Origin of the sequence: Wolbachia endosymbiont of Drosophila tsacasi, assembly GCF_028982115.1 — a bacterium.
In the GTDB taxonomy this organism is placed as follows: Bacteria; Pseudomonadota; Alphaproteobacteria; order Rickettsiales; family Anaplasmataceae; genus Wolbachia; species Wolbachia pipientis_B.
The window spans coordinates 1-57,671 of the sequence record NZ_JAPQLJ010000042.1 but is presented as its reverse complement, the minus strand read 5'-3'; the positions used below and the strand labels follow the sequence as shown (position 1 = coordinate 57,671).

Below are 57,671 nucleotides of genomic sequence, written 5' to 3'. Positions count from 1 at the left end.
TGGAATCCAGCCAGCGTCACGCGCTGGAATGACATCGGAAGGAGGAGTTGCTAGCTCTGTAAAAAGCGAAGTGATGCAAATAGTTAAATCAGCATTTCGTCCAGAATTTTTAAACAGGCTGGATGAAATTATTATATTCCACAGTTTAACCAGAGATGACATCTATAAAATTATAGATGTTCAATTTTCTTGTTTACAAAAAACACTTGCTAAGCGTAAACTGAGTATAAGTTTGTCACAGGAAGCTAAAGAACTAATAACACAAACTGGCTATGACCCTGAATATGGAGCAAGGCCCTTAAAAAGGGTTATACAAGAGTGTATTCAAAATAATTTAGCTAAATTAGTTTTATCAGGGGAAGTAATAGAAAATGATGAGCTAATAGTGTACGCTCTTGATGATGAAATCTTAGTTAAAAAGGTTTAAGTTCACTGTGTATTTTTATTAAAAAAAATGTGTATAGATCATAATGTTGACACTGAGTCTTTATTTAAGTTAGTTGATCAAGAAAATCAGCAAGATAAAGAAAAAAATAAAAAATTTATTAAGTATTTTTATAGTTTTGTTTATAAAAGCGACCTCAAAGCCAACGATAAGTTTTTGCTATATATTGTAAACGATGCTTACAATTTTGTTTCTCAAAAAGAGAAAGATGAAAGTAAGTTAGTAGTAGGCAATATAGATGATATACCAGGAATAGAAGGCAATTTTACCACGATTAAGATAACAAACGATGATATGCCATTTTTGGTTGATTCTGTTATTGCAACTATTAAATCGCACAATTTAACCATATGCTATTACAGCAACAGCATAATTAACATTAAAAGAAAAGAGGGCCTAATAGATGAGATTTACTCTTTGGAAGAAAGCAATGGAGTCAAAGAGTCGGTTATATATGTAATTATCAAAGGTATAAGTGACAGTTTTGTTGATACATTAAAAGAATCTCTACAAAAAACGCTGAAAGCAGTTAATTGCGTTGTGAAAGATTGGCACTTAATGCTCAAGAAACTTGATGAGGCAAGTCTTTCTGTCATCCCAGCTGGGATCCAGGAAAAGGACACGTGGTCATGCACTGGAATGACATCAGACCGAAATCAAGAGCAAAAAGATTTTCTAGTTTGGTTAAAGAATAATAACTTCATATTTCTAGGTTATCAAGAATATATTGCTGGTAAAGATGAAAAACTTGTCTGTGATAGCAAAAAGGCCCTTGGCCTGATAAGAGTAGGTCAAAGTACGTTGATTCCTTCTGCAAACCTTGATTCCCTATACATATTGAGATCAGATCTAATCTCAATAGTCCATCGGCGTACATACATGAATTGTATAGGAGTAAAAGAATTTGATGACCAGGGTAATGTAGTAAAGGAACGGCGTTTTTTCGGGCTATTTACTTCTGTAGCAGAGGTCCAAGATATTCAAACTATTCCAATAATAAGAGATAAAGTTAAAGTTATAGAAAAAAATGCAGGGTTTGTAACCGGGGGCCACAATAACAAAGCTTTAATTTCTATTTTACAAGCATTCTCTTGTGATGAATTATTCCAATCAAATGAAGACGAATTATTTAAAATTTGCATTTTGATCATATCTCTTGCGATTAGGCCAAGGGTCAGATTATTTTTAAGAAGAGTAGGGGATTTTATTAGTTGCATAGTGCTGATACCAATGCGTTATGCTAGCGCTAGGCTAATGTTCAAGATACGTGACATATTGAAGGATGAGACAAGTGCAGAAAGTTCAGATATTTATAACAATCACATTATCAATGAATATGATTTGATGAAATTGCATGTAGTGCTAAAGACCAAAAATGCTAGTGTTCCTGATGATGAAGTTTTGCGTATCGAAAACAAATTAAGGAACATTACGGAAAAGTGGGAAGATCGTTTTATAGACAATTTATATAATACTTTTAGTACTGTTGAGGATATATTCATCCGTTATTGCAAGGCATTTCCAATAAGCTATCAAGAGAGTTTCGAACCTCATGACGCATATTACGATATGAAAAAATTGGAGATAGTGAGGAAAAAAGGAGTTAGCGAGGTCGATTTAAGACTTACTCGTGACAATCTTAATTATCAATTAAAGGTTTACACTTCGAGCAATGGAGGTCTTGAATTATCGAAGATATTAAGAATTACTAAGAATTTGGGAGCTAAGATTCTATCTCATAATGGCTATTACATAGAAATTAACGGCGGAATATGGATACACCATTTTGTGTTGTCAAGAGTCGATGAATTAATAAACAACATTACTCTAAAAGAGCAATTTGAAATAACACTTGCGAAAGTGTTTAGAAAGGAAATTAAAAATGATTATTTCAATAGTTTGGTCATTATTGCTGGACTGGAGTGGAAAGAAGTGCTTCTGGTTAGAGCGTTAAGTGCTTACCTAAAGCAGACGTCATTTAACTACAATCCAGAATATATCCAAAAGGTAGTCTCAGAGTATCCAAAAATAGTAAAGTATTTGATACAACTATTTCATGCAAGATTTGATCCTAACATAGACATTGATAGAACAGAAACCACGGACATTTTCAGAGAAAAAATTGAGGAACTTCTAAAAGAGATCAGCAATGTTTCACATGATTACGTTTTGCGCTCGATATTTAACTTGATAATGGCTATTTTGAGGACCAGTTATTATCAAGATAATAAACCCTGCTTATCTATAAAATTTGACTCAAATAAAATAAATGGTTTGCCTGATCCTCGTCCATATCGTGAATTGTATATTTATTCAAATCTTTTTGAGGGAATACATCTAAGAGGCGGAAAATTAGCCCGTGGTGGCTTAAGGTGGTCGGATAGGACGGAAGATTTTCGCACTGAAGTTTTGGGGCTCATGAAAGCTCAGATGACAAAAAATGCGGTTATTGTACCTGTTGGCGCAAAGGGTGGATTTGTAATTAAGCAAGTTTATAAAGACAAAGATACTTTAAGAGAGAAAGGTGTTGAATGCTATAAGAGTTTTATCAGGGGAATGCTTGACATTACTGATAATGTAGTTAATGGTAAAATAATTCCACCAGAGAATGTGATTAGGTATGATGAAGATGATCCATATCTCGTAGTTGCTGCTGATAAAGGCACTGCTTCATTTTCTGATTATGCCAACCAAATAGCCTCTGAATACAATTTTTGGCTTGGTGATGCATTTGCATCTGGTGGATCAGTAGGTTATGACCACAAAAAGATGGGTATTACAGCCAGAGGTGCATGGATTGCAGCGCAGAGGCATTTTTGGAAAATGAATAAGGATATTTACCAGGATGCAACTGTTATTGGAATTGGGGATATGGCTGGCGACTTATTTGGAAATGGTATGCTGCTTTCAAAAAACATACATTTAATCGGCGCATTTAACCATATGCATATTTTTATTGACCCAAATCCTGATGCAGAAAAGAGTTTCACAGAGCGTAAACGCCTCTTTGAGTTACCATTTTCAACTTGGATGGATTATAACAAAGATTTGATTTCTAAGGGTGGAGGAGTATTTGAGCGTAGCAGCAAGCAAGTAAACATTTCTCAAGAAATAAAAAAATGCTTTGATATAACAGAAGATATACTACCTCCAAGTGATTTGATTAAATATCTACTCAAAGCAGAAGTGGATTTCATATGGAATGGAGGAATTGGCACGTTTGTTAAGGCAAAGAGTGAAAATCATAGCATGGTCGGTGACAAAGCAAACGATGAGCTGAGAGTAAATGGTAAAGATATTAGAGCTTCTATGTTTATAGAAGGCGGAAATTTAGGATGCACACAGCTTGGAAGAATAGAATATGCTGAAAGGGGTGGATATATCAATGCAGATTTTGTTGATAATTCAGCCGGAGTGACATGTTCGGACCTTGAAGTTAACATCAAGATTGCATTTGTTTCAGCTATGAAAGCAGGGGGTGTTTCTTTAGAAAAAAGGAATGAAATACTGGCAAGTATGGTAGACGAAGTTGCATCCAAGGTGCTTGAGAGCCACAACAGAATTGAAACAAAAGCATTACTTCTTGAGTGTTTGCAAGCTAAAGAGAGATTGGAGCAGCACCACAGGTTACTGCTCAGTTTAGAAAAATCTGGGCTGTTAAACCGGAGCGTAGAATTTCTTCCAACTGAAGAGGAGATAGCAAGGATGTTAACTGGTGCAGAAGGTTTCAGTTCTCCTCAGCTTTCTATTCTAATGTCTTATGCTAGAACGGCAATAAAAAATGAAATTATACATTCCGATCTGCCTGAAAAAGATCTTATATCTAATGACTACTTGCTAGGTTATTTTCCTAAAAAGATGATAACAAAGTTTAAGGATTTCATATTAAAACACCAACTTCGTAGAGAAATTATCTCTACTTGCATTGCAAATGATGTAGTGAATAGAATGGGCTGTATATTCATCAATAATTTGGCTGAGAACACTGGAATTAAGGTACAAGAAGCGGTTAACATATATATTGTTGTTAACCACCTGTATGATTTAAACAGCCTGTGGCAGAAAATTGATGAATTGGATGGAAAAATTGATGTTAACTCATACTTACAAATAGTGAGGAACGTGCAGAAATTTATTGGCAGAGTATCGTTTTGGTTAGTGAAAAATCTTGGCAAGCTTAGCTTTGTAGAGTTGGATGATGTTACAAAATTTAAAGATGCAATTGAAACTTTAGGCCAGAACTTAACTGATGTTTTAGATGAACACCTATTAAAGGTCTATAGCCATGAAACAACTTCTTTAGTAGAACTTAATATAAATAAAGATCTAGCAAAAAAAGTTGCTGATCTATGCGTTCTTGCTTATGCACTGGACATTATATCTGTTGCTGAACAGACATCTTTGTCCATTCTTGATGCTAGTAAAATATACTTTGAGTTAAAGTCGCTGTTAAGATTCGATCTGATTAGAACAATTGCCATCAAGATGAAAAGCCGCTCTTCTTATTGGGATCGCAGCTTAGTTAATGATTTATTGGACGATTTAAGCAATTACCATCACAAGCTAGCTGTTGAAGTCATAAAAGCTACTGATAACCCCAAAGATAAGGTTCAAACCTGGGCTTGTAATGATAAGGACTACATAGAACGTTATAATAGTTTTTTAGATGAGATGGTTGCTTCTAAACTTGATTTAAGCAAATTAATATTTATAATCAGGAGGATTAAAGTACTTGCTTCATAGGAAAAATGTTTAATATAGGTCTTTCAGAAATTTTGGTCGTTGCTTTAGTGAGCATAATTGTTCTTGATAGAAATAAGGTGCCTGTATTTATTGATCTTATTAGGAATACATATAAGTATCTTATGATTATAAAATCAAAAGCTAGGAGGTTATTGAAAGACGCAGGAATTGAAGACTTATACAAAGAGTGTAATACTGAGAAAGTAAATTACATAGTTGGTAAAAATGGTAAGCTTTATCCTACTTACGATATAGATAATACATCCAAAGATAATGACAGCAAAGATCCTAGTAGTAGATGATGTACTATGTAATGTTAAGCTTTTAGAAGCTCGACTAAAAGCAGAGTACTATACGGTTATCGTGGCCTATGATGGTGAGGAAGCCATGGATTTAGTAGCAAAACAGCAGCCCGATATTATATTACTCGATATTATGATGCCAAAAATGAATGGCTTTGAAGTTTGTAAGGAGCTAAAGAATGATCCCTTGACAACCCATGTTCCAATAATTATGGTAACTGCGCTGCATGACGCTCATGATAGAGTACAGGGCATTAATGCTGGTGCAGATGATTTTTTGACTAAACCAATAGACGAAACTGCTTTATCTGCAAGGATCAAGTCTCTCACGCGCTTAAAAATGATTATAGATGAATTGCGTTTAAGAGGAGAACCCAACGCTGAGATTGGCGGAGTAGCAGGAAACAGTATTATGGATTATTCTAATCAGATTTTTGATGCTAACATACTTGTTGTAGATGAAGATGTCTTTCAAGCAGAGCAGATATATAATGTACTAAAGCACCGCTTTAGGTCAATTAAAATACTGAGTGATCCAGTGGAGGCATTAAAGGTTGGTATTAAGAATAATTACGACCTGATCATTTCTGATATGCAGTTTTCAAAAACTGACGGCCTGCGTTTGTGTTCTGAGTTTCGTGGTAAAGTAGAAACACGCTATACACCAATTCTGATTCTTTCTGAGGATTATGATAAAAACAATTTAGTAAAAGCACTTGATGTAGGTGCTAATGATTATTTAACAGTACCTTTGGATGAGGGTGAGTTAATAGCAAGGGTTAATTCGCAAGTAAAACGCAAAAGATATCAAGATGCCTTGAGAATGAATTTATTTAATAATGCGGAAATGTCTATAAAGGACCCATTAACTAACTGTTATAATAGAAGATATTTTGATGCACACTTAAGAAACATTGTTAAGGACTCTGTGGAAAAGGATAGAAGGTTGTCTCTTATGATACTTGATATAGACTATTTTAAGATGGTGAATGACAGTTTTGGGCATAGTGCTGGAGATGAACTTTTAAAGCAAGTACAGAAAAGAATTTCTGAAAATATCAGAGTGACAGATTTACTAGCTAGGTTTGGTGGTGAGGAGTTTGTTGTTGTAATGCCAGATACCAATGTATCAGATGCGTATACTATTGCGGAGAGAATACGAAAAATTATTGCTAAAGAACCTTTTATACTTGCGGACAAAAATACAACCCATAACATAACTGTGAGCATTGGAATTGCAGAAATGCAAGGATCTGACCTTGACGATATTAAAAAATTTATAGTACGTGCTGACAAATATTTATATAAGGCAAAAAACAGTGGTAGAAATAGAGTGGTTACTGGCTATAGCTAAAGTGGCTTAAGTTTACCGACAACCGTCATTCCGCTACTCGTTAGCGGAATCTATGCTGAGATACCGCGAATGAATCGCGGTATGACGTGTTGCTTAGGTTAGCTATAGATTTCTGAAATGATTTCAAAAAGATGATAACTAAGGTTAAAGCAACAACATGAGGTTTCTCAGCTCTGGAAATTTCATGTTTAACTGCAAAAATAGATACTTATTTAAAAAATATCCTGTGACTTTCAGTCCTAACTGAAATTCTTGAAATGAGTAGCTGTTTTGTAGGTTATTATTGTATACATCATGCAACATTTGTGGAAAAGGTAGGAGTTTATCTGCATAATAATCTCCTGCTTTTTTTGACACTGCTCTACCAGTTTTTGGAGAAATAAATTGTAAGTTTTCCTTAACACCTGTTACAGCACATTTGGATAAGTCTAACTTGAATCCCAATTGCGTAAGAAGCAGAAGCTCTAAGTTAAGATAATGGCTTTGCCAAGACTGATTGTTGTGTTTAATTACATCGATGAAATATCGAAAATTGTCATACAGTACGGCACAGGGTTCACTTTCTGGAAGCACTTTTTCTAAAATAGAGGAAAAAGAGACAATAGTAATGCTTTTTAACCTATCTTGAAAGAAATGATGGAATGGAGATTCAATTAATTCGCACTTTAAAAAACCTAGATTTTCAGGTAACTTAGCACTCCATTCTGCATGTAATAGATTACTTATCTGAAACTTATAATTGCTATTGTTTGTTAGCTTAATTAATCCCCTGCGCTTTCCATGATTTTTTGTAAACAGAGAAAGAATTAAGTTTTTATCGCCGTATTTTTTAGCAGCTATAATGATGCCTTCATCTTTCCATCTCATTTAGAGTATATTGACCGTATGATATTATAGTATCTTTCAACTCAATCACTATAAAGCAACGTAATTTTAAATGGTAGAATAATAAATCAATATAAAAGTCTTCATCTCCAACATCTAAATGAAATTGTCTGCCAACAAAAGCAAATCCTTCACCGAGTTCTAACAGAAATTTTTCCATATGTCCTACGAGTCCTTTTTCTACTTCTCTTTCATGAGCATCCTTACCTATACTTAAAAAATCAAAAATATATGGATCCTTAAGAGTTTGATTTGCTAGATCTGATGTTGGATAAGGCAGTTTTTCTTTAAAATTTGTAATTGCTTTACCTTGCCGTTTATGAAGGCCAAGTTCTATTTGATGTATCATTATAGCGCGTGACCAACCATACTCTGAAGCATTTCTTATATAAAATAGCCTTGCTTCGTGATCTTTTACTCGCTCCATTAAAACGACATGATGATACCATGGTAATATTCCAGCAACTTGCTGGAGAAATTCAGGATTAGGATAAATCTCCGCAAAACGCCTCATATTATGCAAGTTAGCAATACCAAATCCTTTCATTTCCGGGAATTCAGCCTTTAAGTCTCTACTTAACTGCTCAATTACTTTAGCTCCCCAACCCTGACTCTTTTGTTTTTCTAGAATCCGCGTTCCAATATAATGATAAAGCAGTAGCAGTTCTTTATTTACTGTTCTTGCTGCCTTATAACGGCTTGTTGCAATACGATCTTTCAACTGCTCTAAAAATTCTGTATATTCTTTTGCTATAATTTTTGTCATACGGTTCCTTTAATCCATTATACAATTCCTTTGTCTGTTGAGAAGACAATCTTTTGCTTGCCTGCAACTTTGAAGGGATTCCTTGTTTACTTCAAACTCGTCCATCAACTAAAATATATTGACTTTATGTGCAATATTAGCTTTAAACCAGTAAAACAAGCTGCTTAACATATGCGTTTTTTCTATTCTAATTACATTCTTTTTTTATCTTTATGTTGTTTTCTGCTTTTTTCGTTACCTTCAACAAAAGCCCAAACGAATGATACGTCAGTTGTTCCTATACCACAAAGGAAAAAAGAAACAGTTGAGCACACTGTTGTAGCACAACCGAGGCAAATTATCGAGATGCAAGAAGAAGTCATTATTAACGAGGGTAAAGAATTCATTCCAGTTCCAAGAAGAAAAAAAAGTGTAGGGAAGAAATTAAGAAGGGATGTTAGAGAGGCAAAAAATGAAATAGGAAACGAAAAAAGCGTTGAGAATGAAAAGGATGAATTAGTTGTAACAGAAATTATTAACTCTATAAGAGACAAACTTACAAAATGCTGGAGCATTCCTGAAAGCATAGCTTACAAAGAAAATTTTAATATAAAAATTAACTTATTATTATCCAGTCAAGGCGAGATAATTATGGCCGATGTAGCAGACAGTGATTCCTATCGAAATAATCCACTTTTCAGGTCGATAGCAGATAACGCAATGCGTGCAGTATATAAATGTAGCCCATTGACTGGCTTGCCTACTCAGTACCACCACATTTGGCGTGAAGTAACATTAGACTTTATTCTAAATGGGTAAAATCTTACAATAGACCTCTTATATTACCTTCTGTCATCCAAGTAGTCAGGCTACTTGGATGACAGAAGTAGACACTTCACATTATCATTCCAGCGCTCCTTTCTTGTCATACCAGTGCGTGACACTGGCATCCAGAAAAAAATAGATCCCAGTGTCTGGGCACTGGGATGACGTAATACGGTTCTTGGATGACAAAGAAGGGCGGGAAAAACTCTGTAGTCAGCAGATTTTCAATCAAGAACAGCCAAAGATCTCTCTAAGATGTCAGTTTCTTTTGTATCTGCAACTTTACCGTTCTGATCGAACGAAATTTGCAGAGACTTACTGCTATACTTCCTTTTTCCTAAGAAGTTAGCTTGTTTAATTTTATATGAGACATAGTACCAAACATTGTCATCGAACTTTGATACTAATGTTGGTGATCCTAAAGTGTGAACCACTTTTTCTTTATCGTCACCTGCTTCTATCTTGCTCCACAATTCAACACTAATGCCAGGAGCTCCGTGGTTGTGAATAGTGTGTGTGCAGCTCACTGTAAATAATAAAATAAAAGATATTAATACTCGCATTTCTGTTGATAAATTACTTGAAGCTATAATACACTAATAAATTACCTACCGTCAAATTTCAAAAAGTTAAATTGACTGATTCTCAATATCATTTAATATAATATTTACTTTAGAAAATAACAGGTGTCTTATGTCATTGTTAGAAGCAGATCCAATATACAAACCTTTTAATTACCCTTGGGCGTATGATGCGTGGCTGCAGCAACAAAGAATCCATTGGATACCTGAGGAAGTTCCGCTTGCTGATGACGTGAAGGATTGGAAAACTAAACTTTCAAACGTAGAGAAAAATCTACTAACTCAGATTTTTAGATTCTTTACTCAAGCGGACATTGAAGTAAATAACTGCTACATGAGACATTATTCAAATATATTTAAGCCAACAGAAATATGCATGATGCTTGCAAGTTTTTCCAATATGGAAACCATACACATTGCAGCTTATTCTTATCTTTTAGACACAATTGGCATGCCAGAAAGCGAGTATCAAGCATTTTTAAAGTATGATGCTATGAGAAAGAAATATGAATACATGCTAGAATTTGAGGAAAGCAAAAAACACGATAAAAAACATGTAGCTAAAACTCTAGCAGTGTTTGGTGCATTTACTGAGGGGTTGCAGTTATTTGCATCGTTTGCAATTTTGCTCAATTTCCAACGCTTTGGAAAAATGAAAGGCATGGGGCAGATAATCGCCTGGTCAGCTCGTGATGAAACTTTGCACACCAATTCAATTATTATGTTATTTAATACATTTATTAAAGAGAATAATGAAATTTGGGACAACGAGTTTAAAGAGGAATTATATTCTGCATGCCGCACTATTGTTGAGCTTGAGGACGAATTCATAAAGCTTGCCTTTGATTTAGGAGATGTTGAAGGACTATCCGCAGAAGAAGTGCGTAATTACATACGCTACGTAGCAAACAGACGGTTAATGCAATTAGGTCTTGAGTCTATATATGATGTCAATAATAATCCTATTCCATGGCTCGATGAAATACTAAATGGCGTTGAACATACGAATTTCTTTGAAAATAGAGTAACAGAGTATAGTCGTGCAGCAACTCAAGGCACATGGGAGGAGGCTTTTACTGAAAACGACACGAGTAATAGGTGAGTGCTAATTTCACTCTTCCTTGTCATGCAAGTAGCTGACACTGGAATCAGTTTTTTGATCGAGAATGTTGTATAGTGCATAATCAATTTTCCTGGATCGAAGTAGTCAAGGCACTGGGGTCTGATAGACAATATTCGTGCAGTATGCACTAGAGTAACAAAAGCAGCTGGTTTTTCATAGTGTTCCACAGCAGTTTAGACAGTTTTGCTTTACTTAACAACTAACTTACCATATATATGTCCACAGGACATTGGTATATAAGAACGTGCTACAACTATTAATCTTACTCACGGTCATCACTTCAGTTGCATTCTTTGGTCATTTAGTTCCAATGGAAGCAAAAACCTTCTTGTACTCAACGAGCCTGAGTATAAAAGAGGTTTTGCTATTTATAATGCCTTTTATTATTTTTGCGTTAATCTTTAGCAGTGTTAACAATCTTAAGCAGTCAGCTATAAAGTTCATATTGTTACTTATTATAATGATCTTCTTATCGAATCTGGCTTCAAGTTTAATAGCTTATTCTGTTGGGCATTTTATCATACAAAACACTTATTCAATACAAGATATAACGTATGAAGAAACAATTGTTCCTTTATGGTCGTTTAGGCTTCCGCTACTCCTTTCTAACTTTCATGCTCTCGCTTGTGGATTTGTGTCCAGCATAGTAGTGTCTATACTGCTACCTAAGAAAAGCAAAGAGCTTTCGAACAAAATGTTAGATTTAACTCTCTTTATCTTGAAGACATTTTTGACGCCGATTATTCCAATATTTGTACTTGGGCTTGCTTTAAAAATGCAGCATGATCAAGTTTTATCTATAATATTTAAGGATTACTCAATAATTTTCATTATTATAGCATCTGCAACCTACCTTTATGTTTTCCTCTTATATGGAGCAGCAAATTCATTCAAGATCACAAGCTGGATAGCTAGTATAGGCAATATGATACCGGCATTTATTACTGCGATGAGCACAATGTCTAGTAATGCAACTATGCCACTTACTCTTGAAGGAAGCAAAAAAAATGTAAAGCAACCTGATATAGCATCGTCTGTTGTACCAATAACTGCTAGCTTTCATTTAGTAGGTGATTGCTTTTTTGTTATAATATTATCAATGGTAATTACTTCTGGTTATTTATTGTCCACAACGGACTATGTAACTTTTCTTCTCTATTTTTTGTTATTTAAGTTTGCTATCGTTGCAGTGCCGGCAGGAGGAATTATGGTAATGCTACCTATTCTTGAGAAACACCTCAAATTTTCTCCAGAAATGCTTTCGTTAATCACAGCCTTGTATATAGTGTTTGATCCAATAATCACTTCAGCAAATGTTATGGGTAATGGTGCCTTTACTATGATGTTTACAAAACTCTATGATAAGCTTAAGTAATGTCTATTTTAGCGATTGATACTGTAGGTACTGGTAGTTCAATAGCAATAGTTGATTATGATGGTAATTGTTTTGTAGAGCGCAATTCCGCCAGCAACAATCATGTAGAATCATTTTTTCAAATTCTGAATACTTTATTTGATAAGCACAATTATAATTATGATAAAATAGATCATTTAGCGGTGGTAGTTGGACCAGGAAGTTTCACTGGAATTAGAGTTGGTATATCAGCAGCACAAGGTATAAATCTTGCTACAAATAAGCCATTATACGGAGTTAGTGCGCTGGAAGTTCAAGCTTACACAATATCTTTGCTTTGTACGAATAGCAAAAAAAATATCAGAGCTATAATCAAAAATGCTCAAGGGTTTTATACGCAGTTATTTGATTTCAATTTATTGCCGCTATCTGGTCCAACTGCAGCACGTGACCCTGGATCCAAGTGTCACGCTACAAGCAGTGACTGCATTACACATATGGATTGCAATTTAAATGCTAGCCATGCAGGACTATTAGTTCATTATAGACTGAAGAACAAGCAAAAATTAAATGAGGTTGAGGCTCTATATTTAAATGAGCCTCAGTATATGAAATCATTATAGACTATTCTTTCGCGTACATGCTAATTTGGCTAAGCTTGTGCATCTGGTTTACTATCTCTTGAGCTACTTCTTTTATACTCATATCTGAATTTTCTATCTCTATGGCACTCGGTGGTATAAATAAATTGTTAATCCTAAATTGCTCTATCATGCTATTTACATTAGTCACCTTCCTATTTTTTCTTTGCCTTTTTAATGCAATACGCTTTTGTAATGTCGGTAGATCACACCTAAGTACCACAGGAAGGATTTCTGTGTTCATTTTTTTACTAAGTCTTACTGTTGAATCATACATCCTCATGTTCTGGTCATTATTTTCCATCAACTCATCAATAAATATGTAATTTTTTGAGTGAATCGGATAATTTTCTATTGCCTGAAACATAATTTGCATAATGCCATATATTCTATCTTGAACTTCTTTAGGTATTTGATCACGTTCAAAGACACCATTGTATATAGAGCAAACTTGAACATTGTTATAGAACTTACTATTTACAATTAATGCGTCTATCATATTGGATAATTCTATTGCTGTGGAAAGTTTACCACTTCCCGGAAGACCAGAGAGATATATGAAGAATCCTACTGGCTGTTTTTTTGTGTTAATACTTACCATATTATTTTCAATCTTGAACTTACATTTATAATAACATAAAAATAAAGCTTTAAAACATATGAAACATTACATGGAAAATTACTTTTATAGTTAAGATATTATGCAATTTAGAAACATAAATTCTGTATATAAACTCTATAATAACGATAACTGTTTTTAAGCAAGCTACAACACAAAAGTGTTTGATATTCAGAAAGCAAGACAGAGTAGCATAGACTTATTAGTTTACTATAAGCCTTTTTTCGTGTATAAATCTTCAGAAGATTCTAACAGAGGATTGTGTTGTTAACAAAGAGCAGAGTAAAAAGGGATCTAGTCTATGCCTATCAGATTTTGTCTTACCTTAAACTGGATGATCATACATATACTCACCTCTCGGTACGTTCTGAAGATCAAAAGTCGTTTTATATTTACCCATTTGGTATACGCTTTGACGAAGTGAATGAAAATTCATTGATGAGAGTATCACTAGATGGAAATGTGATTGAGGGTACAGAATATCAATATAATAAAACTGGCTATATAATTCATGGTTTTGTTTATCAAGCAAGGAAAGACATTCAAGCAATTTTTCACCTGCATACACCTTCTATTGTAGCAGTTTCTTCTCTAAAAGATGGACTGCTTCCAATAAGTCAATGGGCACTGCACTTTTACAATAAAATCTCTTACTATAATTATAATTCCCTAGCACTTAGCAATACAGAAGGAAAGAGGTTAACAGCTGATCTGAAAGAAAATTTTGTCATGTTAATGCGCAATCATGGATCTATAACGTGTGGTCGGACTATACAAGAAGCAATGTTTTACACGTATCATTTAGAACGAGCGTGCAAAACTCAATGTTTAACGTTAGCAATGAATAGGGAGTTATCAATTCCAAGTGAAGAAATTTGCTCAAAAGCTGTAAAGGATCTCCTATCTTTTGAAAGCAATTTTGGTGAGAGGGATTGGCACGCATGGGTTAGACTAATTAAAAGTAAGTTGTAAGAGGCTTTTGCACTACTATCTGTCATCCAAGTAGGGAGTCCTATGCGTCAAGTTAAGAGGTTGTGAGCAAATTTAGAGAGGTTAAAGTGTGACCTTACCCAGAAAAAGTAGAACCGCCAAGTGAAAAATATATGCTAATTAGTACAACATCAGAGCTGGAAAATACGTGTGAAGAATTAATAGCAAAAAAGCCGAAATTTATAGCAGTTGATACGGAGTTCATTAGAAATAATTTAACCTACTACCCAAAATTATCGTTAATTCAAATTTCTTACGGAGAGAAGAGTTTTATTGTAGACGCATTAGTGCCAGAAATTGATTTATCATTCATTAAAAAAATAATGCTAAATCAGGGGATAACCAAAGTGTTTCATAGCTGCCGGCAGGATATAGAATCCTTACTCACTGTGTTTAAATGTATTCCCACTCCCATTTTTGATACCCAAGTTGCCGCTATGTTTTGTCATTATTATCATGACTTTATTGGTTACTCAAAAGTAGTAGAGCAATATCAAGGAGTAGTGCTGGATAAAATTAAAGCTAAAAATTCAGATTGGTTAAGGCGTCCGTTGTCCAAGGATCAGTTAGACTATGCAATAAACGACGTGGTACACCTATATTACTTATACCAAATATTGTGCAATAAACTTGAAGAAAATAATAGAATGGGCTGGTTTCAAGAAGAGATGGAATCAATAGTTAATATAAATAAGTATTTACATAGTCCAAAAGATGCATGGAAGAGAATTAAATTTAATTATGAAGCAAATCCAAGATTGGTATTAACTGTTAAAGCAGTTAGTGAATGGCAAGAGACCTTAGCACAGCGCTATAATATGAATCGTAATAAAGTAATTAATAATGCTGTCATAGCTGGTTTTATTGAAAAAAATGTAGAGCATGTTGATGAGATTTTAGATAATCTCAAGAGGAATGCAAAAAATATAAAAGATGCAGATTTACTAGAGCTTGTAAATATTTTTAATGAAAATGAAAAAAATTGGATGCAGCAAAACAGCATCTTACCGAATAATTATGACAAATCTGTGTTCGATATACTCTCAACTATTTTAGATAGTAAATGTAAAGAAAGTAATATATCAAGGAAATTAGTTTCTTCAAAAGATGAATTAACCGGGTCAATATCTGGGCAGATAGATAAACTATTCAAGGGGTGGAGATACGATTTTTTTGGCAGGTCAATCGAATTATTTCTGAACACAAGCTCAAAATTTGAGATTTTAGCAGTGAAATCCGCAAATAATACAACTAAAATTCGGAGTAATTTGGTGGAGAATAATTGTTGCTAAAGTAACTTAGATTTATCGACAATCGTCATTTCGCTGCTTGTTAGGGGGATCTAGAGATACCGCGGCGGTATGGCGGTTCGCGGCAGTATGAAGATAACCTCGTCATCCCGCTGCTTGTTAGCGGCCAAGAGATACTACGGTGGTATGAAGTAGAGCTACGTGTTGAGGTTTAATGAATCCACTATATCTTTTACTTGAGAAAAAACATACTCTTTGCTTACACTGGTGTCGATAATAAAGCCACTCATCTTCCTTTTCTCCTCAATAGATAACTGAACATTGAAGATTAAATTTAGCTTTTCTTTATCTATGTTGCGTTCGTTAAGTCTTTGAGCTTGCACAACGCTATCTGCATAGATAAAAATAATAAGGTCACAGTATGAATGAAATTTTGTTTCTAATAGAAGTGGCACATCTAAAACTAAAAGCTTTCTATCGATCTTTTTTTCCTTGGCAATAAAAAATTCTAATTCACGCAGCACAGCAGAGTGAACCAAAGATTGAAATTGTTTCCAATTTTCATCGTAGGCTAAGAAATATTTAGACAGTACTGTTCTACCTATTTCACCATTTACTACCACTCCAGGAAAATTTTTTTCTGCATAACTTATTATGCTTTTATCCACTTTATAAAGTTGGTGTACAACAGAATCAGCATCAAACACAGCAGCACCAAACTCTTGAAAGCAATTAGCTACAAAGCTCTTTCCTACCCCAATTCCGCCCGTTAGACCTATGATCATATAGCAAAATACATTAGACTTCTTTCGAAACTATATTACAGTAGCTGCTGTGTCTACTCAAAACCCAAATTTGGCTATGCAGAGGCTCTGATGATATAAGAAAAAATAAACAGCTATTATTTTTTTAGTAATTAAGTAAAATAGAGTGAAAGATTGCGAGGAAGTTTTGAAAAATAAGATAAAAAAGATAGTAATTTCAGGAAAGGAAGTGTGGCCAATCATCGAGGGCGGCAAAGGCATCGCAATCAGTGATGGAAGGTCAAGTGGAGCATTTGCTGCAGCAGATGCTGTGGGTACGTTTTCTGGTGCAAATGCTAAGCTTATTGATGATAATGGTGAGTTAGTGCCGCTGATTTACAAAGGTAAAACAAGAAATGAAAAACACAGTGAATTGATTGAGTATAGTATTAAAGCTGGAATCAGTCAGGCAAAAATAGCGAATGAAATATCAAAAGGTCATGGAAGAATACATATGAATGTGCTTTGGGAGATGGGAGCAGCAGAACGCGTGCTTCATGGCATATTAGAAAAAGCAAAAGGCTTAGTTCATGGTATTACCTGCGGTGCTGGTATGCCTTATAGGCTTGGAGAAATTGCAGCTAAATATCAGGTTTATTATTACCCTATTGTCTCATCGGTGCGTGCTTTTAAAGCATTATGGAAGCGTACTTACCAAAGAATATCTTCCTATTTGCTTGGTGGAGTAGTGTATGAAGATCCATGGCTTGCTGGAGGGCACAATGGACTCAGTAACAGTGAAGACCCAGGGCTACCACAAGCTCCATTTGAAAGAGTTGCAGAGCTTAGATCTTTCATGAACGAGATCGGTCTTTCAGAAACACCAATTGTTATGGCAGGAGGAGTGTGGCATTTGAAAGATTGGGAACATTCGCTTAACAATTTGCAAATTGGCCCTATAGCTTTTCAGTTTGGCACTCGTCCACTTTTGACGAAAGAAAGCCCAATTTCTGCAGAGTGGAAAAAGAAGCTACTCACTTTAGAAGAAGGTGATGTATTTTTAAATAAATTCAGTCCAACAGGGTTTTACTCATCTGCAGTAAAAAATAACTTCATCCGTGAGTTACAGGAGAGAAACTTACGTCAAATAAAATTTTCAGAAAATGCCAGCAAAGAATTCAGTAGTGAATTTGCAATGGGTAGCAGAGGTAGGAAGATCTACCTTACTTCAAAAGACAAAGAGCTGGCAAATACATGGACTAAAGCAGGGTATACAGAAGCAATGAAAACTCCAGATACAACTGTTATTTTTGTGACACCAGGCAAATTTGCAGAGATAAGACAAGATCAAATCAATTGTATGGGATGCTTAAGTCATTGTTTGTTTAGCAATTGGAAGGATCACGGCGACCATTCAACGGGACGAAAGCCAGATCCACGAAGTTTTTGTATACAAAAAACACTGCAAAACATTATACATGACGGCGATATTGAAAACGAACTCATGTTTTCCGGTCACAATGTGTACAAATTTAAGCAAGACCCATTTTATGAGAATGGCTATGTACCGACAATAAAAGAACTGGTGGAAAGGATATTGATTGGGTATTAAGTTATGGTTGATTTGACAAGAAGACGTTACTTTGTTATAATAAGTATTTATTAATTTAGTCTTAACTTAAGAGAGTATTTATGGTAGCAAGTGATAGTGTTTTAAAAAGGTATGCGTTAGCCTATATAAAGAAATCAGGTGGTAACAGTGATGTTAAAGAGTTTTTACAATTTCGTAATATGCAAAACACCACAAATTGGAGTGAGGAGAATTTTAAAAATGCGTATGAAGAATTTACACGTCTAAACTCAACTAATAGACACAATACAGAAAGCAGAAATAATCAATATAACGCAGGGAATAACGCAACCTACAGGCCTCAGGTTACACACGTACATGTACATAATGGTAGAGGTTTAGATTTTTGGGATTATTTACTACTTCGCAGCCTGTTTGGTGGTCATACTACAGTTATAAATAACCCTGGTTTCAGTAGTGGTAGCCATCAAAGCAGAGAAGATAAGAAAAAAGACTCAGAAGACAGTAGAAAGCTATTAGCTTTAGGTATGGTAGCTGCAGTTGTGTGTGTTGCTTTCCATGCTGGTATGTGTTTTTGGTATAACAGCAGCAGAAAAGCGGCTAGAAAAGAAGAAAAAATAGATTATCTCGATAAAAAACTTAAAACATTCAGAAATATAGAATTTGCGGTTGGCGCTATTTCTTTAGCAGCTTTGATAGCTTGCGTGTTTTACCCAGTCTTACCAACGTGGGGTTTAGCTGTCCTTGGCGTCAACTCTCTTGTATGTTTTACTGGTGGTGTGGCTTTTCATATGAAACATGGGAAAGAGTCAGATAATATTGAGAAGGCTAAAGAAGCGGTAAGAAGCTATCTTGGACAAGGGCGTGGTTATGGAGATTATGATTCACCACCTCCTTACTCTCCAACTGCTCCTTCTTATCATGACATCGAACCTGGTGGGACGTTTTCTCATTCTAATGCGGGACAACATTCTGAAGATCATGGATATAGCTGTACGAACATTCATTTTTGAAGACAGCAAATGGTGTCATTCCAGTGCTTGACACTGGAATCCAGTTTTCCATATAATCTCATCGAAAACGTTGTGTTTTAACAACCACTTTCTATGCTAGTTTGCTTGCTTGCAAGCAAACTTTTCTGGATCCCATTGTCTGGCCACTGGGATGACAGGCTAGCCTGACAACTGTCATCCTGCTGCTTGTTAGCGGGATCTAGAGATACCATGACGGTATGGCGAGGGAGAACAGTCAATGGCGTCAACTTAAGAACCTTCATTAGCAAACTCTCCTAAAGACATGATGGCGTTTAGGCTTATCTACCTTATTGCGGCTATTTAATACATAAGCTTTACTGATATCTTCCAAAGTCTCGATCAAAAAGCTCTGTTTCTCCGTTGGCTAATGTCAGCGCTATAAGTCCGGTTACATTACTCTAGCTATACGCAACAACTTTACTTTCAACGATTTTATTGGCAATAATACGACTTTCACAATCAATATTTATTATATCAGATAGTGAATTAATATCAGTGTAACTATCAAAACTTTCCATTGTTGATTCCACTATCTCTACTATTTTTAAAAAGCCAATTCGTGACTTCAAAAATTCATTAACAGCTATTTCATTTGCAGCATTGAGCACAATACTGTTTGTTTGTGGAGCAGAAGAGTTTAACACTGCCATGCTAAGCTTTAGCGCAGGAAAACGCTTATGGTCTGGTTCTTGAAAGGTCAACTTTCCTTGCTTTGTTAAATCTAATTTACGATTTAAAGCTGATCTTTCTGGCCAAGACAAAGCATATGAAATAAGAATTGCCATGTCATTTTCTGCAAGCACAGCAAAGTTGAAACCATCCTGATAGACTACAATTCCATGTACTATTGACTCAGGATGCACTACTGCTTCAATTTTACTCGGACTGATATTAAACAAGTTATGTGCTTCTATTATCTCTAGTGCCTTATTCATCATTGTTGCACTATCAATCGAGATTTTCTTTCCCATATTCCAAGTGGGGTGACTAAGCGCCTGATCTACCATGACATTTCTTAATTGCTCAGAACTATAGTTTAAGAATGGTCCACCAGAAGCAGTAAGTATGATTTTTTCTACGCATTTGTCGTCATTTTGCAAAACTTGAAAAATTGCGTTGTGTTCAGAGTCGATAGGGATTATTTGTACGTTTTTTTCTTTAGCTTTTTTGAGTAATAACTTTCCACCGCAAACAATGCTTTCTTTGTTCGCTAGTGCAATGACTTTAGTGCCACTTTCTATGACTTCTATAACTGGCCCAAGGCCTGCAATACCAACTATTGCGATAACTGAGAGATCAACGGGTAGGGAAGCAACATTTACTAGACCTTCAGCACCAATTGCTATTTTTACATCCGTACCAACTAGGTTTTCTCTTAAATCTTTGTAAAACCTTTCATCGGAGATAGCAACGTATTTTGCATTCAGCAGTTTTGCTTGGTGTGCCAGTAGAGCAAAGTCTGAATGGGCACTTAGTGCTTCCACTTGGTATTCTTCTTTTCTCTTTGAGAGCAAATCTACAGTCTTTTTTCCAACACTTCCTGTTGATCCTAAAACTGAAACCTTTTTCACTAAGACAAACTCACAACAATAGCAACTTTTCTTATTAGGTCTTCTCGCATACTATTCAGCAGTTTTTAAGCGTTTAACCAAGTTCAGGTCCGTGGTCATCGCCAACAGATGGTGAAGGACCAGGTGAAAAAGATTGACCATGGTGATCACCTGCATCATGCATGTCTTGCAAACCATCAGCATTATGAGCCATTTCATTATTGGCATGAGGGTAATCATCTGAGTGAGGTCCCTCATCACCATGAGCCATATCCATTCCTTCTGATGGCATATCTTCCCCACCTCCACCTGAAAAATGTTCTGCAAGGCTTTCAAGAAATTTTATGCCAAACATATTACCTGATTTTCCAAACAGTGTTACTAAACTACTGCCACTTACCAAACCTTCAAACACGTTACTATAAGCAGCAATCGCCCCTTCATGAAAGTTGAACAACCATTTCATTCCATCCACGACTGTTGAAACAGAGTCACTATGACCAAGACCAAAACCACTTTTCTCACCAGCGGCTTCTTGGTGTTGCTGCTGCGCTTGCCATTCTGCAATATTTGGCCCCTGAGCTTCACTCATAAATTTTTATTCTCAACCTTAAGCTATTATTTTATCACAAATATTGCAAAATATCAATAGGGCTTTTGAATATAGCTAATACAAACAATTTCTGTCATCTTATATAGGACCCAGTTTGAAAAAAATCCGAATTCCAATGTCTGCTACCTTATATAACGAATGAATTTCTTTATATATTCGTTATTAGTATTTTGTATTTCCTGAACAGTTCCATGGGAAATGATCTCCCCTTCATATAACACTGCTATTTTATCAGCTATTTTAAATGCGCTATGAATATCATGTGTAATCGTGATAATTGTAGGGTTAAGATCTCTAGATAATTTTACTATTATCTCGTTTACTATATCTGACATAATCGGGTCCAATCCTGAAGTTGGCTCATCTAATATGATGATTTCTGGATTGTGTGCAATCGCCCTTGCAAGTGCTACTCTTTTTTTCATTCCACCTGATAGCTCTATTGGAAACATATCTGCTATGCTTTCCTCCAGTCCAACATCATTTAACTTCTCGATTGCTAGCTGTTTTGCCTCCTTTTTGCTGATATTAAAGCGCTTTTTATAATTAAAAGATATATTTTCCCACACTGTAACGTAGTCAAATAAAGCGGAATTTTGAAATAAAACACCAAATTTATTTTTGCTTTTACTATTTTTTTTAACAGACCCTGAGTCTGGAGCAAGCAAGCCGATAATTGTTTTTGTTAGTACAGATTTGCCGCTTCCTGAGCCGCCAAGTATGACTAATGATTCCCCTTTTAATATATCGAAACTTAGATCTTTTAATACTGTCCTATCATCAAAAGATAAGCTTAAGTTCAATATTGATATTATGGGGTTACGCATGTATCAAAGTAATCATGTAGTTTGCTAAAATGATCAGTATGGACGATAAGACAACAGTTGATGTTGTAGCAACACCTACTCCTCGTGCACCTTCTTTACAATGGTAACCGTAATAGCAACTTGAGACAGAAATTATGGCGCCAAAAGCAATTGCTTTTATTAGCCCAACAATAAAATCGTACATATTAAAGAATTGAGCTGTGTATTTAATGTATATATTTAGATTGTGGTTAAATTCGAAGACTGCAGTGACATACCCTCCAAATATTCCTATTAGATCTGCACATATTGTAAGTATAGGAAATACTATAACTGATGCCAAAACTCTCGGTGCAATTAAATATTTGAAAGGGTTGATGTTCAAAGTTGTAAGGGCATCTATTTGCTCGGTGATGCGCATTGTACCAATTTCTGCCGCAATTGATGATCCAACCTTTCCTACCATTATTAAGCTGATCAAAACTGGTCCTAACTCTTTAATGATAGTGATCGTAACAAGTTTGGGTATTATCTGCTCTTGGTTAATTAATGAGTCACTCAAACTGCTTTGTAAAACTATTGCCGCTCCTATGAAAACTCCAGTGAGCCCAACAATTGGCAGAGAGAAAAAGCCTATCTCTATAATTTGTCTTGCTACGTTGCTAAAATAATATGGCGGCACAAAGCAGTGGTATAGAGATTGAATAAAAAATATGAATGCACTACCAAGCCTTAACAAAAAATTGATAAAGTACCTACCAATTATTCTAACACTATTTATATCAAAAAAGCTCACTTTGTATTCGTTTTAGCTAGAGTTACTGATTTTATTAAAATTTTTATTAACTTTATCGCAAAGTATAGCTGAGATATGTTTTAAGTTCAATAGCTAACGTAACTTTACCTTATACCGCACACAACTATACGAACGTTTATCTTTCTAAAAGCAATTTGCATAGCAAATGATGTCATTCCAGCGCGTGACGCTGGAATCTAGCCTTTTCATAATCATCAAAACGGTGTATTTTAACATAAAACGGCTACTTTTATGCTTACCAACTTAGCTGGATCCCAGTGTCAAGCACTGGGATGACATCCTCTCTAGTGGAGATTGCTCTCAAATCACAATGTTCGTACAGCTTTGCAAACACAAAGGCAGTACTTAACACTGGTTCACTCTATAATGGTGTCATTCCAGTGCTTGACACTGGAATCCAGTCTTTATTATTTGGTTGAAATTAAGTTTTCTGGATTCAAGTAGTCAAGCTACTCGGATGACACCATTGTGCTTGAGGTAAAATTGACTCCAGAATTTAATGGACTGCCTGCAAAAGCAAATGTTTGTATAAATTGCAAGCTTCGCAAGAAGGATTTATAACTTAAATTATATAAACAGACCTTACTTATTTTATTATCCCTGTTTACTTCTTGTAAAAAACATGTTACTAATGAATTGAATTTTGTAGTAGAATGGAGGAAGTTTTGGCAGTTCCAAAAAGAAAAAAGTCAAAGTCAAGGCGTAATATGCATCGTTCTCATCATGCTATTGAGCCCAAGAATATTGTGGTATGTTCAGCAACTGGGGAATTCATGTTGCCTCACAATGTAGCAGTCGATGGCAGTTACAAAGGAAAACGAGTTTTCATTAAGCAACAGGCAGAATGACTATTATGATATGTTACCTACGGTCAATAATCACATAGTGATTGCACTTGACGCTATGGGGGGCGATTTTGCGCCTCTTTCCGTAATTCAGGGTGCTGGCTTTTTTTTGGATAATCTTGTTGACCCAGACATTAAAGTTCTTTTTCATATTTATGGAGATAAGGAAAAAGTATCTCCTTTGCTTTTGAAATATAAAAAAGTAAGTAACAATTCTGAGTTTACTCATTGTTCTGACAATGTCCTTGCAAATGATAAGCCATCTTTTGCGCTGAGACATCGTAAAGACTCAAGTATGAAAGCTGCAATTGTTGCAGTGGAAGAAGGTAAAGCTTTCGGAGTGGTATCTTCAGGCAACACCGGGGCGTTGATGGCAATTTCTAGATTTATTTTAGGAACATTACCAAATATTTATCGTCCTGCTATTGTCTCTATCTGTCCAACTAAGACAAAAAGCTTTGCTTTGCTTGACCTTGGTGCAAATGTCGATTGTAATGCCGATTCGTTATTCCAGTTTGCATTAATGGGAAGTATATTTGCAAAAGTAGCGCTAAAAATTGACAATCCTGAGGTTGCTTTGCTAAATATCGGTACAGAAGAAGTTAAAGGTAATGACTCAGTGCGCGGCGCTTTTGAGTTGCTTAAAAACGCTCCAGGCATTAATTTCAAAGGGTATATAGAGGCAAGTGAATTTTTAGAGGGCAATATAGATGTGATTGTTGCTGATGGTTTTGTTGGCAATGTAATGCTCAAAACAGCTGAGGCAACCGCTAATACTTTTATCAATCTAATAAAGCAGGAAGTATTCAACTCGTGGATAGCGAAAATGCTTATTGGTATATTGTTAAAATCTAAACTAAATAAAGCATTAACGCGTTTTAATCCCAAAATTAAAAGTGGAGCTATGTTTTTAGGGCTGAATGGTATCATCATTAAAAGTCATGGAAATTCTGATGCTATTTCTTTTGCTCATGCTATAAAATTTGCAGTAAATGCAATTAGTGAAAATTTAAATCAAAAGATAATTAATGGGGTAAGTCATATTGAATAAAAGTTTCATATTAAGCACTGGATCTTACCTACCAAGAAAAATGTTGAGTAACAACGAAATTGCATCGATAGTTGAGACGAGCGATGAATGGATAAGGCAGAGGACAGGAATAGTTCAAAGGCATATAGCAGATGAAGGAGAATTAACGTCAGATCTAGCTGTAAATGCAGCAAAAAGTGCTATAGAAAAAGCTAAAATTTCAGTAGATGAAATTGACTTGATTATAGTTGCAACAACAACGCCTGATAAAACTTTGCCTAGCTGTGCAACGATTGTACAAAGTAAGTTAAAATGTAAAAATGCATTTGCTTTTGATGTACAAGCAGTATGCTCTGGTTTTATATATGCAGTTACAGTTGCTGATTCGCTTATAAAATCTAACGATAGAATTAAATATGCATTGGTTATAGGTGCTGAAATAATGTCTAGGGTTGTTGACTGGGAAGATAGGTCAACTTGTGTACTCTTTGGTGATGGTGCTGGTGCAGTGGTGATGAAATCAGAAATTGGTAGAAGTGGCATCATATCAACAAACTTATACTCTGATGGCAACGTAGATATACTATGTACGAACGGAGGGGTATCCTCTACTGGTGATTCTGGAAAAATATGCATGAATGGAAGAGAAGTGTTTAAACATGCAGTGGATAAGTTAACAGCCTCAGTAGAGGAAACACTAAGATGCAATAATTTGAAAATCACTGATATTGACTGGCTAATTCCCCATCAAGCAAATATTCGTATTATTGAAGCAGTAGTAAAGAAGTTAGATCTCCCTATAGAGAAAGTGATTAATACCGTTGATAAGCATGCAAACACCTCAGCAGCGTCAATTCCACTAGCTTTAGACTATGCAATACAAGAATCAAAAATAAAATCAGGAAATCTGGTACTGCTGATTGCAATAGGTGCAGGTTTCACATGGGGTTCCGTGTTGCTGCGCTATTAGATTCCTTGCATTACCTCCTGTTACCCACAACTGTACGAACGTTGTAGTTTGGGCCACAAGTGGGCAGTGCCCCTATGATGTCATTCCAGTGCTTGACACTGGAATGACACCTCTCTTGGGCTCTTTTAGCTATAAACATTAAGAAATTTACCAAACGAAAAAAAGGCAAAAGAAGCCCTGGTCATTGTCTATTTTCTGTATTGGCGTTTTTTTAAGTCTTGAACACTGCAATTTAGCTGCTTTTAAGTGCAACTCACCTTAGCTAAAATGTTTAAGAAATTTACTAAGCAGAAAAAAAAGCAAAAGAAACCCCGCATTAGCTAGTTGTCACTCTCTAATCCTGCAAATTGGCGTACTATACTGTCTTAAACGACTTATAAGCGGGTTTCAGCTTATGTAGGTAAAAACCCAGAAATGTTGTGAAGACATAAGGTGCACATAGTGCAAAAAATTAAAAATAAGACGCCAACTACGTTGTTTTCTTGCTGTTTAATCTGCACAGATGAAGATAACTGAATACCTTCACTATCATGATAAGGGGGCTGGTGGAGTTTGTCAAGTAAGTTTTTTCGTTTCTGCGGGCTACTTGAATAGCGGCTACAATGTTTGTACAGCTATGTATATAGTGCTGGAACCAAAAAAAGAACCAAGTAGCTTTGCTACTTGGATGACAGAAGGTATACAAGAAGTCTATTGGCCCTCGTATACCTTAATGAAATTTAACAAGTTTATCTATAGTTTTAGTGATGATTCTTGGAGTATCCGGAGAAACTGCTGAGCTCAGCTTATTTAACTGCTCTATAGCAAACTCGCTATTCTCATTTGTTATGAAATCACATAAAATATTTTCTATGTCCTTAGTAATACTTTCATGCTTTCTCAGAGGATGATTATGTGGATACCTACTGATGGTTTTGATACTGGAATACTCAACAAAAGCTTGATCTTTAAAAGCAAGTTGTCTCAATTTCTCTTTGAATTTTCCTTCTTCCTCTTTTGCTAAAAGGCGAGACTTTATCAGTGATTTTATAATCAAATTTATAGCTTGATGTATTTCAGAATGCACTATAACTTTAATGGTATTTTCTTCTACTATACAATCATAAATATTTTTTTTGCTCTGTAACGACTCTATTAATGTCCTGCTACTTTGTGAATTTAATTCCAAATTTTCTTCACTCATAGGAGTTATTATGAAGGTGTTCTTACTCACTCTGATGTTAAATTGTGGAGAGCCTTCAGAAAAAGAAAATGCTACATTCTTAGATTCAAGTGCGTGATTGTATGCAGCAAAAAGGGTGTGTGCTATAACACTGCTGGGCACCTTCATTCCATGTTTACTCAGGTGGTTCAATACATTTTCAACTTCATGATATGTAAAGTCTGTATCTTTTAGCAATTCAACAACTTCTTTGCCGTTGTGCTGTTTATACTCTATTCTCACTTCTTCTGTAAAAAGTGTTTTAGCTGCTATATGTTTACCAAGCACTGTAAAAATCTTGATGAAATTCTCTAAATCTTGTTTGTTAACTAATTCGATACTAATTAAGTTTCTGCTAATAATTGAAATATTTTTTGTCATTTTTTCCCACTAAAAAAACTTACTAAATGAATTGTATTTTTAATTCATTAAGAATTGTTTAAAGTGAGCATACTAGTTTTCATTTGGGTATTACACAACAAAACAAGATAAAAAGTTACATAAAATCATCGTGTAGTACAACGCCTTCTTCATATTCGTCATTGTTACTTGTGTAGGTTGTGACATCAATGTAACTGTCATTATTATTTAGCATATCATCCAACTTTTCTTCTTTTTCAAGATCCATCAATTTGTCACACCCCCCAATGTGCTTATCGTTAATAAAGATCTGTGGAACTGTTCTAACGTTATACTTTGATTTTATGTCGTTAAATAGATCTGAGTTTTTGAGCACATCGATTTCTTCATATTCCACACCTTTTCTATCTAGTAAATCCTTTGCCTTTATGCAGTATGGACAGCCCTTCTTTACATATATCACAACATTTTTCACAATTTATCTCCATAGCTTACTAAAATATAGTTATTATATATAAGAAACATGTAAAAACATCAAATTGTATGAAAATTATTTATAATTGTGAGCAAGGGATAGAAAATAATATAGCACTAACCTTCGGAAATTTCGATGGCATTCATTTAGGACATGAATTTGCAATTTCCACTCTAAAGAAGGTAGCACAAGAAAGAGGATTACCCTCTGCAGTTTTAACTTTTGAGCCTCACCCATCAACTGTTTTATTTGGTAGAAGCAATTTTAGGTTAATAGACCAAGAACAAAAAAAGGAACTAATCAGCAGCTATGGTATAGATTACTTGTATATTATTAATTTTAGTAGAGGTTTTTCTGAGGTTAGCTGCGATAACTTTATCAGTGAGATTTTAATAGATAAATATGGCGCTAAACACATAATTGTCGGAGAAAATTGCACTTTTGGTCATAAACGATTGGGTGATATATTAACTCTAGAGAAATATTCTGAAACATATGGATACTCTTTGACTAAATTAGAGCCATTAATAATTGACGGCAAAATTTGCTCTTCTTCTTCAATCAGAGAGTATGTAAAAAGGGGCGAAATAGAAATTGCTAATAAATTACTTGGTAGACCTTGTCAAGTTTCTGGTGTTGTGACAAAGGGTGCGTGTAGAGGTAGAGAAATAGGATTCCCAACCATAAATATTCCTATAGAAGATTGCATGATAAAACCAAAATTTGGTACATATTACGCTAAAGTGATGTTTTCTTATAATAACCCAAATTGGTTATATGGAGTAGTCAATATTGGTATGAGACCTACATTTAAGGATCTGAAAAAGCCTATAATAGAAATGCACATATTCGATTTTGATGAAGACGTATATAATCATAAAGTTAATATACAACTTTTAAAATTCATAAGGTCAGAAAAAAAATTCCATAGTATTGAGGAGTTAACAAAACAGATAAATTATGATATACTTAAAGTTTATAGGTTAAAGGCAAATTTATGAAAAAGTTATGCTTAATTGTTATATTAATTATAGTATTGATTGACCAAACGAGCAAATTGTACATAAACTCATTGATTGATGAGGGAGAATCAATTGAGATCGCTAGCTTTATAAAGCTAGTTGAAGTTTGGAATTCAGGCATTAGTTTTGGAATGTGTAGCGCTTTACCGCATGGCGGTTTCTTTTTTTCAGCATTTTCAATACTAATAATTGGTATACTTGCATGCTTGATATACAAGTCTGATGATCAGTTAACTTACCTTGGGTTTTCTCTGATGATTGGTGGAGCAATCGGAAACGTAGTTGATAGGATTTATTGGGGAGCTGTGTATGATTTCATATATTTTCATATTGATGATTGGTATTGGCCAGCTTTTAATTTAGCGGATTTATCTATAGTTTGTGGAATGTTCACATTGTTATATAAGTGGTATATATACGATATGTTTATTTCTAAACAAAATGAGGAATAAAATAATTGTTTTTATATTAGGTCGAAATAATGCTTCATAAGTTTTTTAGTTTTCTTATACTACCTGCACTCTTTTTTACTTACCCAATTTCTTTGAAGGCTTTGAGCATAGAGCACGACATAAAACATGCTAAACTCAGTAACGGACTAGATGTCTATGTTGTTCATAATCACCGGATTCCAGCCGTTTTACATGCAGTAATATACAAAGTTGGGGGAATGGATGATCCAATTGGCAAAGCAGGATTGGCTCACTACTTTGAACATTTAATGTTTGAAACTACAGGGAAGTTCACAGATATAGAAGCCACTATGAGTAGCATTGGGGCCCAGTTTAATGCGTTTACTACTAAGGAATATACCTGTTACTACGAATTAGTCCTTAAAAATGACTTACCACTGGCAATGGAAGTTGAAGCAGACAGAATGGGCAATTTTAATGTTACTCAAGATAAAATAGAAAGAGAAAAAAACATTGTACTGGAAGAGAGGAAGATGAGATTTGATAATCATCCTCACGCTTTGTTATGGGAAGAAATGGATAGTGCATTTTACCGTACTGGCTATGGCAGGTCTGTTATTGGCTGGGAGAGCGATATCACAACTTACAATCAGGATGACATAACGAGGTTTCATGATAACTATTATCACCCCGGCAATGCAATATTACTGATTGTGGGTGATGTGGAACTTGATGAAGTAGTGAAATTAGCAGAAGAAAAATATGGCGAAATTAAAGCTAAGCCTGTAATGAGACATTACCCAAATCAGGATCCAGTGCATAATGCAGGTTTATCGGTGATTTTAGAGAGCACTGAAGTAAAAGAACCAGTTTTATATTTTCGTTATCGTGTTTCTTTATTTAAGCACACAAGTGAAACCTCTGCTGCTCATTTAGCGGTTGACATTTTAGGTGGCGGCAAATCCAGCAAACTGTATAAAGATTTGGTTTTAGATAAAGATGTGGCAGTATCAGTATCTGCTTATTACAATAGTTTAACTTTTAGTGATGGCTATATTGATATTCAGGTCATTCCAAAAAGTGGGGTTAATTTAGGTGCTGTTGAAAGAGAATTAGAAAATTCTATTAATAATTTTATGTCCACAGGAATAACAAGCGAGGAATTGCAAAACTCGAAGTATAGGTACAAGGCAGCACAGTTTGATAATTTATCCAGTTTAAATAGTATAGCATTTTTTTATGGCTCACACTTAGCGCTTGGTATTCCACTTGATGAAATAGATATTTCATATAGCAAAATCAATAATGTCAATCTGAAGGATGTAAATAATAAAATCCGTGCTATTTTTTCTGCTAATAAATTAGTCGGTCGTTTGCTACCAAAAGGAGGTAATAATGAAGATAAGTAAACTTGTATTTCTACTTTTTTTCTGTCTAAGCTTTAATTTACAAGCAAGTGGTAACTTAAATATAGAGGAGGTCACTACCCGTAAAGGATTTAAGTTTCTATTTGTTGAAAGCTATGACTTACCAAAAGTTTCGATAAATATCTCATTCAAAGATGCAGGTTATGTGTATGAAAATTCGGAAAAACAGGGACTAGATTGGTTTACTTCTCTTATAATTCAAGAAGGGGCAGGAAAAAATGATGCCAGAGATTTTGCGAAAAAGCTTGAAGATAAAGGGATTAGTTTAAATTTTATTGCTGGTTTAGAAGCATTTAGGGTTTCATTAAATACTTTGTCTGAGAATCTAGAGGATGCAATTTCGTTACTAAGCGACGCTATAATACGTCCTAAAGTTGACTCTGAAGGGTTGAATAGAGTTTTCGAGAAAGCCAAAGTTGATTTTAATAATCTTGAAAAAAATCCTTTTTTTGTTGCCCGAGAAGAATTGAATACGTTATTGTTTAAAAAGCACCCCTACTCAAGAAGCAAATATGGTACTGTTGACACTATAATGAGCATTACCAGAGATGATGTTCTAACGTACATAAAACGTAATTTTACTAAAGATAACATAGTTATCAGTGTTGCTGGTTGTGCAAAAAAAGAAGAAATTATTACATTATTAGATAAATATTTATCTAAATTGCCGTCAAAAAGATCAAAAGTTAGAAAAATACCTGTGGAAAATGATTTTGGTCCTGCAGAGAATAAAAACATTTTTATGGATATACCACAAAGTGTGATACTTTTTGCTCAAAAAGGCATAGCTTATGAAGATCCAGACTACTATAATGCTCAAATCTTGATTAATGCGCTTGGCAGCATGGGGCTGAATTCAATATTAATGAAAGAACTGAGGCAAAACTTAGGCATTACTTATGGTGTTTATGCGAGTATTATTCTCAATAAACATGGGAACATTATGATTGGAAGTCTTAGTACTGATAGTTCTACTGCCAGTCAATCAATATCAGCGGTAAAAGATACATTTAGCAGGATAAAAAAGGAAGGAATTGATGAGCAGTTGTTTCGGGATACAAAAATTAGTATGGTAAATTCCCATGTTTTCTCTATGTTTAATAATAACAACATAGTTGCAAAACTAAATAATATTCAGACAAACAACCGCGATATTAACCATATAAATGATTTTGTGAGCTATATTAATGACGTTAAATTAGAGAAAGTAAACGAACTGGCAAGCTCTTTACTGGAACCCGAAAATTTATTTTTTGTTGAAGTTGGAAAAAACACTTAAGGTCAATAATTAATATTTTCTGCTATTGATCTTACTGCTTCTGCATAACACTTATGCTCCTCAGCTAGAATGCGTTCTGAGAGGCTTTGAATATCATCAGCTGGTAACACTGGCACAGCAACTTGAGCAATTATGGCTCCAGCATCAATTTCAGGAGTGACGTAATGTACAGTACAGCCTGCGATTTTTACTCCTGCTTTTAGAGCTTGCTCTTGAGCATTTAGGCCCTTAAAGGACGGAAGTAGAGAGGGATGAATATTTATTACCTTGTTATTCCATTTACTGAGAAAATTAGCTTGCAGGATTCTCATAAACCCTGCAAGGCAAATTAAATCAACCTTATGTTGAACAAATATTTCGTGAATTTTATCAGCATCAAGTGGTTTATCTCTAACAATAAACGCTGGCACTCCTGCTTGTTCTGCTATTTTTAGGCCAGCAGCTTCGCTATTATTTGTGATAGCGCACACAACTTCTGCAGGAAAATTACGATTTTGACATGCCTCTATCAAGGCCTGCATATTTGATCCCCTGCCTGAAATTAGTATCCCAAGTTTCACCTTTTTCATTTTGTGCAATTGATTTGGTGAATGTTAACAAAATAACTCAAAAAGTAAAGCTATTTCAGAGCGTAGCTAGCCTAAATCAACTTTAATGTTTGGATATCGTACTATTTTATATAACATGTCATTATGAATATATATTTTTATGATTGCGTTATCATTTATTTAACAAAGTATTAGTATAATCTATCTACTGGATTAAACGGAGAAAGTTGAATGAGTAAATTACCGAACAATGCAAAAATAGGTAAATCTCAGGTTACTCAGTGGGAGGTAATAAAAAATTGTGAATATGCTGATAATTGCTTATCAAAAATAGTAACTTTATACGTTGTTAGAATAACTAAGCTATCAGATTTTTATACAAATGACGAACCTGAAATTAACACTGTTTTAGGAAGAATAAGCGTGACAAGTGAAAATGTATTTTTAAACAAGGCTACTACTATTGAAGTTATGGAAGGTATTTTTCCGTATAAATTCAACAGCAAGAAGAGAAATAACATACTAAAGTTAGAAGATTTATATAATTATTTATGTTCTATTGTTAACAATAGCCTTCCAAAAGAGATGCTTGAAAGTCTTGTAAGGGAATATAAGGATGCTGTTAGCTTATTTAAAGCAATTACTTAACTGAACGTAGTATTTTTAAGATTTTATTTTCTATTTCAGAAATGCCGCTTTCAAGATCTTTATCTATCAGATACATGGTAGAGAAATATGTTTTCTGCTTGCTTTCAACATTGATAGTTAAAGTTCCAGGAGTGATTGTAACCGAATTGGCAAATAACGCAATGCTTTCATCATTATGCCCTTTGCATTTTTTTAGGATAATGATTGGCTCAAGCTTAGATTTGAGTTGTAGCACCTTTTTTGTTACATAAACACTTGATAAAATGATTTGGTACATTAACCATGGTATATAACTTACTAACTTATAAAACGACAGTCTACTCGTACCATTTAAAATCTGGCTAAGAGCTCTTTCAGCGTTTATCAACCTTCTAAAGATAAATAATGTGAATATAGAGGAAAACACTCCACAAAAAATAAAAAATGACTCAAAACAACCAGACAATACAGTCCATAGAGAAAATAAAATTAAAAATGATAGAGAAAAAAACTTGATTTTTTGCCTAAGGTTCATGGTTTGCAGTATAACTTAAATGATTTTTTAAGGAAAGATATATTATGAATTAAGTTAAAAACTCTGTAATATATTGAAGCTTAAAGATCTTTAGATATGGAAATTATTGCAGAAAATAGAAAAGCAAGATTTGAATATTTCATCTTAGAAGAATTTGAAGCGGGTATGGTCTTATTAAGCAGTGAAGTTAAATCGCTAAGAGAAAGAAAAGTGAATATTTCCGACGCTTACGTTATCGAAAAAAATAGTGAAATATGGCTGCATAATATGCATATTGCAGAATATAAAGCTGCGAACAAAAAAAATCATAAGCCGAAAAGGAAGCGTAAATTACTTTTGCATAAAAAGGAGGTAAATAAACTAATTGGTCAAATCAAGACCGCTGGGATAACTGTTGTGCCGCTTTCGATCTATTTTAATGATAAAGGATTTGCAAAAACTAAAATTGCCATTGTAAAAGGAAAAAAACTCTACGATAAGAGAGCAACCATAAAACAGAGAGAGTGGGATCGTGAAAAAAGTAGATTGTCTAAGAATAATTTATAGCAAAATATGTCTTTAAATCCAGTAATTTTCAGTATCGGGCCTGTTTCTATATATTGGTATTCCTTAGCTTACGTTTTGGGTATAGTGTTTGCATATTGGTATTTACACAAGCTAGACGACCAAAAAATATTTACTAAGAATTTTTACGATTCGCTATTAACAGCAACTATTGTAGGCATTATCCTTGGAGGTAGACTTGGCTACGTATTGATATATGATCCAGTTCTTTATATAAGCAACCCTATTGAGATATTGAAGACCTGGGAAGGGGGAATGTCATTTCATGGTGGTGCTATAGGAGTTTTGCTTGCAGTAATAATTTCGTGTAAAAGACATAACATTCCTATATTTTATGCACTGGACCTAGTTTCTTGCGGAGTTCCCATAGGTTTATTTTTAGGTCGCATAGGCAATTTTATAAACGGAGAGTTATTTGGCAGAGTTACAACTATGCCATGGGGTATGGTATTTCCAGAAAGTGGTGATAATTTGCTGCGTCATCCAAGCCAGCTTTATGAGGCGCTTTTTGAAGGCCTGCTACTTTTTGCAGTTGCAAATTCACTGTTTTTCTTGACTAGAATAAGACTGTATCACGGTGCGTTAACTGGTATTGCAGTTATGTGGTATGGAATAGTACGTTTTTTCGTTGAGTTTTTTCGCGAACCAGACTATCAAATTGGCTATTTGTGGCTTGATTTAACTATGGGACAGTTGCTTTCCATACCTATGGTTTTGCTAGGAATGCTTGTATATCTAGGCGCATTAAATTTAAAATTTAATACGAAATCTGTTACATAGAGGAAAGGTGAGTTTAATAGAAAAATGTAGCTAGAAACCCTACATCATGCACAATTGTACGAATTTTCTGCGTTGCAGTAGAATGAATGTGAGATCTGGTGTCATTCCAGCGTGTGACGCTAGGCCATAAAACTTGCTTGACAAGCTCCACCAGCCCCCTTATCATGAAACTGAAGGTATTCAGTTATCTTCATCTGTGCAGATTAAACAGCAAGAAAACAACGTAGTTGGCGTCTTATTTTTAATTTTTTGCACTATGTGCACCTTATGTCTTCACAATATTTCTAGGTTCTTACCTACACAAGCTGAAACGCGCTTATAAGTCGTTTAGACAGTATAGTACGCCAATTTGCAGGATTAGAGAGTGACAACTAGCTAACACGGGATTTCTTTTGCCTTTTTTTTCGTTTGGTAAATTTCTTAATGTTTGTAACTAAACGACAACCGTCATCCCGCAGCGGGATCTCTTGTTAGCGGATGAGATACTGCGAATGAATCGCGGTATGACGGTCTGCGGCGGAATGACGGTTAAGCAATTCGTCATCCCGCTGCTTGTTAGCGGCTAAGAGATACCGCGGCGGTATGACGTAGGGCTACAGGTGTCATTCCAGCGCGTGACGCTGGAATCTAGTTCTTATTGTACATTTACTTGGTGTAGAGTTAAGTTTCCTGGATCCAAGTAGTCAAGCTACTCGGATGACAAAGAAATAGGCACTGGGATGAAACCGAAGGGGCTACTCGGATGACAAGAAGAAGGCTACTTAGATGACGGGAGAATTGAATGACATCGTTTACTATACAATGTTTGTACAGTTCTGGATAAAAAAAAGAAGCCTACTTAGCTAACAAATTTATAAACATCAGTATACAACTCATCAACGCTTGGTTCTTTACTATTTTTGGCAAAATCTTCTGACTTTTTTACTAAATCACGTACTTCCTTATCAATTACTTTACATTCTTCTTCTGAAGCAATTTTATTATCTATCATGTATTTCTTTAAAGTGCCTATAGGGTCATGATTTTGCTTCATATCTTCAACTTCTTCTTTTAAGCGATAAGTAGCAGGATCTGACATCGAATGGCCGCGATATCTATATGTCTTCATTTCAAGCAGAATAGGCCCTTTTCCGCTGCGTGTGTGTTTCGCTGCTTTGCTTGTAGCCGCATAAACAGAGAAAAAATCCATTCCATCAACTTGTTTTCCAGAAATACCAAAACTTTCTCCTCTTTTATATAACTCTGTTACTAAAGTTGATCTTTGCACAGAAGTTCCCATTGCGTATTCGTTATTTTCTATGATGTAAACCACAGGCAACTTCCACAAAGATGCCATATTAAATGATTCATATACTTGTCCTTGATTTGCAGCACCGTCACCAAAATACGTGAATACCACGTTATCTCTTTTCTTATATTTATTAGCAAATGCTATTCCTGTGCCAATTGGAACTTGTGCTCCCACTATTCCATGGCCACCGAAGAATTTTTTTTTAACGTCAAATACGTGCATCGAACCACCTTTACCTTTCGAGCATCCTGTTTCTTTGCCAGTGAGTTCTGCCATTACAACATTTGGATCAGAATCACATGCGAGCATTAAGCCATGGTCTCTATAACTTGTGATAAAAGCGTCACCTAATTTTGATGCAGCTTGAGTTCCAACTGCAACTGCTTCCTGTCCTATTGATAGGTGACAGAACCCGCCTATTAATCCCATTCCATATAATTGGCCTGCTTTTTCCTCAAATCTGCGTATGAGTAGCATTTTTCTGTAGAATCCAATTATCTGTTCTTTAGTGAAATTTTCTGCTTTCATATTGGTTTCTTTTTCATTAAACTAAGATAATATCAGAAATTTTTAATATTTTATAATAAATCTCAATGGATTACTACCACTGGCTTGAGGCTTTTCACGTTATCTCCGCCATTATGTGGATGGCAGGAATGCTTTATTTACCCAGGCTTTATGTCTACCACGCAGCTGTAAAGCCGGGATCAGAAAATGATAGCTTGCTTCAAACAATGGAAAAGAGGCTACTTAGATATATCATAAACCCTGCAATGCTTTTCTCACTTGGTCTTGGAATTACATTAATGATTATAAGAGAAGCATATCGTGAAGGGTGGTTTCATGTGAAAGCACTAGCATTATTTTTCATGTTTGCTATTCATGGACTACTTGCAATGCATAGGAAAAGTTTTGCAATGGGTTCAAATGAAAAAAAACACGTTTATTTTCGTGTTTTAAATGAAGCAGTTACAGTATTGATAATAGTTATAGTTATTATGGTTGTTGTAAAACCTTTTTGACTGACCTTACCCAGAAAAAGCAGAAAGCTCGTATCTGTTCAGATGCATGGCTAATGTACAATACTGAAATAAAAATTCCAGTGCTCCCTTTCTTGTCATCCCAGTGCTTGGCACTGGGATCCAGCTTTCTTTACAAATTCACCAAAAGTGCTTCATTCTATAACGCAAAACCCATACTCACCAAACTCAATGCATTACTTGCAATTAAGTTTCCTGGGTGCCAGTGTCAAGCTACTCGGATGACACCATTCTTTTTCCTGGATTCCAGTGTCAGCTACTTTCATAACACCCTGACAACCGTCATCCCGCTACGTGTTAGCGGAATCTATGCTAAGAAATACCGCAGCGGTATGATGTAGGACTGCTGTCATTCCAATGTTTGACATTGGGATCCAATTTTATAAAAATCTATTGTGCTAGCAAGTTCACTAGCGTCACATGCTGGGGTGTGCGTGTTTATTCTGTTAGACATTTAATGTGATTGTATGTAGGGTTTTGAAAAAGACATACCAAATATGAAAGGCCTATATATTAAAACTTACGGCTGTCAGATGAACGTTTATGACTCCGTTTTAATGGAAAATATAATTAAACCTTTGGGGTTCAACGTTGTTAGTGATGCAGAAAAAGCTGATTTGGTGATACTGAACACTTGTCACATTAGAGAGAAGGCAGCAGAAAAGCTTTATTCTGAGCTCGGGAAGATTCATTCGTCACGAAAAGAAATGACTATAGTGGTGGCTGGATGTGTAGCGCAAGCAGAGGGAGAAGAAGTATTCAGAAGGGCTCCATTTGTGGATATTGTTGTTGGTCCGCAGAGTATCGCTACTTTACCGGAGCTGATAGTCAAAGCAAGCAGAAGTAAAGGTCATGTAATAAACACTGATTTTCCTGAAGTTGCAAAGTTTGATAAATTGCCAGATGAATGCTATGGCAATAGCCAGGGATCTTCTGCGTTTCTTGCCATACAAGAAGGTTGTGATAAATTTTGTACGTTTTGTGTAGTACCCTACACTCGTGGAGCTGAGTATTCACGGCCAGTGAATGAAATATTTCGTGAAGCATTGAAATTAGTTGCAAATGGGGCGAAGGAAATCAATTTGCTTGGTCAGAACGTCAATGCTTACCATGGGAAATGCGAAGGGGAAGTGTGGGATTTAGGAAAATTAATTAGTCATATTGCTAAAATTGAAAAGTTAGAAAGAATCCGCTATACAACTTCCCATCCAAGAGATATGCACGAATCTCTCTACTTGGCGCATGCGGAAGAACCAAAACTCATGCCATTTATTCACCTACCTGTACAGTCAGGTTCAAATAAAATATTGCACGCAATGAACAGAAAACATACTGCAGAGGAGTATTTGGAAATAATAAATAGGTTTCGCAAACTGAAACCTGAAATCGAATTTTCTTCTGATTTTATTGTTGGGTTTCCTGGAGAAACCGAAAAAGATTTTGAGGAAACTATGAAGTTAGTGAGAAAAGTAAAGTACGCTCAGGCTTATAGTTTTAAATATAGCCCAAGACCAGGAACGCCAGGAGCGGAAAGAAAAGATCAAATACCAGAAGATGTTAAAACAGAACGCCTTCTTCGTTTACAGAAATTAATTAGTGAACAACAACTTGAGTTTAACCAGAGTATGGTATGCAAAACTATTTCTGCTTTGTTCAGTGATAAAAAAGGCAAACATCGAAACCAAATTATTGGTAAAAGCCCATATATGCAATCAGTGTGTATTGATGATCCTGAAGGTAAATACAGGGACAAAATAGTAAACGTGAAAGTGTTGGAAGCTTGGCAAAATAGTTTGTTGGGGTGTGCTGCCTAATTAGAAAACAGTGCTCCTGCGTTCTTGTGCAGAAGCACTTTGTGTAGTTTTTTCAAGTTTATAAGCTATCTAGATTTAATACTTAAGGGACCATGACTCTGTGTTACGTAATCATATGAGACTTGATATAATAGATTTGCGGGATTTTTTTTCTTTTTCCACTGATAGCGTATTTTCTCAATCTCTCCATAATTATTATATTCATAAGAACGTGATTCCCAAATAAAGCTGCTTTTACTATTGCTTTTGTTGGTATCATGAAATTCCTGATAAGGCCAATTGTTTTTATTCATCTTCAACCTAAGAAATAAATCTAATGAGTTAATATCTTGTATATAAAATGTCAATGCCTAATCTATGTTTATAGAAACAGAGTTTTTGAATTTGTAATTTTCCAGAAAACCCTATATTCTTTAGTTTTACATAGCGAACATGAAGTCAAAGCATTATCCTGATACAGTCAGTAGTCCTGATTTTTCATCGTTAGAAAAAGAAATCATAAAATTTTGGCAAGAAAATAAAGTTTTTGAGCGGTCAGTTGGAGAACGTTCCAAGGATAATTGTTTTGTGTTTTATGATGGGCCTCCGTTTGCAAATGGCCTTCCCCATTATGGACATTTACTCACTGGCTTTATAAAAGACGCATTTGCAAGATATCAAACTATGCTTCAAAAAAGGGTTGAACGTAGATTTGGCTGGGATTGCCATGGACTGCCGGCTGAGATGGGTGCAGAAAAAGAACTTGGAATATCTGGTAGAACTGAGATAGAAAAATTCGGCATTGAAAAATTCAATAACCATTGTCGTACTTCTGTAATGAGATTTTCATCAGAGTGGGAAAAATATGTCAATAGGCAGGCAAGGTGGGTGGACTTTCACAACGACTATAAGACCATGGATAAATCATTCATGGAGTCGGTCATGTGGGCATTTAAACAGCTTTATGATAAGGGTCTGGTGTATAAATCAGTACGCGTTGTTCCCTATAGCTGGGCGTGCGAAACTCCATTATCCAATTTTGAAACAAGGCTTGATAACGCGTATAGAGAAAAGACTAGCAAAGCTGTAACTGTTGCATTTGAGCTTTTAGAAAACCCACAGCAGTTTAAAAGTGTTAAACAAAAATGTAAATTACTTGCTTGGACTACAACTCCTTGGACGTTGCCGAGCAACTTGGCATTGGCGATAGGAAAGGACATCAAGTATTGTGCAGTGTCAGTCCACTCTTTGGCAGCACGTGACGCTGGAATCCAGGAAGGTAATAAATGTTTGTATGCTGAAGTGACATCAAATCAACCTAATGAAATATATATCTTCGCTGAAAGCTACCTAGAAAAATTTATCAGCCACTCTGAACAAAACAATATTCCATATGAAAATTGCAATATAAAACTTAAAGCGAATGATCTTGCAGGCCTTTCCTATAAGCCGCTGTTTGATTACTTTAAAGATACAAAGAATGCATTCCGTGTTTTCATTGCTGATTATGTTACAGGAGAAGATGGTACTGGCGTTGTACACACTGCTCCTGGATTTGGTGAGGAAGATTTTTACCTTTGCCAAAGTCATGGTATTCCAGTTATTTGTCCAATTGATAACAGTGGAAAATTTACTGCTGAAGTTTCAGATTTGGCAGGGGTTCATGTTTTTGATACCAATGATACAGTAATAAAAAAATTGAAAGAACAAGGAAATTGGTTCAAAACTGAGCAATATATTCACAATTATCCACACTGCTGGAGAACTGATACTCCTTTGATCTACCGCACTATGCCTTCTTGGTATGTTGCGGTTACAAAATTCAAAAGCAGAATGGTAGAGCTAAATAAGAGAGTTAATTGGATACCAAACCACATTAGAGATGGTCAATTTGGAAAATGGCTTGAAGGGGCACACGACTGGTCAATTTCACGCAATCGATTCTGGGGTACTCCGATTCCTGTGTGGCAATCAGATGATACAAGATATCCAAGAGTGGATGTATATGGTTCGATAGAAGAACTAGAGCGAGATTTTAATGTTAAAGTAGATGATTTGCACAGACCATTTATCGATACTTTAACGAGGCCAAATCCTGATGATCCAACAGGAAAATCAGTTATGCGTCGTGTGCCTGACGTATTTGACTGCTGGTTTGAATCTGGCTCGATGCCATTCGCACAAGTCCACTATCCGTTTGAAAATAAGGAGTGGTTTGAAACTGCAGATTTTATCACTGAATACATAGCGCAAACCAGGGGGTGGTTTTATACGCTCTTTGTATTGTCCACTGCTTTGTTTGATAGGGAGCCATTTAAGAACTGCATATGCCACGGTGTTGTTTTGGATGTAAAAGGGCAAAAATTGTCCAAGCGTTTGAATAACTATGCAGATCCAATGGAGGTTTTTGATAGATATGGTTCTGATGCACTGCGTTTTCTTATGCTATCTGGTTCCATTGTCTGCGGTGGTAATTTGCTACTCGACAAAGAAGGAAATTCGATACGAGATGTTCTGAAAAACGTAATAAAACCTATTTGGAACGGTTATCACTTTTTTACCATGTATGCAAATGCAGATGGAATTAAAGCTGAAGTTTGTAAGGATTATCAAAGTACTATTGATTGCTACATGATTTCCAAATGTTTTGAAGCTGTAGAAAGTATCCAAACTTCTATGAACAGCTATAACTCCCAAGAGGCTTGCAAAATTTTGATGAACTTTTTTGAAGTGCTAAACAATTGGTACATTCGTCGCAGTCGCGAGCGTTTTTGGAAAAGTGATTTGGATCAGGATAAAACTGATGCTTATAATGTTCTATATACGGTTTTTTATTACATACTAAGAGCTGCAGTCCCTTTGTTGCCACTTATAACAGAGAATATATGGCAAGGGCTTAAGTATGAAGAAACATCTGTTCATTTGGCTGATTTCCCACAATTAGAGAAGTTTGATAGTCAGCTCATTGCCAAAATGGATCTAGTGAGAGAGATATGTAACTCTGCACTCTCTATTAGAAACACGTTTAACATACGTATCAGACAGCCACTTAGTAGTATGACGATTTATCATCAGTTTTCCTATGATTCTCTTAAAGATGAATATCAAGAGATAATAAGAGATGAGGTAAATGTAAAAGAATTAGAAATAGTAAATGAGTTAAAAGAAGTTGCGTCACTAGAGTTAAAATTAAATTTTTCTATGCTTGGAAGAAGAGTTCCAGATAAAATCAAGAAACTAGTCCAATATGTCAAAGAGGGGAAATGGAAGCAAATTGAAAAAACTTACCCCGACGTCATCCCAGTGCTTGACACTGGGATCCAGATGCAGATTCCAGCGTCACGCGCTGGAATGACAGAAGATTCCGCAAAAGGTTCAATATTTCTAGGAGATGAAACAGAGAACTATATCATAGAAAAAGGCGAATATGAACTATTATTAAAAGCAAACAGTGAATTTTCCTCTGTATTTGATAACAACAAAGGGGTTGTTATCCTAAACACTACTTTAAATGATGAATTGATTCTAGAAGGGCTCGCGAGAGATATTGTGAGGCTCATTCAAGAAACTAGAAAACAAGCTGATTTTCATATATCAGATAGAATTAGAGTAACAATCAAAACAGAAGATGAAAAAATTAAGGAAGCAATAACTACATGGAATAAATATATAAAAGAGCAGACTCTTGCCTTATCTTTGGACATTAATAAAGAGATCGAAGCCGACTTCTATTCTAAAGAACATCAAGATTTGATAGTTGGTATCAAGTTAAGTTGTTAATAAAGTTGCAAAGTTACTAATGTTTATGCTATACTTAGGTTACTTTTAGATAAGGTTATAATATGAGTCAGGTTACTGCAGATGGTGAAAAAGTTGTTGATTTTAATAACAATAATAGTGATTTAGGTAAAGTAGAATCTACTTCTAATGTTGCTTTGGAAGAGGAAGAAAAGTTTTTTGATGCTGTGGAAGATGTTTCTAATGTAGAAGAAGGGAATGATTTAGGTCTTGCTAATCCAGAAGAGGAAGAAGAGTTTTTTGATGCTGTAAGTGAGCAGGATTGGTTAATTAAACAAATAGCTGCTTTTAATGTTCCACTCAGTATATTTCATTATAAAGATTATAATTCTGACTTTTTTACCTCTTGGTATAATATGTCAAGCGAAATATTGAAAGAGATAAACAGAGCTTGCCCAGAGAAAAGAGTATTAAATTTAGCTCTGTCAGTTTTAATGCTTCCTTATATTGCTTTTACTGCACTGGGATTAGTCGTATACAGTAGATTTAAAGCAGACAGTAAGACACAAGCTGATATAAGTGAAGATAAGGCAAAAAAGGGTGAAACAAGTGTACCGAAAAGATTGGCATACGGCGCTCTTGCTGCAATAGCAATTTTTGTTAATGTGGCTGTACTTATAATATTACTGATTCCTGAAACTCTAGCTTTGGCTACTTTTTATCTTTTAAACAGGAAATTATCTCATTCTTTGATTGCTGCTGTTAAAATAAGTAATGGGTTATATAAGAATGAGCATCAAAATATTGAAGTGTCTTTTCATGAAATAGAAGTTCCTGAGCCAAGCATTGCATATAATATGGAAATAAAATTTCCACCGCAATTTAAACAATTACTTAGAGACTTATGCTATAATGAAAATAATGAGTGGTTCGATGTGACGCGGGATTCAGAGCATAATGTTGTGCTGAAATTATCAGCTAAAATCAATTTAAAAAATGGTCTTAAGCCCTTGCGTAATGAAATCAAGGATATACTTGCAACTTCCATTCAAGAATTTGCAAAAGCTATGGAAGAGTTGATGAAGCTAGAAAAAAAAGATATTACATATGATAAGTTGAATGAATTATTGAATGAATTTAGGCTAAAAATGGTGAGTAGTATCGATTCTAAGTTGACAACTCACTTAATAGAAAATGCTTATCAAGTTGCTTTTATACAAGCAATTAAATTTCAGCAGGGTAGACGAGGGGAAGATTTTTCACTGGAAGATGAGCTAAAAAATACTTTAGTGAAACAGAAATTAGAAAGTCAAGGTAAGGAATTACCAAATGAAAAAGAGATAATAATAAAAGGTCTAAAAGAAGCAGGAGCAAAAGTGCCAGATGCTTTAGACGATAGTGAGCTTCCTGTATTTAAAGCAGAGTGGGAACGACTTAAAGAAGAAGGGAAAACAACTAAGAAAACAATAATTGATGTTTATAAGGATACATATCCTGGAAAAACAGAGAAAGCTTTAAATAATGCTAAAAATAGAATTAAGGATTTAAAAGAAGAAGGACAAGAAAGATATATTAGGATACATGAAAATTTGAAAGCAATATATGATGAAGGAAAAAATAACTTAACAAATGATGATTTAAAAAGGAAATTAGAAGGTCTTTTTAAGTTTGAGTATGATGATCAAGAAGTTGAGCGAAGGCTAGTAAAATCAGTAATGAAAAAAGCCAAGGGTGAGTTAGGTCTATTAGGCATGCTAAACTTAATAGATCAGTTTCGAGATTTAGAAGAGGAAGGTCCTTTTAGTGAGAAAGGTTTAAAAGAAGTTTCAGATAAAGTGAATGATTTTATAGCAAAGGTATATTTAGAAATAACGAAATGTAAAATACAAAATTTATTTAAAGATCAAGCAAAGGGTATAGAAAATTCATGTAAGCTGTTAGAGGAAAAGGAGCCGGATTTAGTACAGAGGATTAATGCGCACCGAATGGAATTTGCAGAATGCTTAGATCAACCTGTATCATTAAGAAAAGTAATAGAAGGAAGTGAGGATTTAAATAAGTACTTAAAAGATGAGCGAAATAGAAAAGGAGAAAAGCATCCAAGTGCAAAATTAATAGAGAAGCACTTGAAAAATAACCGAGAAATTCTAAAAATATTAGAACAGTTAGAATTAGAAAAAGCAGAATTATTGATAAATGAAGAAACAAAAAGTAATTATAAGGAAGAACTAGAGTCTCGTGAAAAAATAAAATTTGCAATAATAGAAGATGATTTACTTAAGGTATTCAAGTATAGAATTTTTGATGAAGAAGCAGTTAAGAAGTTGTTAGAGGAAGCGGAACTTGAATGCTATTTGGCAGAAAAATGCATAAAAAGTCCTGTGATAAAAACAAAAAATAATATCAAACATTTTAGTCAAAATTTATTGTCTCCTTTAATAGACAGGCTGGTGGAAAATATAGTAAATAATGTACCAAAAAGCGATAAGAGTTCATGGTTGCAACCTATAAGAGCTATTCAGACAGGCTGGGGATATATTAAAACAGGTCTTGCCGTTGCAAACGGGGATAAGAGCACAGAAGGAAAAGCGTTGAGTGTGGCACATGATACTCATAAGGAAGTAGAGACATTTCTTCAATGTTTTCAGTCAAATTATGAAGGTGTTGGAGCCTTTTTAGGTAATTTATTTTCTGATGATGGAGAAACATTTAAAAATGATGTATGGCCTAAAGTAGAAGAGCATTTGCGTGGAATGTGGGATAGATTTTTTAAGGATATTGAATTCAATATAGGAAATAGATTGGATGAAGTAAGTGTAACACAGCAACTGCAGGAAACTGTGATTACAGCCTAAGGATGAGCTCTCAAAGTTCCTTTTGTACTTTCACACACTAAGTTAACTATCATATTTGATTCCTTTTGGATTTCCTCTTCAGTTAAAGTGTGAGTTGGAGAGCAGAAAGTAACTGAGAATGCTATAGACATCTTGTTCGGCTCTATGTTACTTCCATGGTATACATCGAATATCAAAACTTCTGTGATGAGCTCTGAGCTTTTTTTTACCACATTGATTATGTTACCTACTTTCACATCCTTATTTACAATAAATGCAAAATCACGTTTTACACTTTGGTATTTATAATCGATAAATTTCTTTCTACTTACAGGTAAATTTTCAATATTTTCTAATATCACCTCAAAACCTACAACTTTTTGCTTGATGTCAAAAAGATCTAATATATTAGGATGCAACTCTCCAAAATAACCTGCTACTTTATTTTTAAAAGAGAGAGTGCCTGACTTTCCTGGGTGGTAATGTTCTTTTTCTGCTCTCTCTATCGTTAAATTATCGCAATTGACGTTAAAAAACTCCAAAGCTGCTATGCAATCAGCCTTTGCGTCAAAAACATCTGCTTTCCTATCAGTATTATAATGGTTTCGCGGTAAATTATTTCCTGTTCTTATTCCACTTAAAACATGTTTAGACTGAGCTTCACCATCGTAAATTGGCCCAATTTCAAAAATTGCAAGATCAGATGTTCCATGGGCAATATTATCAGCAGTTACTTGCAACAAGTTTGGTATGATACTTGGTCTCATTATATTAAAGTTATTATTAAACGGATTATCGATGATAAATAACTTATTCGAGTAACCAAATTTTTCAGCTGTTGATTCACTCATAAACGACCAGGTTAGCACTTCATGAAACCCTCTGTTTGTCATCAAAATACGCAAATTGTCGTATGTACTATCTACTTCTTCAACATTATTTGGTAGTGGTTCTTCTTTTATTTTGTCATAGCCGTATATTCTTGTTACTTCTTCAATTAGGTCAGCAGGTATAGTCACGTCCGGTCTCCAGCTTGGTACTTGTACATTCCAATTGCCTTCGGTTTTTTTATCAATATTAAACCCTAGTTTCGTTAAGATATCGAACACTTCATCAGGCAATACAGACACACTTCCAAACTTGTTCGCATCCTGATAATCAAAGTTCACCTTGGTGTCAGCCTTATCTAAGCTGCTGGCAGACACTACGCTTGAGGCTTCTCCACCACATAAATCCAAAATCATTTTAGCTGCAAGATTGAGTCCCTCAAGAGTAAATCCAGGATCAACTGAACGTGCAAATCTGTAACTAGATTCTGTGGAGATGTTCATCTGCCTTGCAGATTTGGCGATAGATATAGGGTCAAACCAAGCAGACTCTAAAAAGATATCAGTAGTTTCAAGAGTACATTCACTGCACTTTCCACCTATAATTCCAGCAACTCCATGAATGTTTTTACTATCAGAAATAACGCTTGTGTCCGTGTTTAATAAGTATTCTTTACCGTTCAAACCAGCAAATTTTTCTCCGTTGTTTGCTTTGCGTACTGTGAGCTCTCCTTCTATTTTTTTTGCATCATACGCGTGCATTGGGCGGCTGAAAGATATCATAATATAGTTAGTAATGTCAACTATTGCAGAAATGGAGCGCATTCCTATCGATTTTAGCCTATCTTTTAACCATTTTGGGCTTTCTTGATTTTTTACATTGGCGATGTATATTCCACTAATAAAACTTTCCCCGTCAGTAACTTCAACATCGATTGGTGAATTTATGGAGCTGGTAAGTTGTGGAATGCTTAAAGTCTTTAATGTCTCAATTCCAGTTGCAGCAAGGTCGCGAGCTATTCCATAAATGCCTAAGCAATCTCCACGGTTTGGAGTAACATTTATATCAATTACAGGGTCACAATTGAAAAATTTATCCCCTACTTTATAATCATCAGAAAGCTCGATTATTCCTTCACTTTTCTCTTGAACCAGCGCAAGTTCAGAAGCAGAGCAGAGCATCCCTTCACTTAGCACTTCTCGTATTTTTGTGGGCTTGATTGTGAAATCACTTTCTGGCAATGTGCTACCAAGAGATGCAAGCACAGTTTTCATACCTTCTCTAACATTGTTTGCTCCGCAAACTATTTGTAGAATTTTACTTCCGTCATCTACTTTACATAATTTTAATTTATCAGCATTTGGATGCTGTATCACCTCTAATACTTCTGCAACAATAAAACCAGCTAATTTGGTATTGTCGATCACATCTTCTACTTCTAACCCTATGTGAGTTAACTTATCGGTAATTTCTTCTAAACTAGCATTGGTTTCTAAGTGTTCTAATAACCAAGATAATGTGAATTTCATGAACCTTTAAAGAAATAAAAGAGTTATTGTAATATAAAATGTAGTGCTTTTAAAGCTTGTTGTAGTGGAATACTTCTACATCATAAACAATGATGTAGAAGCTTTTGTAACTTTATATCTTCTTGTAAAGAGAATCGATCTTCTCGATATCACCTTTTAAATCTATCTCCATAGAGAGCTTAAGATTCATATTGTGGTTATCTTCATGGAAGTTATGAATGTAACCATCAATAGTTAAGTTTCCTATCATGTTATGGCTTTTATCTAGTATTTCGCTTCCCATTTGATAATAGCCAGTATATTCGTTAAAGGAGCCATCTGTTAGTTTGATGTATCCACTACCAAATTCTTGCTCTAAATTTAAAGGATGACTAGTGTTAATAAAATCTATTTTGTTCATAATAATACCTCACTAAAAATTAAATTATAATTAAAATAAGATGTTAAGTCAAGATATTGAATGATTTAATAAAATTAGTAAGTTTTAAAATACAGAGCTGACTGTAATTAACACTCTAATTACATATTTTGTTAATGTATCAATGTTATAATAATACAAAGCCTTATCTTAATTCTTGACATTGTCCTATAAAATTCATACTTTATTTACTGTTTATAGTTCAGATTAAAATGGCATTAAATCCACTGGAACAGTTTAAAGTATATACAATAATAGAGTTACCTAGGTTATTTGGGTATGACGTAAGCTTTACCAATTCATCTCTTTTCATGATGATTTCGGTGATATTGGTGATACTCTTTTTGCTTTTTGGAATAAAGAAGGGGTCAGTAATACCAGGATATTTGCAAGCTGCAGTTGAATATGTATATGATTTTGTTGTTTCAATAATAGAGAATAACACTGGAAGCAAAGGCTTGCAGCACATTCCATTGATATTCACAGTATTTATTTTCATTTTATCATGTAATTTAGTTGGTGTTCTGCCTTATAGTTTCACGGTCACAAGTCATGTGATAGTCACCTTCGCTTTATCGATGGTAGTTTTTACTTATATAACGATTGTTGGGTTTAAGGAAAGAGGAGTAGAATTTTTACGTATATTGCTACCAAAAGGAACTCCTTGGTGGCTTGCACCTGTAATAATTATTATTAAGTTATTTGCTTATTTAGTAAGACCGATTAGCCTATCGATAAGGCTTGCAGCAAATATGATTGCGGGTCATACGATCATCAAAGTGATAGCAGGATTTATTGTGAATATGAACATATTTTTCACTCCTGCGCCGTTTTTGTTCATAATTGCATTGATAGGATTTGAAGTATTTGTTGCAATTTTACAAGCTTATATATTTACTATATTAACATGTGTATATTTGTCAGATGCAGTAAAGTAATTGACTTCCTTGTAGAATATTTTACAATTATATTATAAAGAAATAATTAAAGGTAATATATGGATTTAGTAGCTTTAAAGTTTATAGCAATTGGTTTAGCTGTGTTTGGAATGCTCGGTGCTGGTTTAGGTATAGCTAATATCTTCTCTGCTATGTTAAATGGGATTGCGAGAAACCCTGAATCAGAAGGTAAAATGAAAAGTTATGTTTATATTGGTGCTGCCATGGTTGAAATCATGGGATTGCTTGCGTTTGTACTTGCAATGTTGTTAATATTTGCTGCTTAACAGATGCCACAGCTTGATGTTTCAACTTTCTTTTCTCAAGTTTTTTGGTTTTTAATTTTTTTCTCTTCACTTTTTTTTATAGTAAGTTGTTTATTTTTACCAAAGTTAGATGGAATAATAAACACTAGAAGTAAAGGGGTGTTGGACTCTTTTAATAGCTCTGTTCATCTTTTAAGACTTACAGAAGATCAGATTGCCAAGTATAATGCCGCTTTAAACCAAGCTAGAATACAGGCAAAAAAAATCATAGATGATGCACTTGCTCAGGTAGAAGAAATGAGAGCTAATGTTAAGAATATATTAGAAGAGGAAGACAAAAAAAAGAGCAAGCTTATTGAAGAAAAAGTGGCAGAATTTAAATCTGAATATACTGATCAGTTAAAACAAATGGCTACTAGTATTGCTTTAATTTATTATACTAAATTGACCAATTCTGAAATTGAAGAGGAGTTTGTTGCTGATTTGGTGTCCAAAGAATTTTAGGGGTTTTTATGTCTACATCACTGATTATCGGTCTTGCCTTCTTGGTAAGTTTTGTCCTTTCGTATAAATTGCTAAAGAAAGTGATAAAAAATGCGCTTAACAATAAGCGTAACAAAAGCAAATTTTCAAGTGAAGAAACTGAAAAATTCAGGGAAGATATGTTGGAGTATTACAAAAAATCTTCTAAAAAATACAAAGAATTAGATGCAGAAGTTAATAAAATGATGAATGAAGCACTTGATAAAGCTAATAGTATCATTAAGCACAATAGACAGCAGCTAGATCAGACATTAGATGACAATGCCCATTCTAACTTGAAGAAAGTCACTGACCAAGTTGAAAAAGCTCTTGGAGATTTACAGGCTAACACAGCGAATATAGCTGCTGATGCTGTAAAAAAAATAATGCATGAACGTAAAGATGATAAGCGTAGTAGCGAGGTCATATCTTCATTTTCACGTGACTTAAATAAAAAATTGCATTAGATTTAATGCAACAATTGCCTATACTTCAAGCTGATAATGTAGAAAAAATTCAGTTTGATTCTAGTTTGTGCAAAGAGCCAGAGAAACTTTTTTACTATAAATTTAATATAATTCCTTGGCAAAAATTAAATGATACTACTTTTTTTATGGTTGAAGACACAAGCCGAGATATCAACCGTTGGGTCGAAGCTCATTACGGTATTGACTATGTATTAATAAAAGTGGATAGCGAACAGATTTTAAATCTTCTTAACTCGCACTTTGGTATTTCAGAATTTGCAAGCAACTACTTATATTACAAGAATCCTAATTTTTCAGCTAAAAGCATTAAACTAAGCTCAATATTTTTTGCTTCTTTTTTTATTGTAACTTCAATTTTAACACTAACAGAGAAATATACATATTTTGCTTTGATGTTGATATTTATAATCGGATGTTCTAGTTATTTATTCAAGTTTATAGCTACAGTTTTTAGCTTATGTGAAACCTCTAATCAAAAAGTGGATTATAGTAAGCTAAATGAACCTATATATACTATTTTACTGCCTGTATTTGAAGAAAGTGCAGTAATAGGGCAATTAATTGAAAGCATTAAAAGTTTGGATTATCCAAAGTCGAAATTAGATGTAAAGCTTCTGGTAGAAAGTGATGACCAGGAAACGCTGGCAGCTATAGAAAAGTATACTTTACCACAGTATTTTGAAGTAATAAAAGTGCCTCATTCTTTGCCTAGAACAAAAGCCAAGTCATGCAATTATGCTATGAGCTTTGCTAGAGGAAAGTATGCAGTAATATATGATGCAGATGATAAACTAGACCCATTGCAGTTAAAAAAAGCACTGATTGAATTTAATAAGGGCGGCGATAGGCTTGCCTGTGTGCAGGCGAAATTAAATTACTATAATTGTGATTATAATTTTCTCACAAAATTCTTTTCTCTGGAGTATATGAACTGGTTTCAATACTTATTGCCTGGATTTCAAAAAATGAACATGCCAATGCCTTTGGGTGGTAGCAGTAATCATTTTTCAGTAAAAATTCTAAAAAATTTGTTTTTCTGGGATGCTTATAGTGTTACCGAAGATGCTGACCTTGGTTTGAGACTTGCACAAATGGGATACAAAACCAGGATGATTGACTCAGAAACATTAGAAGAGTCACCAATTGCTGTATTTGCTTGGATTAAGCAAAGAGCACGCTGGATCAAAGGCTATATGCAAACTTATATTGTTCATTTAAAAAATATAAAGTCTCTTTATAAACACACTGGATTTAAGGGAATTTTGCTATTGAATCTTTTTGTTGGCTCTGCAGCTTTTATATTTTTTACTACTCCATTTTTACTGCTTTCATTGATATTAACTAAAGTTTTAAATGAATTATTTTTGTACTACTTTGTAGTGGTATACGTTACTAACCTGATTCTTTTGGTAATAGCTGTCAAACAGCAAAAGATGCCTTTTTATTTTTATATAGTATCGATATTTTTTCCGGTCTATAGTCTGCTACATAGTGTTGCAGCTTTTCTTGCCTTGTGGGAATTTATTTTTTACCCTGAGCGATGGAACAAAACTCAGCATGGTTTATGGAACAAAAGCAATCAAAACCTGTAGCTATTTGGCTTTTTCTCTGCTGTATTATGGTAATTCTCATGGTGGGGATTGGTGGATTTACCAGACTTTCAAAAGCAGGATTGTCAATCACGGAGTGGAAACCCATCACTGGAACATTGCCACCACTGAGTGGACAAGATTGGCTACAAGAAAAATTAAAATATGAAACTACACCTGAGTATAAAGCATTTAACTATGGTATGAGTATGGAGGAATTTCAGGCTATATACTTAATAGAATATGTACACAGATTGGTTGCAAGACTAACAGGTTTAGTTTTTGTCCTGCCATTTATATATTTTACATTAAGAAGAAAAATATCTAAAAAGGTAGTAATAAGGCTATTTATGGCATTATTATTTGGAGCTTTACAAGCTTTTGCTGGTTGGTATATGGTTAAAAGTGGTTTAGTAACTGAACCTCATGTTAGCCACTATAGGCTTGCACTTCACTTATTATTAGCATTAATTGTTTTTGCATTATTGTTATATCAATTTTTTGATTACCAAATCAGGCCAAAGCAAACTAAACTTAAGATTAGTAGTGACACTATATACTACACAGGGATGATTTTGGCCCTAATTGTAATGCAAATAATTTTCGGTGCATTTGTTGCGGGATTAAATGCTGGTTTGATTTACAATACCTTTCCACTAATGGAAGGACAAATCGTTCCAGAAGATTTATTTTTCTTACACCCCATATGGCTGAATATCTTTGAGAACAGAGCGACAGTGCAATTTATACATCGAGCACTGGCATTGCTAATACTAGCTTTGGTAGTAATACTCACAGTAAAAAATGCTAGCGTAAAACCGGTATATATTATGCTGCTCTCCGTTATCATTCAGATCATTTTAGGTGTAATTACTCTATTATTGCACATACCAATAGCCATTGCCATAGCTCATCAAGTGTTTTCATTTATCTTGTTTGGGTCAAGTTTATACTTCTTGTGTTATTTAAGAAAGCAGACTACATCACCAGTCTGTACATTTTTTCCTTCTTGAACGAGAATATTTTTTATCACCATTGCTGCTTCAGCACATATGATATTTTCCATTTTCATTGCCTCCACCACAAATAAAGGTTGTCCTATTTCCACCTGATCTCCTATATTTACATGCAACTTAACTAATAAGCCAGATATTGGGGATTTTACAGCATCTACTGAAATCCCTTCTGTTTCATTATTTAGCATTAACCTACTTAATTCAGCTACATGAGGCTTAAATATACAACACTCAGCTTTCATGCCTGCATGTCTTATGAAGTATTTGCTGCCTTGTTTTTCTACTTTAAGTGTTATATCGATATCATCGTTAATCGTGATGTTTAGCAACCTATAACTTGATTCCCACTTGCCTACTACAGAGTATGTATTGTGGTTATATACTGTTGTTAATATATTATCTTGGTGCTTTGCATCTATAGGGTATTTATTGTCATTTATTACAACTACAAGCGTTTCATTCACTGCTTTATGATGGTACCTTTCTTCATTTTCCAAATGAACATATAACGCAGTGAAAATAAATATTTTAATATACTCCTCTGTAACAAAATCGCCGTGAAACCCACTAGAGTAATGGTCTGGAATGAATCTCGTGTGGAGCTTTGCTGCAATAAAATTTGGGTGATGGAAGATGGATTCTAGAAATTCTATATTATTTGTTACTCCTTCTATATAGCATTCAGACAATGCTTTTTGCATTCTGCTGATCGCTTCTACTCTATCTTTTCCATATGTTATAACTTTTGCAATCATTGAGTCATAGAACGTGCTAATTTCTGAACCGCTAGCTACTCCATCATCTATTCTTACATAATCATTTTCACCTGGTTTATCGTAATATTTTATTCTTCCGCTGGAAGGGAAAAATTTCTTCGATGGGTCTTCAGCGCAAATTCTACTTTCTATTGCAGAACCAGTAAGTTTAATATCATCCTGATTGAATCTCAATTTCTCTCCACAGGAAGTTCTAATCATTTCTTCTACTATGTCTATTCCAGTTATAAATTCTGTTACTGGATGCTCAACTTGCAATCTCGTATTTACCTCAAGAAAATAGAAGTTTTGGTCTTTATCTACAACAAACTCAACAGTGCCTGCTGAAAAATAGCCAACTTGCTTTGCCAGAGAAACACATTGGACATACATTTTTTGTCTTATTTCTTCACTAATGAATGGGCTTGGCGTTTCTTCCATTATTTTCTGGTTATTCCTTTGTATCGAGCATTCTCTTTCTCCAAGACACACTATATTGCCATATTTATCTGCTATGATTTGTATTTCAATATGTCTTGGTAGTTCTATATATTTTTCTATAAAGATACTGCCATCCTTAAAACTTTTCTCTGCTTCATTTGTGGCTGATGTAAATGCTAGTTCAATTTCTTTTTTGGAGTTTACAATTCGCATTCCTTTGCCACCACCGCCTGATGCAGCTTTTAGCATAACCGGAAAGCCAATCTCATCAGCAACTTGAGCTGCATGGGCAGCATCACTGATTTTACCCATATATCCTGGCACTACATTCACTCCAGCTTTTCTTGCCGCTTCTTTTGCTGTTATTTTGTTGGCTGTAACTTCTATTGTTTCTGCACTTGGCCCGATGAAGTCTATATTGTGTTTTTGCAGAGCACGTGGAAAATCTGGATTCTCTGCTAAAAAACCATAGCCAGGATGAACTGCCTGCGCACCTGTTTCAACTACTACTTCACATATTTTTTCAATGTTTAAATAACTAAGGCAAGATGGCGAAGGGCCGATATATCTTGACTCATCTGCTTGTCTTACATGCACAGAATTTACATCTGCATCCGAATATACACAGACACAAGATATACCCATCTTATGGGCAGTTCTGATAATCCTGCAGGCAATCTCTCCTCTGTTTGCTATTAAAATCTTATTGTACTTCTTTTCTGTCATCTTATCAGTATACTTTCTTAGCTTGAGAAAGTAAATTTCTATATCATTGCCTGCAGGTAATTTCTAGCTTCATGCTGCAGCTAAACCACCATCTAAAAGTTGCATAATATCAGGATCTGTCACTATAGTACTTTCATCATACAAGCCGTATATCCCGTTACATGCCTTAAACAACAAACATGTAGATCCTCCAGAAGCTATTGTAGCTACTGAAGCTAATGCAAGAGATTGAGAAACCAAAAATAAAAAGTACAAGGATAAACACAAGGCAGCAATACACGCTATAGCTCCTATTATATATAAGCACAAATGAAATTTTCTATTACATATAAAACCGCCCTTTATACCTGCAATTTGCTTAGCTTCTTCCCGTTTTGCAGGATCCAAGAAATAAAGAGGTGATACCGCCATTCTTCCATTATCCTTAATGTAGCTTTTATCGCAGAGTGCTTCTTTAATATATCTCTTATTATCCTTAAGTTCCTCTTTTAATTTTTCTAATTCTTTCCAATTTTTAGCTTCTTTTGCTTTCTTGACTCTGCCCTCAGTATCTTCTTCTAAATACTTTATAATCTCCTTTAATGCAGATAACAGGATTCCTCTGCTTGCTGCTATATGAAATGGGTTTCCATTTTCATCAAGACTATGCTTAGCTACACAAGCAACTCTTTCCTTGCAAGCTTCAATAAACTTATCTTTATCTTCTGCTTTTGCAACTTCAAATAAGTCAGCCATAACATACCTCGCTATATTTAACTAACACTAAATTATACAACACGATTTATTAAAAATAAAGAAAATTTAATCTCTCAGGATAAATAATTTATAGTAATTCTACATTGTTACAAACGTGGATTTTGGGTATCATGGCCTATACTTTACTGTAACAATAACATGCTAGACATAGTCACTAGATTCGCTCCATCACCAACAGGGTTTTTGCATATTGGTGGGGCTCGTACAGCTTTATTTAATTGGCTCTATGCAAAGCATCATGGTGGCAGGTTTTTGCTAAGGATTGAAGATACCGACAGAAAACGTTCAACACAAGAAGCAATTGATGCGATTATAGAAGGACTAAAATGGCTCGATGTGAGTTATGATGGAGAAATAGTATATCAGTCAAAAAGAATAGAGCGGCATAAAGAAGTAGCAAACCTTTTAGTTGAGAAGGGTAGGGCGTATCACTGTTATTGCCCTGAGACAGAAAGGAAAATAAAAGCGAGAGAAGAGGGCAAGATATACAAGCATAAATGTACTAGTGTGACATCAGACGTAAGACCTGTTGTTCGCTTTAAAGTGCCAGACTCAGAAGATATTATTGTTGATGATAAAATATACGGTCAAGTTAAGGTAAATAGTGAGCAGCTTGATGATATAGTGATCTTACGCTCTGATAACACTCCAACATATATTTTTGCCGTAGTGGTTGACGATCATGATGCTGGAATAACTGATGTAATACGTGGCTCTGACCATCTCACTAATACCTTTAAACAGCTGCTAATATACCAGGCTCTTGATTTTGACATTCCACGCTTTGCACATGTGCCGCTTATCCATGGGGAAGATGGGAATAAGCTATCCAAAAGGCATGGTGCCACAAGCGTTTGCGATTATGAAAAGATGGGAATATTGTCAAAAGCGATGCGTAATTACTTGCTGAGACTTGGCTGGAGTCACGGCAACGATGAGATTATTAGCGATGAGCAAGCAATAGAGTGGTTTAATTTAGAAAGTATTGGTCGTTCGCCTGCACAGCTTGATTTTAAAAAATTAGAGCACTTGAATAACCACTATATTAGTAATATGAGCAATGAAGATATTCTGGCTCTAATACTTGGGGAAAATACTCTAACTGACAAAAAAAAGGGCTATTTACTGCAGGGACTGACAGAGCTGAAAAAAAGAGCAAACTACCTGACCGAATTGTTGGATTTAGCAAAGTTTTATATTCAAGATCCGCCACTTGATTTAAGTGAAGAAGCTCGTCAAATTGTCAAATCTAACCTCAATATAATTAAGTTACTCGCATCATTTCTGTCAAAGATCGGTGATGAAAATTGGAATAAGGTTTTTTTATCTTCTCAGATCAAGGAATGTGCAAAATCACATGATATGAAAGTAAGCGGTGTATACCACTCATTACGTGCCCCTATAACTGGAGTAATGGATGCACCTGGAATCATCGATATCATGGTGATTCTTGGTAAGGACGAGTGTATAAGAAGGTTGCAAGCAATTTAAATGAAACAAAAAAACTTACTTGACAAACCCCGCCAGCCCCCTTACCATGAAACTGAAGGTATTCAGTTATCTTCATCTGTGCAGATTAAACAGCAAGAAAACAACGTAGTTGGCGTCTTATTTTT

At 34.9% G+C, this 57,671-nt stretch carries 54 protein-coding genes and 1 pseudogene (1 of these 55 running past the window's edge); 35 read left to right on the top strand and 20 right to left on the bottom strand.

All coding sequences use genetic code 11. From position 1 onward, the window contains the following. The 4 genes in view from clpB to OZD70_RS02905 are tightly spaced (at most 27 nt apart) and all read left to right on the top strand, a layout consistent with a single transcriptional unit that may run on beyond the window. On the top strand, nucleotides 1-427 hold the 3' end of the coding sequence (gene clpB, locus OZD70_RS02920; protein WP_275020771.1) for an ATP-dependent chaperone ClpB. It extends 2,228 nt beyond the left edge of the window; only the last 427 of its 2,655 coding nucleotides appear in the window; its start codon lies off the left edge, out of view; it ends in the stop codon at nucleotides 425-427. A gap of 27 nt (nucleotides 428-454) precedes the next feature. Then, nucleotides 455-5,188 (top strand): NAD-glutamate dehydrogenase, encoded by a 4,734-nt coding sequence (locus OZD70_RS02915; protein WP_275020764.1) that lies wholly within the window; start codon nucleotides 455-457, stop codon nucleotides 5,186-5,188. A 5-nt stretch (nucleotides 5,189-5,193) separates the two neighbouring features. Then, entirely contained in the window at nucleotides 5,194-5,490 is a 297-nt protein-coding gene (tatB, locus tag OZD70_RS05905; protein ID WP_182183153.1) for a Sec-independent protein translocase subunit TatB, read from the top strand. Then, on the top strand, nucleotides 5,462-6,844 hold the full coding sequence (locus OZD70_RS02905) for a PleD family two-component system response regulator (RefSeq protein ID WP_275020760.1): 1,383 nt from the start codon (nucleotides 5,462-5,464) through the stop codon (nucleotides 6,842-6,844). Before tatB ends, OZD70_RS02905 begins: the two co-directional genes overlap by 29 nt. Nucleotides 6,845-6,988: 144 nt before the next feature. Here the strand turns inward: OZD70_RS02905 and recO are convergent, their stop codons facing one another. Further along, nucleotides 6,989-7,711, bottom strand: a complete 723-nt coding sequence (gene recO, locus OZD70_RS02900) for a DNA repair protein RecO (protein WP_182183150.1) — start codon at nucleotides 7,709-7,711, stop codon at nucleotides 6,989-6,991. Between the two features lie 31 nt (nucleotides 7,712-7,742). Further along, nucleotides 7,743-8,495: pseudogene (locus OZD70_RS02895) on the bottom strand (PDDEXK nuclease domain-containing protein); the annotation flags it as partial. 171 nt (nucleotides 8,496-8,666) lie between these two features. Between OZD70_RS02895 and OZD70_RS02890 the strand changes: the two are divergent. Beyond that, a complete protein-coding gene (locus OZD70_RS02890) occupies nucleotides 8,667-9,293 on the top strand; it encodes a hypothetical protein (RefSeq protein WP_275020756.1) in 627 nt (208 codons plus the stop codon). 230 nt (nucleotides 9,294-9,523) lie between these two features. Here OZD70_RS02890 and OZD70_RS02885 read toward each other — a convergent pair whose 3' ends face one another. Then, nucleotides 9,524-9,862: an outer membrane protein assembly factor BamE gene (locus OZD70_RS02885; RefSeq protein WP_182183145.1), complete on the bottom strand. Its 339-nt coding sequence runs from the start codon at nucleotides 9,860-9,862 to the stop codon at nucleotides 9,524-9,526. A gap of 130 nt (nucleotides 9,863-9,992) precedes the next feature. Here OZD70_RS02885 and OZD70_RS02880 point away from each other — a divergent pair, with 130 nt between their 5' ends. From OZD70_RS02880 to tsaB, 3 genes are all read left to right on the top strand, one after another. Then, nucleotides 9,993-10,982: a ribonucleotide-diphosphate reductase subunit beta gene (locus OZD70_RS02880; RefSeq protein ID WP_182183143.1), complete on the top strand. Its 990-nt coding sequence runs from the start codon at nucleotides 9,993-9,995 to the stop codon at nucleotides 10,980-10,982. 265 nt (nucleotides 10,983-11,247) lie between these two features. Further along, a complete protein-coding gene (locus OZD70_RS02875; protein WP_275020769.1) occupies nucleotides 11,248-12,378 on the top strand; it encodes a cation:dicarboxylate symporter family transporter in 1,131 nt (376 codons plus the stop codon). After that, nucleotides 12,378-12,980 carry a tRNA (adenosine(37)-N6)-threonylcarbamoyltransferase complex dimerization subunit type 1 TsaB gene (gene tsaB / locus OZD70_RS02870; protein ID WP_182183142.1) on the top strand — a complete coding sequence of 201 codons (603 nt, stop codon included), beginning with the start codon at nucleotides 12,378-12,380 and terminating at the stop codon, nucleotides 12,978-12,980. The genes OZD70_RS02875 and tsaB overlap by 1 nt, the downstream gene beginning before the upstream one ends. A 1-nt stretch (nucleotide 12,981) precedes the next feature. Here tsaB and OZD70_RS02865 read toward each other — a convergent pair whose 3' ends face one another. Then, nucleotides 12,982-13,599 (bottom strand): AAA family ATPase, encoded by a 618-nt coding sequence (locus tag OZD70_RS02865; protein ID WP_375138150.1) that lies wholly within the window; start codon nucleotides 13,597-13,599, stop codon nucleotides 12,982-12,984. 279 nt (nucleotides 13,600-13,878) lie between these two features. On the opposite strand from OZD70_RS02865, the gene OZD70_RS02860 reads away from it, so the two are divergent. Both OZD70_RS02860 and OZD70_RS02855 read left to right on the top strand, forming a co-directional pair. Continuing rightward, nucleotides 13,879-14,589, top strand: coding sequence for a class II aldolase/adducin family protein (locus OZD70_RS02860; protein WP_275020754.1), 711 nt, complete (start codon nucleotides 13,879-13,881; stop codon nucleotides 14,587-14,589). A gap of 131 nt (nucleotides 14,590-14,720) precedes the next feature. Further along, on the top strand, nucleotides 14,721-15,899 hold the full coding sequence (locus OZD70_RS02855) for a ribonuclease D (RefSeq protein ID WP_275020752.1): 1,179 nt from the start codon (nucleotides 14,721-14,723) through the stop codon (nucleotides 15,897-15,899). 155 nt (nucleotides 15,900-16,054) lie between these two features. Here OZD70_RS02855 and coaE read toward each other — a convergent pair whose 3' ends face one another. Beyond that, a complete protein-coding gene (gene coaE / locus OZD70_RS02850) occupies nucleotides 16,055-16,642 on the bottom strand; it encodes a dephospho-CoA kinase (protein WP_182183137.1) in 588 nt (195 codons plus the stop codon). 166 nt (nucleotides 16,643-16,808) lie between these two features. Here coaE and OZD70_RS02845 point away from each other — a divergent pair, with 166 nt between their 5' ends. Together OZD70_RS02845 and OZD70_RS02840 are read left to right on the top strand one after the other, a co-directional pair. Next, entirely contained in the window at nucleotides 16,809-18,212 is a 1,404-nt protein-coding gene (locus OZD70_RS02845) for an NAD(P)H-dependent flavin oxidoreductase (protein WP_275020750.1), read from the top strand. Between the two features lie 80 nt (nucleotides 18,213-18,292). Further along, complete coding sequence (locus tag OZD70_RS02840; RefSeq protein ID WP_275020747.1) at nucleotides 18,293-19,204, top strand: hypothetical protein; 912 nt, start codon at nucleotides 18,293-18,295, stop codon at nucleotides 19,202-19,204. A 77-nt stretch (nucleotides 19,205-19,281) separates the two neighbouring features. Here OZD70_RS02840 and OZD70_RS02835 read toward each other — a convergent pair whose 3' ends face one another. From OZD70_RS02835 to OZD70_RS02815, 5 genes are all read right to left on the bottom strand, one after another. Continuing rightward, on the bottom strand, nucleotides 19,282-19,467 hold the full coding sequence (locus tag OZD70_RS02835) for a hypothetical protein (RefSeq protein WP_275020745.1): 186 nt from the start codon (nucleotides 19,465-19,467) through the stop codon (nucleotides 19,282-19,284). Nucleotides 19,468-19,623: 156 nt separating this feature from the next. After that, entirely contained in the window at nucleotides 19,624-20,796 is a 1,173-nt protein-coding gene (gene dxr, locus OZD70_RS02830; RefSeq protein ID WP_275020743.1) for a 1-deoxy-D-xylulose-5-phosphate reductoisomerase, read from the bottom strand. Nucleotides 20,797-20,869: 73 nt separating this feature from the next. Then, nucleotides 20,870-21,367 carry a hypothetical protein gene (locus OZD70_RS02825; protein WP_275020741.1) on the bottom strand — a complete coding sequence of 166 codons (498 nt, stop codon included), beginning with the start codon at nucleotides 21,365-21,367 and terminating at the stop codon, nucleotides 20,870-20,872. A gap of 143 nt (nucleotides 21,368-21,510) precedes the next feature. Next, complete coding sequence (locus OZD70_RS02820; protein ID WP_275020739.1) at nucleotides 21,511-22,215, bottom strand: ABC transporter ATP-binding protein; 705 nt, start codon at nucleotides 22,213-22,215, stop codon at nucleotides 21,511-21,513. Continuing rightward, a complete protein-coding gene (locus OZD70_RS02815; protein WP_182183128.1) occupies nucleotides 22,208-22,990 on the bottom strand; it encodes an MlaE family ABC transporter permease in 783 nt (260 codons plus the stop codon). The genes OZD70_RS02820 and OZD70_RS02815 overlap by 8 nt, the downstream gene beginning before the upstream one ends. A gap of 293 nt (nucleotides 22,991-23,283) precedes the next feature. Here OZD70_RS02815 and OZD70_RS02810 point away from each other — a divergent pair, with 293 nt between their 5' ends. The 4 genes from OZD70_RS02810 to OZD70_RS02795 all read left to right on the top strand — a co-directional run bounded on the left by OZD70_RS02810 (nucleotide 23,284) and on the right by OZD70_RS02795 (nucleotide 25,856). Next, on the top strand, nucleotides 23,284-23,430 hold the full coding sequence (locus OZD70_RS02810) for a hypothetical protein (protein ID WP_275020737.1): 147 nt from the start codon (nucleotides 23,284-23,286) through the stop codon (nucleotides 23,428-23,430). A gap of 246 nt (nucleotides 23,431-23,676) precedes the next feature. Beyond that, the gene (gene rpmF, locus OZD70_RS02805) at nucleotides 23,677-23,859 is read left to right on the top strand and encodes a 50S ribosomal protein L32 (RefSeq protein WP_182183126.1); all 183 of its coding nucleotides are present in this window, start codon (nucleotides 23,677-23,679) and stop codon (nucleotides 23,857-23,859) included. Nucleotides 23,860-23,869: 10 nt separating this feature from the next. After that, on the top strand, nucleotides 23,870-24,907 hold the full coding sequence (gene plsX / locus OZD70_RS02800; protein ID WP_182184185.1) for a phosphate acyltransferase PlsX: 1,038 nt from the start codon (nucleotides 23,870-23,872) through the stop codon (nucleotides 24,905-24,907). Beyond that, nucleotides 24,900-25,856, top strand: a complete 957-nt coding sequence (locus OZD70_RS02795; RefSeq protein ID WP_275020736.1) for a beta-ketoacyl-ACP synthase III — start codon at nucleotides 24,900-24,902, stop codon at nucleotides 25,854-25,856. Before plsX ends, OZD70_RS02795 begins: the two co-directional genes overlap by 8 nt. A gap of 709 nt (nucleotides 25,857-26,565) precedes the next feature. Here OZD70_RS02795 and OZD70_RS02790 read toward each other — a convergent pair. Continuing rightward, complete coding sequence (locus OZD70_RS02790; protein ID WP_275020734.1) at nucleotides 26,566-27,438, bottom strand: hypothetical protein; 873 nt, start codon at nucleotides 27,436-27,438, stop codon at nucleotides 26,566-26,568. A 115-nt stretch (nucleotides 27,439-27,553) separates the two neighbouring features. Beyond that, entirely contained in the window at nucleotides 27,554-27,892 is a 339-nt protein-coding gene (gene grxC, locus OZD70_RS02785; protein ID WP_182183119.1) for a glutaredoxin 3, read from the bottom strand. Nucleotides 27,893-27,960: 68 nt separating this feature from the next. Between grxC and ribF the strand changes: the two genes are divergently transcribed. From ribF to OZD70_RS02765, 4 genes are read left to right on the top strand one after another with little or no spacing between them, the layout of a single operon-like run. Continuing rightward, nucleotides 27,961-28,893 (top strand): riboflavin biosynthesis protein RibF, encoded by a 933-nt coding sequence (gene ribF / locus OZD70_RS02780; RefSeq protein ID WP_275020732.1) that lies wholly within the window; start codon nucleotides 27,961-27,963, stop codon nucleotides 28,891-28,893. Beyond that, nucleotides 28,890-29,366: a signal peptidase II gene (lspA, locus tag OZD70_RS02775; RefSeq protein WP_182183116.1), complete on the top strand. Its 477-nt coding sequence runs from the start codon at nucleotides 28,890-28,892 to the stop codon at nucleotides 29,364-29,366. Before ribF ends, lspA begins: the two co-directional genes overlap by 4 nt. 29 nt (nucleotides 29,367-29,395) lie before the next feature. Then, on the top strand, nucleotides 29,396-30,736 hold the full coding sequence (locus tag OZD70_RS02770; protein ID WP_182183114.1) for a M16 family metallopeptidase: 1,341 nt from the start codon (nucleotides 29,396-29,398) through the stop codon (nucleotides 30,734-30,736). After that, nucleotides 30,723-32,033 (top strand): M16 family metallopeptidase, encoded by a 1,311-nt coding sequence (locus tag OZD70_RS02765; RefSeq protein ID WP_275020729.1) that lies wholly within the window; start codon nucleotides 30,723-30,725, stop codon nucleotides 32,031-32,033. The genes OZD70_RS02770 and OZD70_RS02765 overlap by 14 nt, the downstream gene beginning before the upstream one ends. 2 nt (nucleotides 32,034-32,035) lie before the next feature. Here OZD70_RS02765 and purN read toward each other — a convergent pair whose 3' ends face one another. Further along, nucleotides 32,036-32,602, bottom strand: a complete 567-nt coding sequence (gene purN, locus OZD70_RS02760) for a phosphoribosylglycinamide formyltransferase (RefSeq protein WP_275020727.1) — start codon at nucleotides 32,600-32,602, stop codon at nucleotides 32,036-32,038. A gap of 210 nt (nucleotides 32,603-32,812) precedes the next feature. Here purN and OZD70_RS02755 point away from each other — a divergent pair, with 210 nt between their 5' ends. Further along, nucleotides 32,813-33,229, top strand: a complete 417-nt coding sequence (locus OZD70_RS02755; protein WP_275020725.1) for a hypothetical protein — start codon at nucleotides 32,813-32,815, stop codon at nucleotides 33,227-33,229. On the opposite strand, the gene OZD70_RS02750 is transcribed toward OZD70_RS02755, so the two are convergent. After that, nucleotides 33,222-33,743, bottom strand: a complete 522-nt coding sequence (locus tag OZD70_RS02750) for a Na+/H+ antiporter subunit E (RefSeq protein WP_275020724.1) — start codon at nucleotides 33,741-33,743, stop codon at nucleotides 33,222-33,224. The genes OZD70_RS02755 and OZD70_RS02750 overlap by 8 nt on opposite strands. A 96-nt stretch (nucleotides 33,744-33,839) precedes the next feature. On the opposite strand from OZD70_RS02750, the gene smpB reads away from it, so the two are divergent. Next, the gene (gene smpB / locus OZD70_RS02745; protein ID WP_182183106.1) at nucleotides 33,840-34,289 is read left to right on the top strand and encodes an SsrA-binding protein SmpB; all 450 of its coding nucleotides are present in this window, start codon (nucleotides 33,840-33,842) and stop codon (nucleotides 34,287-34,289) included. A gap of 6 nt (nucleotides 34,290-34,295) precedes the next feature. Then, nucleotides 34,296-35,087: a prolipoprotein diacylglyceryl transferase gene (gene lgt, locus OZD70_RS02740; RefSeq protein ID WP_182183104.1), complete on the top strand. Its 792-nt coding sequence runs from the start codon at nucleotides 34,296-34,298 to the stop codon at nucleotides 35,085-35,087. 838 nt (nucleotides 35,088-35,925) lie between these two features. On the opposite strand, the gene pdhA is transcribed toward lgt, so the two are convergent. After that, the gene (gene pdhA, locus OZD70_RS02735) at nucleotides 35,926-36,906 is read right to left on the bottom strand and encodes a pyruvate dehydrogenase (acetyl-transferring) E1 component subunit alpha (RefSeq protein ID WP_275020722.1); all 981 of its coding nucleotides are present in this window, start codon (nucleotides 36,904-36,906) and stop codon (nucleotides 35,926-35,928) included. A 65-nt stretch (nucleotides 36,907-36,971) separates the two neighbouring features. On the opposite strand from pdhA, the gene hemJ reads away from it, so the two are divergent. The 3 genes from hemJ to miaB all read left to right on the top strand — a co-directional run bounded on the left by hemJ (nucleotide 36,972) and on the right by miaB (nucleotide 39,232). Next, complete coding sequence (hemJ, locus tag OZD70_RS02730) at nucleotides 36,972-37,400, top strand: protoporphyrinogen oxidase HemJ (RefSeq protein WP_182183101.1); 429 nt, start codon at nucleotides 36,972-36,974, stop codon at nucleotides 37,398-37,400. Further along, nucleotides 37,397-37,759 (top strand): hypothetical protein, encoded by a 363-nt coding sequence (locus tag OZD70_RS02725; protein WP_275020720.1) that lies wholly within the window; start codon nucleotides 37,397-37,399, stop codon nucleotides 37,757-37,759. Before hemJ ends, OZD70_RS02725 begins: the two co-directional genes overlap by 4 nt. A gap of 156 nt (nucleotides 37,760-37,915) precedes the next feature. Beyond that, on the top strand, nucleotides 37,916-39,232 hold the full coding sequence (gene miaB, locus OZD70_RS02720; RefSeq protein ID WP_275020717.1) for a tRNA (N6-isopentenyl adenosine(37)-C2)-methylthiotransferase MiaB: 1,317 nt from the start codon (nucleotides 37,916-37,918) through the stop codon (nucleotides 39,230-39,232). 65 nt (nucleotides 39,233-39,297) lie between these two features. Here miaB and OZD70_RS02715 read toward each other — a convergent pair whose 3' ends face one another. After that, nucleotides 39,298-39,525, bottom strand: a complete 228-nt coding sequence (locus tag OZD70_RS02715; protein ID WP_259346624.1) for a hypothetical protein — start codon at nucleotides 39,523-39,525, stop codon at nucleotides 39,298-39,300. 139 nt (nucleotides 39,526-39,664) lie between these two features. Here OZD70_RS02715 and ileS point away from each other — a divergent pair, with 139 nt between their 5' ends. Both ileS and OZD70_RS02705 read left to right on the top strand, forming a co-directional pair. Further along, nucleotides 39,665-42,991 carry an isoleucine--tRNA ligase gene (gene ileS / locus OZD70_RS02710; protein ID WP_275020714.1) on the top strand — a complete coding sequence of 1,109 codons (3,327 nt, stop codon included), beginning with the start codon at nucleotides 39,665-39,667 and terminating at the stop codon, nucleotides 42,989-42,991. A gap of 62 nt (nucleotides 42,992-43,053) precedes the next feature. Continuing rightward, nucleotides 43,054-45,804 carry a hypothetical protein gene (locus OZD70_RS02705; RefSeq protein ID WP_275020713.1) on the top strand — a complete coding sequence of 917 codons (2,751 nt, stop codon included), beginning with the start codon at nucleotides 43,054-43,056 and terminating at the stop codon, nucleotides 45,802-45,804. Here the strand turns inward: OZD70_RS02705 and pheT are convergent. Next, nucleotides 45,801-48,140, bottom strand: coding sequence for a phenylalanine--tRNA ligase subunit beta (gene pheT, locus OZD70_RS02700; RefSeq protein ID WP_275020711.1), 2,340 nt, complete (start codon nucleotides 48,138-48,140; stop codon nucleotides 45,801-45,803). The genes OZD70_RS02705 and pheT overlap by 4 nt on opposite strands. A 112-nt stretch (nucleotides 48,141-48,252) precedes the next feature. Beyond that, nucleotides 48,253-48,540: a hypothetical protein gene (locus OZD70_RS02695; RefSeq protein WP_275020708.1), complete on the bottom strand. Its 288-nt coding sequence runs from the start codon at nucleotides 48,538-48,540 to the stop codon at nucleotides 48,253-48,255. Nucleotides 48,541-48,770: 230 nt separating this feature from the next. Between OZD70_RS02695 and OZD70_RS02690 the strand changes: the two genes are divergently transcribed. The 6 genes from OZD70_RS02690 to OZD70_RS02665 are packed head-to-tail and all read left to right on the top strand — an operon-like array spanning nucleotide 48,771 to nucleotide 53,374. Next, complete coding sequence (locus OZD70_RS02690) at nucleotides 48,771-49,496, top strand: F0F1 ATP synthase subunit A (protein ID WP_275020707.1); 726 nt, start codon at nucleotides 48,771-48,773, stop codon at nucleotides 49,494-49,496. Nucleotides 49,497-49,555: 59 nt separating this feature from the next. Next, the gene (locus tag OZD70_RS02685; RefSeq protein ID WP_006014985.1) at nucleotides 49,556-49,783 is read left to right on the top strand and encodes a F0F1 ATP synthase subunit C; all 228 of its coding nucleotides are present in this window, start codon (nucleotides 49,556-49,558) and stop codon (nucleotides 49,781-49,783) included. A 3-nt stretch (nucleotides 49,784-49,786) separates the two neighbouring features. Further along, entirely contained in the window at nucleotides 49,787-50,266 is a 480-nt protein-coding gene (locus tag OZD70_RS02680) for a F0F1 ATP synthase subunit B family protein (protein ID WP_182183087.1), read from the top strand. Between the two features lie 8 nt (nucleotides 50,267-50,274). Further along, on the top strand, nucleotides 50,275-50,751 hold the full coding sequence (locus OZD70_RS02675) for a F0F1 ATP synthase subunit B family protein (RefSeq protein ID WP_182183085.1): 477 nt from the start codon (nucleotides 50,275-50,277) through the stop codon (nucleotides 50,749-50,751). Between the two features lie 14 nt (nucleotides 50,752-50,765). Next, a complete protein-coding gene (locus tag OZD70_RS02670; protein ID WP_338062933.1) occupies nucleotides 50,766-52,364 on the top strand; it encodes a glycosyltransferase family 2 protein in 1,599 nt (532 codons plus the stop codon). Continuing rightward, nucleotides 52,313-53,374: a COX15/CtaA family protein gene (locus OZD70_RS02665; protein ID WP_182183084.1), complete on the top strand. Its 1,062-nt coding sequence runs from the start codon at nucleotides 52,313-52,315 to the stop codon at nucleotides 53,372-53,374. Before OZD70_RS02670 ends, OZD70_RS02665 begins: the two co-directional genes overlap by 52 nt. Here OZD70_RS02665 and OZD70_RS02660 read toward each other — a convergent pair. Beyond that, on the bottom strand, nucleotides 53,323-55,299 hold the full coding sequence (locus tag OZD70_RS02660; RefSeq protein ID WP_275020700.1) for an acetyl-CoA carboxylase biotin carboxylase subunit: 1,977 nt from the start codon (nucleotides 55,297-55,299) through the stop codon (nucleotides 53,323-53,325). The genes OZD70_RS02665 and OZD70_RS02660 overlap by 52 nt on opposite strands. 69 nt (nucleotides 55,300-55,368) lie before the next feature. Next, a complete protein-coding gene (locus OZD70_RS02655; protein ID WP_275020698.1) occupies nucleotides 55,369-56,034 on the bottom strand; it encodes an ankyrin repeat domain-containing protein in 666 nt (221 codons plus the stop codon). A gap of 159 nt (nucleotides 56,035-56,193) precedes the next feature. Between OZD70_RS02655 and gltX the strand changes: the two genes are divergently transcribed. Continuing rightward, entirely contained in the window at nucleotides 56,194-57,546 is a 1,353-nt protein-coding gene (gene gltX, locus OZD70_RS02650) for a glutamate--tRNA ligase (protein ID WP_182183079.1), read from the top strand. The last annotated feature ends 125 nt before the right edge of the window (nucleotides 57,547-57,671 follow it).

Coding starts and splice junctions, on each gene's coding strand:
- OZD70_RS02915 (WP_275020764.1), top strand. CDS start 455: ATGTGTATAGATCATAATGTTGACACTGAGTCTTTATTTAAGTTAGTT.
- tatB (WP_182183153.1), top strand. CDS start 5,194: ATGTTTAATATAGGTCTTTCAGAAATTTTGGTCGTTGCTTTAGTGAGC.
- OZD70_RS02905 (WP_275020760.1), top strand. CDS start 5,462: ATGACAGCAAAGATCCTAGTAGTAGATGATGTACTATGTAATGTTAAG.
- recO (WP_182183150.1), bottom strand. CDS start 7,711: ATGAGATGGAAAGATGAAGGCATCATTATAGCTGCTAAAAAATACGGC.
- OZD70_RS02890 (WP_275020756.1), top strand. CDS start 8,667: ATGCGTTTTTTCTATTCTAATTACATTCTTTTTTTATCTTTATGTTGT.
- OZD70_RS02885 (WP_182183145.1), bottom strand. CDS start 9,862: ATGCGAGTATTAATATCTTTTATTTTATTATTTACAGTGAGCTGCACA.
- OZD70_RS02880 (WP_182183143.1), top strand. CDS start 9,993: ATGTCATTGTTAGAAGCAGATCCAATATACAAACCTTTTAATTACCCT.
- tsaB (WP_182183142.1), top strand. CDS start 12,378: ATGTCTATTTTAGCGATTGATACTGTAGGTACTGGTAGTTCAATAGCA.
- OZD70_RS02865 (WP_375138150.1), bottom strand. CDS start 13,599: ATGGTAAGTATTAACACAAAAAAACAGCCAGTAGGATTCTTCATATAT.
- OZD70_RS02855 (WP_275020752.1), top strand. CDS start 14,721: ATGCTAATTAGTACAACATCAGAGCTGGAAAATACGTGTGAAGAATTA.
- coaE (WP_182183137.1), bottom strand. CDS start 16,642: ATGATCATAGGTCTAACGGGCGGAATTGGGGTAGGAAAGAGCTTTGTA.
- OZD70_RS02840 (WP_275020747.1), top strand. CDS start 18,293: ATGGTAGCAAGTGATAGTGTTTTAAAAAGGTATGCGTTAGCCTATATA.
- OZD70_RS02835 (WP_275020745.1), bottom strand. CDS start 19,467: ATGAAGGTTCTTAAGTTGACGCCATTGACTGTTCTCCCTCGCCATACC.
- OZD70_RS02825 (WP_275020741.1), bottom strand. CDS start 21,367: ATGAGTGAAGCTCAGGGGCCAAATATTGCAGAATGGCAAGCGCAGCAG.
- OZD70_RS02820 (WP_275020739.1), bottom strand. CDS start 22,215: ATGCGTAACCCCATAATATCAATATTGAACTTAAGCTTATCTTTTGAT.
- OZD70_RS02810 (WP_275020737.1), top strand. CDS start 23,284: ATGACATCCTCTCTAGTGGAGATTGCTCTCAAATCACAATGTTCGTAC.
- plsX (WP_182184185.1), top strand. CDS start 23,870: ATGTTACCTACGGTCAATAATCACATAGTGATTGCACTTGACGCTATG.
- OZD70_RS02790 (WP_275020734.1), bottom strand. CDS start 27,438: ATGACAAAAAATATTTCAATTATTAGCAGAAACTTAATTAGTATCGAA.
- ribF (WP_275020732.1), top strand. CDS start 27,961: ATGAAAATTATTTATAATTGTGAGCAAGGGATAGAAAATAATATAGCA.
- lspA (WP_182183116.1), top strand. CDS start 28,890: ATGAAAAAGTTATGCTTAATTGTTATATTAATTATAGTATTGATTGAC.
- OZD70_RS02770 (WP_182183114.1), top strand. CDS start 29,396: ATGCTTCATAAGTTTTTTAGTTTTCTTATACTACCTGCACTCTTTTTT.
- OZD70_RS02765 (WP_275020729.1), top strand. CDS start 30,723: ATGAAGATAAGTAAACTTGTATTTCTACTTTTTTTCTGTCTAAGCTTT.
- purN (WP_275020727.1), bottom strand. CDS start 32,602: ATGAAAAAGGTGAAACTTGGGATACTAATTTCAGGCAGGGGATCAAAT.
- OZD70_RS02755 (WP_275020725.1), top strand. CDS start 32,813: ATGAGTAAATTACCGAACAATGCAAAAATAGGTAAATCTCAGGTTACT.
- OZD70_RS02750 (WP_275020724.1), bottom strand. CDS start 33,743: ATGAACCTTAGGCAAAAAATCAAGTTTTTTTCTCTATCATTTTTAATT.
- smpB (WP_182183106.1), top strand. CDS start 33,840: ATGGAAATTATTGCAGAAAATAGAAAAGCAAGATTTGAATATTTCATC.
- lgt (WP_182183104.1), top strand. CDS start 34,296: ATGTCTTTAAATCCAGTAATTTTCAGTATCGGGCCTGTTTCTATATAT.
- pdhA (WP_275020722.1), bottom strand. CDS start 36,906: ATGAAAGCAGAAAATTTCACTAAAGAACAGATAATTGGATTCTACAGA.
- hemJ (WP_182183101.1), top strand. CDS start 36,972: ATGGATTACTACCACTGGCTTGAGGCTTTTCACGTTATCTCCGCCATT.
- miaB (WP_275020717.1), top strand. CDS start 37,916: ATGAAAGGCCTATATATTAAAACTTACGGCTGTCAGATGAACGTTTAT.
- OZD70_RS02715 (WP_259346624.1), bottom strand. CDS start 39,525: ATGAATAAAAACAATTGGCCTTATCAGGAATTTCATGATACCAACAAA.
- ileS (WP_275020714.1), top strand. CDS start 39,665: ATGAAGTCAAAGCATTATCCTGATACAGTCAGTAGTCCTGATTTTTCA.
- OZD70_RS02705 (WP_275020713.1), top strand. CDS start 43,054: ATGAGTCAGGTTACTGCAGATGGTGAAAAAGTTGTTGATTTTAATAAC.
- pheT (WP_275020711.1), bottom strand. CDS start 48,140: ATGAAATTCACATTATCTTGGTTATTAGAACACTTAGAAACCAATGCT.
- OZD70_RS02695 (WP_275020708.1), bottom strand. CDS start 48,540: ATGAACAAAATAGATTTTATTAACACTAGTCATCCTTTAAATTTAGAG.
- OZD70_RS02690 (WP_275020707.1), top strand. CDS start 48,771: ATGGCATTAAATCCACTGGAACAGTTTAAAGTATATACAATAATAGAG.
- OZD70_RS02685 (WP_006014985.1), top strand. CDS start 49,556: ATGGATTTAGTAGCTTTAAAGTTTATAGCAATTGGTTTAGCTGTGTTT.
- OZD70_RS02680 (WP_182183087.1), top strand. CDS start 49,787: ATGCCACAGCTTGATGTTTCAACTTTCTTTTCTCAAGTTTTTTGGTTT.
- OZD70_RS02675 (WP_182183085.1), top strand. CDS start 50,275: ATGTCTACATCACTGATTATCGGTCTTGCCTTCTTGGTAAGTTTTGTC.
- OZD70_RS02665 (WP_182183084.1), top strand. CDS start 52,313: ATGGAACAAAACTCAGCATGGTTTATGGAACAAAAGCAATCAAAACCT.
- OZD70_RS02660 (WP_275020700.1), bottom strand. CDS start 55,299: ATGACAGAAAAGAAGTACAATAAGATTTTAATAGCAAACAGAGGAGAG.
- OZD70_RS02655 (WP_275020698.1), bottom strand. CDS start 56,034: ATGGCTGACTTATTTGAAGTTGCAAAAGCAGAAGATAAAGATAAGTTT.
- gltX (WP_182183079.1), top strand. CDS start 56,194: ATGCTAGACATAGTCACTAGATTCGCTCCATCACCAACAGGGTTTTTG.